Origin of the sequence: Candidatus Pandoraea novymonadis (assembly GCF_003004665.1) — a bacterium.
Lineage (GTDB): Bacteria > Pseudomonadota > Gammaproteobacteria > Burkholderiales > Burkholderiaceae > Pandoraea > Pandoraea novymonadis.
The window spans coordinates 692,057-749,727 of the sequence record NZ_MUHY01000001.1 but is presented as its reverse complement, the minus strand read 5'-3'; the positions used below and the strand labels follow the sequence as shown (position 1 = coordinate 749,727).

Genomic DNA, 57,671 nt, shown 5'->3' with positions numbered 1-57,671 from the left:
AGAGCATAGCGATTCCTTTGCTACATAATCCAACTCGTTTGGAGTTGCGTACTCATATATTTGTATCAAGGGGAAAGTTGTTATCGCTAAACTTCGTCAAATTGACGTCGCAACACTCTCTGTTTGTCATGGTGGCATCTATCTTTTTCGCTCCCCGTGGATTTTAGAACTCTTCTCTTTCGTCATTGGGCGAGCGAATAAAGAACACATATTTCTATTTATTGAAATCTGTCTGGCCTGAAACAAATCCTTTGAATCTCATGGACGGATACTTAGTATTAGGCAGTAGTTGCTAGAAAATAACCAACTGCTTCAATGATTTAAAATTTATAGGGATATTTTTCTCTAAATTGATGAAATGGTTATACTCCTTATTTTTTATGAATATAAAAGGGGCACCCAAAGGTGCCCCTTACTAAGCCAAGTGACGAAAAAACTATCGTCTATTTACTGTTTAGAATTTGTGACGAATGCCAGCAGTCACGCCGATTTGGTCTTTCACATCTGCAGGGCCTAGGTTGTAGACCTCAGCGAAACAATCACCAATAGATTTTTGATACATACCAACTAAATACATATCCGTGCGCTTGGAGAGGAAATAATCCAGGCCCAGATTGAACTGGTGGTAACGTGATTTTTCGGTTCTGGGATGTGATTTCATACTAAGTTTGTGCCATGTGTATGTGTACGAAGCACCCAGCTGCAAAGACGGAGAAAGCATGTACTTACCATTCAGTTCAATGTCTTCGTAATTAGAAAAAGCCATAACGGCTTCTGGCATATAATTATATGCGCTACGGCTGTAAATCAGACCAACTGCACTACGGCCGAAATCGTAGGAACCGCCCAGTGCGTAGGTTTCTGCTTTGTCAGTAGGATTACTGAGTATTAGTGGGTGACTTGTTTCGCCAGAAATAGCTCCACCAGCGGTTTTATTGAGACCGGAGTTACTAACCGAATTTGGTTTGTTCATGTACATGTAACCAGCACCCAATGACAGCGGTCCATTGGTGTAGCCTAAGCCTACTGACCATGCACGGTTATTCCTAAAACCAAAGGTTTCAGAAAGTGGATGTACACCCTCGAAATCGTCACCGGTTTGGTTGCTGAAGCCATACATAGCACTTGCGCTAAAGCCAGCGTAGTCAGCTGTAGTGTACTTGACTGAGTTATTTATACGTAAACTACCGCCTAAAATATCGTTCTCGTCGACATGACTGCTATACCCCGTGCCCCATTGATTAGCGGAGGCAAACGGACCAACGAAGTCAGTAACAGAAGCTTGCTGACGGCCCATGGTGATGGTACCAGCTGTATTGCTAGATAGACCAACATAGGCTTCATGACCGAACTGGCGGCCACCTTGGCCTGATGATCCGTTACTGACAGAGAAACCGTTTTCCAAGACGAAAATTGCTTTCAGACCACCACCCAGATCTTCTGTACCTTTCAGACCCCAACGGCTACCTTGCATGTTGCCGTCGCTTTGTAAAAACTTCCTGTGACCCGAGTCGTTGGTGACATATGTAAGGCCGGCGTCAACGATACCATATAACGTCACGCTACTTTGTGCATTAGCAGCACCTGCGAAGGCGCCGAGTACGCCCAGAGCGAGAAGCGACTTTTTCATTGAGTGATCTCCAGAATTTGGTGAGGTTTGTTTAACAAGGGCACTGGCGTAACGTGATCTTGTTAATCAACTTCGCGAGAAGTTCGACATAACTGTAGCAAATTCATGATCCTGGGCAAAGTTAAGGTGTGCTAATTTTTTATATTTCTGCCAAGAGTGTTTCGTTTACGCAACACTGCTGCTAATATTGATCTGGAGTATTTTTATACTTTTCTTGTGCTTCTGTAGATGTTTCCCAAGATTTGGAGACGTTTTTGACTTCCTTTATTTATGTGATCTTTGATAGTGTTGTGGTTGTAATGAAATTTTAAAAAACATGGACAAGATCATGGAAGGAATCCAAATGGTGTTGATCGATCGGTTGATTAACGAGTTTGACCGTGGTTTGCAGGCGATTTTAGGGATAACGCGTGCGACGCGACCGGTACCCACTTTCGATACTAACCCCGCTGATATGCTGCTTTCGCTACAAGAGAAGCGTCATGTGATTGGGCTGATGCGGGTGAATCACGTGGGCGAAGTATGCGCTCAGGCTCTTTATCAAGCACAAAAGCTTGCTACTAAGGATATCTTGTTGCGCGATGCGTTTGCACATGCGCAGTTAGAGGAAGAAGATCACCTCGCCTGGACGGCTGAACGTCTGTCGACTTTAGGTTCACACCCGAGCTTATTGAATCCGCTATGGTATACAGGGGCATTCATAATAGGTTTTTGTGTTGGAAAAATTGGCGATAAAACCAGCCTGAGTTTTATGGCGGAGACCGAGTGGCAGGTGGAGAATCACCTCAATAATCATCTTGAGAGTTTGCCATTGCATGATTATGAGTCACGCGCGATCGTTAATCAGATGCGTCTTGACGAGGCAGCCCACGCTCAGGCCGCGCTTGATTCTGGAGGGGTGGAGTTATCTTGGCCCATCCGGAAAGCCATGAGTGTTTGTGCAAAAATGATGACGACAATCGCTTACTACATATGACTATAAAAGAAATTCAAGTATCGATTTCGTAGTTATTAGACTCCTTTCTTTTTAGGCTTCGTATCCTGTTGGTTTGTATTTTGACTGCTTCTGTTTATGCTATTGCATCCTCACTCGGATGTGACATTCGGATAGCATCCTCCTTTTTTATAATAATGCATGCACGCATGCTTTTCTTTAAATCTTTAAGGTTAGTCAGGTCATACTGATGAGTATGATTTTTGAGATCTAATTTTCAATATTTGTCTTCGTTATCTTTTCTTTTTTTTAACGGACTCTTCCAATTTTTACTCTATGGAAGAGTATCGTTTCCTGTTTCTTAAAATCCATTTATGAAAAATGTCAAAAAGCTTGACCGACTCTACGCCTTTCTCTAAAGTGGGGAATAGTGTGAGAAAGTGTATTTTTGTGTGCCTTTTGGGGCGTGAATTTTTTAATTCAATAGTTACAGGGACGAGGGTGTTTCAAGGAGCTTCAGCACTTTCACTGGATGTAAAAGGGCGAATGTCGATTCCGGCGCGGCATCGTGATGTGTTGGTGAGTCAGACTGAAGGCAAGGTGACTATCACCAAACATCCTGAGGGATGCCTGCTTTTATTTCCACGTGACCAATGGGAAGTCTTCCGTAACAAGATTATTGCGTTGCCAATGGAGGCACAGTGGTGGCGTCGAATTTTTCTCGGTAACGCCGCTGATGTTGAGATGGATTCTGGAGGTCGTGTTTTGGTTCCGCCGGAGTTGCGTGCTTCGGCTGGACTGGACAAAGAACTTATGTTGTTAGGCATGGCTAGCCATTTTGAGCTTTGGGACGCCGCTATGTATGCGCTCAATGAGCAGGCCGCGATGGCAAAAGGTATGCCCGAGACATTGAAGCAGTTCATTTTTTGATGATTTGGATGGTCTGATAAAGCATGGCAAACGCGGCGGAAATGGAAATGCAACACCGCACGGTTCTGCTCGAAGAGGCCGTGGATGCTTTGCTATGGCGTGATGATGGCATTTATGTTGATTGTACATTAGGCCGTTGCGGGCATAGCCGTAGGATTTTGGAACGTTTGGGTGATAGAGGAAAACTTATTGCATTAGATAAAGATCCTCAAGCGATCGAAGAGGCGAAAAAAATCATAGACCCTCGATTTTCGATTGCTCATGAAAGCTTTGCGCGTTTGCGTGATGTGCTGGCTGGATATGGGGTTACCCGAGTAGCTGGAGTGTTGTTGGATCTTGGTGTTTCGTCACCACAGTTGGATGATCCTACTCGTGGATTTAGTTTTCGTTTCAATGGTCCTCTCGACATGCGTATGGATCCCACACGAGGGGAATCTGCTGCTGAATGGTTGGCTCGGGCGACTGTTCAAGAGATAACGGAGGTGATTAAGTGCTATGGGGAAGAAAGGTTTGCTTTTCAGATTGCAAAGGCGCTTCTTGCCCGTAGGATGGATAGCGATCGTCTTGGGCCACTTGTTACTACTGGAGAGCTTGCCTCGATCGTTGCAGGTGTCGTTAAAACTCGTGAAAGGGGTAAGAGCCCTGTAACACGTACCTTTCAGGCCTTACGGATTCACGTGAATCAAGAGCTTGTGGATTTGCAAATAGTCCTTGATGCGGCGGCAGATCTTTTAGAAAAAAAAGGTAAACTCGTGGTTATCAGTTTTCATTCGCTAGAGGATCGCATCGTCAAGCGAGTTATGCGAACACTGACGAGCGTGGAGGCAATAGATCGTCGGATACCGATGCGCGCTCATCAATTTGCCCCGCCACCTTACAAATTGGTAGGGAAGGTCAAACCTTGTGCCAAGGAAATCGCTGAGAACTCTCGTGCACGTTCGGCCATCATGCGTATTGTTGAGCGGGTGGCATTGTGAGTCGGCTTAATATCCTATTGTTGTTTCTCTTGATTGGTTGTGCGCTCTCCCAGATCAAGGCACAGTATTGTGCTCGCGGCACATTTGTCGAATTAAATCGTGAGTTGGAGCTTCAGTGTCAGCTATTGCAGGAGTGGGAGCGTTTGCAATATGAACAAAGCGTACAGAGCAAGAGTGTGCGTATAGAATCAGTTGCCCGCAATGATTTGACTATGCGATCTGTATTACCGGGATGCACGCAATATTTATCGATGCCCCAACGGGCAGCGATAAATATTGCGGTGCCAATTCCAAGCGCTTCAGTCTTACCTGTTTCATTGCGCGGGGGTTCACGGTGAATCTTCGTCATGATGTCCAAAGGAAATCAAAGGACGTGCAATTCTCGGCGAGTCCTTTGCTGTCAATGCGTTTGCCAATGTGGCGTTCCAAGTTGCTTGTATTTCTGGTTTTTTCGGCGTTTCTGGTACTCGCGGGACGTGCATTTTGGATTCAAGGACCAGGTAATGATTTTTATCACCGTCAGGGGGAATCGCGCTATGAACGTACCGTAGAAATGGAAGCGACGCGTGGAAAGATTTTGGATCGTAATGGACAAGTGTTAGCGACGAGTTTGCCAGTACGTGCCATTTGGGCTATTCCGGAAGATGGCGCCGGAGATTCGTCTGCTTCTAAGTTGGGTGAATTGGCGAAGTTGCTTGACATGAGTGAAAATGAGCTCAAGAGGAAGTTTAATCAGAAAAAGAACTTTGTCTATATTAAACGTCAGGTATTGCCTCATGTGGCCAAGCAGATTGCTAAACTTGGCATTCCTGGTTTATATCAGCGGAATGAGTATAAGCGTTTTTATCCAGAAGGTGAGATTGCAGCTCATATCTTAGGTTTCACGAATGTCGAGGATATTGGCCAAGAAGGGGTCGAACTTTCGATGCAAAAGTTGCTCGCGGCAACGCCTGGGCGCCGTCGTGTTATTAAGGATCGTCTTGGCCGTATTGTCGAGGGAAGTGATGTTCTTGTGTCACCTCGTGATGGGGACGATGTCGTGTTGTCCATCGATAGTAAGATTCAGTTTCTTGTATATAACGAGTTAAAGGCAGCACTGGAGCGAACTGGAGCCAAAGCAGGTAGCGCCATTGTTCTAGATGCGAATACAGGTGAAGTGTTGGCGTTGACTAATTTGCCGACATATAACCCAAACAATAGAAGCAATTTGACAGGTGCGCAGTTGCGCAATCGTGCTTTAACTGACACGTTTGAGCCTGGGTCTATCATGAAGCCATTCACCGTTGCTGCGGCACTCGAGCGGCGCTATGTAACACCTAATTCTTTAGTGCTCACCGAGGGCCGCTGGACGCTAAATGGTGCAACCATTACGGATACACACGATTATGGCATGCTCACAGTCTCAGGTTTAATTCAGAAGTCGAGCAATATTGGTATTGCCAAGTTGGCGTTGCAAATGAAACCACAAGAAATGTGGGACATGTTAAGTGGCGTTGGCTTAGGTCAAGCACCGCAAGTCGGTTTTCCTGGTGCTGTTGCCGGTCGTCTGCGCCCTGCTAAGAGCTGGCGCCCGATCGAACAGGCTACGATTGCTTATGGCTATGGATTGTCCGCCTCGCTTATTCAATTGGCCCGTGCTTACACGATTTTTGCGCATGATGGTAGGTTGTTACCCATTTCTATTTATAAGACGGATGGGACGGACGTTCGTGGTGAACCAGTTATTTCTCCGTTGACTGCCCGTCAAGTACGCAAGATGTTGGAAATGGTTACATTGCCGGGTGGTACGGCAAAGAAGGTACAAGTGATCGGTTACCGTGTTGGTGGTAAGACAGGGACTGCTTATAAACATTCTGGTAAAGGCTACGACAAGAGTAAATACCGTGCGTCATTTGTTGGCATGGCGCCGATGTCTGATCCACGGATTATTGTGGCCGTTATGCTTGATGAACCTAGTCGCGGTTCTCATTCTGGAGGTATTGCTGCAGGCCCGGTATTTGGGAATATCGTTGGGAGCACGTTGCGTTCATTGGGAGTGCCGCCAGATTCTCCTGTCACTCAGTTGGTTATCAGTGGGAAAGCGGAGGAGAGTAAGCCATGGGTACCGTGATGTCGATGCTCGATCTTTCATCCCAGCGCAGCGCATTACAAACCGCTTACGATTGGTTGTGTGAACATGTTCCAGCTGGTGCTGTATTGTGCGCCGACACTCGTCGAGTACGCCCTGGTGACGTATTTTTGGCATATTCCGTTGGCGGTGTGGATAACCGTCAATTTATTTTCGATGCAGTTGAGTGTGGTGCTGGTGCCATTGTTTGGCAGACTGGTCATTTCGAATGGCCAGCAGTGTTGACGGATGTTCCGCATTGTGGTGTCGCGAATCTCAATCAATTGGCTGGATCACTTGTGGCTTTGTGGTGCGGTGAGCCTAGTGATGCTATGTTGACGATCGGCGTGACAGGCACTAATGGTAAGACATCTTGTAGCCAGTGGCTTGCACAATTGTTAACAAAAATTGATAAATGTACGGCTGTTATTGGTACACTTGGCAGTGGGTTCCCAGGGCAGTTGAGTGAGACAGGTTTTACAACGCCAGATGCTGCGCAACTGCAACACAGTCTTGCAGATTTCCGTGCACATGGGGCGGAAGCTGTTGTAATGGAGGTCTCGTCTCATGCTCTCCATCAGGACCGGGTCGCGGGTGTTGCGTTTGATGTTGCGGTTTTTACCAATCTGACTCAGGATCATCTTGATTATCATGGCACTATGGCAGCTTATGAAGCTAATAAGACGCGTTTATTCGATTGGCCGGGGTTGAGTGCGGCAGTCATAAATCGTGATGATGCTATGGGTAAACGTCTACTTCGGAGATTGGCGGGTAAGACGCCGGTGATAGAGTATGGTATTGGTGGTCCTATTACGTCCTCTTACGGACATCGTGTTTTGCGTGCTACTGATGTACATACGATGTTTGTAGGAACGAGTTTCATGTTAAATTGGGATGATCGCATTATTCCGTTGAGTGTACCACTTATTGGTGACTTCAATATTAGCAATGTCCTTGCGGTGTTAGGTGCAGCATTGGCCAGTGGTGTGCATGTAGATTTTGAACGGGTTGTGCTGCCGTCTTTGATGTCTGTTTCTGGTCGGATGGAGCTGATTAGCCAGGCGGCAGATCAACCACTTATTATTGTTGATTTCGCTCATACGCCGGATGCTTTGGACAAGACACTACGAGCTTTGCGGTCTGTTGCACATGCGCGTCAGGGTTCACTCGTTTGTCTGTTTGGTTGCGGTGGGGATCGTGATCCTAGTAAACGTCCGTTGATGGGGGCGGTCGCAGAGCAGTTCGCCGACGTTATTGTGTTGACGAGTGATAATCCTCGTAGTGAATCACCTGCTAAAATTATTGCCCAGATTACAACAGGTTGTCGAGTACCGGCACTGGTCCGTTGTATCGAGGACCGCGCTAGTGCGATTTTGCAGGTTATTGGGGGTGTCAATCCAACAGATGTTGTATTGATTGCAGGTAAGGGGCATGAAAATACACAAGAAATAATGGGAAAGAAGTGGCCATTTTCTGATCAAGAACATGCTCGTTTGGCGCTGGCTGCTCGAAGCACGATGGCACGAGGAGATGGCGAATGATGCTATGGCGTTTAAAGGATGCACAAAATGCGCTGTTCCAGGCTTCGCTTGAGGGATGTGATGGTAGCGTAGTGTTTGATCGAATTGTGATTGACAGCCGTGCGGTGCAGCCTGGTGATTTATTCGTCGCGCTTAAAGGAGAACGTTTTGATGCACATGATTTCCTCGAGGATGTTGTACGTGCAGGCGCAAGTGCTTTGTTGGTATCTAGTTTCCCAGTTGGTTTTTATACGCCAGCGTTGATAGTGCCAGATACTAAGTTGGCACTTGGAGAACTGGCTATGGCATGGCGTCGTCGTTTTACCATGCCTATCGTCGCTGTGACTGGAAGCAATGGTAAAACCACTGTCAAGGAAATGGTTGCTGCGATCTTCGCGCAGGTCGTGGGTGAAGATGCTAGTCTATCTACCATAGGTAATTTTAATAACTATATCGGCTTGCCGTTGACAGTGCTGCGTTTGCGTGAGTTTCATCGTTTTTCCGTGCTTGAGATTGGGATGAATCACCCAGGTGAGACAGCCTATCTGGCGAATATTGCACAGCCGACCATCGCATTGATCAATAATGCTCATCGTGAGCATCAGGAGTTTATGTTAAATGTCGAAGCTGTTGCTCGTGAGCATGCTGCTGTATTGGCAGCGTTACCGCAGGATGGTGTCGCGGTGTTTCCGAACGATATGATATTCACTCCTCTATGGCGAGAGATCGCGGGGAATCGCCAGGTCATTGATTTTGCAATGGATGCAGCTGCTTCTGTATCAGGCTGCTATGACAGCGTTACACGTAATCTCCATGTCATGACCCCAGTGGGCGATTTCTCCCTGACATTGCCAGTTCTTGGTGTGCATAATGCCCGTAACGCATTGGCTGCGATCGCCTGTGTACTTGGGGCAAAGATTGATGATATAGGGGCGATTGTGCGTGGTCTCGAGCAGTTTAAGCCAGTTAATGGTCGCATGCAGGTGTCGACAATTGAATATGGTTCGCTTGTTGGGACGACCGTTATAGATGATACATATAACGCTAATCCAGATTCCATAATGGCTGCCATTAATGTGTTGGCGCAAATGCGAGCACCTCGCATCCTGGTGCTTGGCGATATGGGGGAGGTAGGTGATATTGGTCCTAAAGTTCATGGCGAAGTGGGCGCATATGCCTCGGAACACGGCATTGAATATTTGTTTGGTATTGGGCAAGCGACAAGAATTACTTGCCAAACTTTTGGTTCGGGCAGCGAACATTTTGAAGACGTTGAATCTCTCGTTTCGACATTGAAAGCTTATGTGAAGGGACCCGCTACGGTACTAGTCAAAGGTTCACGTTTCATGAAAATGGAGCGTGTTTTAGAATTATTGAACTAAACCCGGGGTGATGGCACCTGCGTACATTGAGGATTAATTTCATGTTTTTGGCGCTGGCGCAATGGTTGCAAACAGAAGCAAGTTTCTTACGTGTTTTTAATTACCTGACGTTTCGAGCGTTGATGGCTAGTCTCACTGCGTTGATGATCGGTCTAGCCTTCGGCCCGATGGTGATTTCTAAGTTGAAGGTGATGAAAGTAGGTCAGGCAGTGCGTGCTGATGGACCGCAGAAGCATCTCATCAAATCAGGGACGCCGACAATGGGAGGGTTACTAGTCCTCATTGCGATTACTATTGCTACATTGCTGTGGACGGATCTCTCGAATCGATTCGTTTGGATCGTACTGGTTGTAACACTTGGTTTTGGCATAATTGGCTGGATCGATGATTACCGAAAAGTATTTCACAAAGATCCGATTGGAATGTCGTCGAGGGAAAAGTACTTTTGGCAATCACTTATTGGGCTTTTTGCCGCTATTTATTTGGCATTTAGTGTTTCTGAGACAAGTAATTTGAAAGTATTTGAGTTGTATATGAGCTGGGGACGTCGTGGAATACCGGCTGATTTACCTCCCAAGGCGGACTTCATCGTGCCATTTTTTAAAACGATCAGTTATCCACTGGGAATTTTTGGATTTATTGTACTGACGTACTTTGTTATTGTTGGATCGAGCAACGCTGTGAATCTGACCGATGGTCTCGATGGATTGGTTATTATGCCGGTTGTTTTGGTTGCCAGCGCATTGGGGGTTTTCGCTTATGTGATGGGTAATGCTGTGTTTGCGAAGTATCTGCTATTTCCTTATATTCCGGGTGCCGGCGAATTGCTAGTGTTTTGTGCTGCGATGGCGGGTGCAGGACTTGCCTTTTTATGGTTCAACACGCATCCAGCACAGGTTTTTATGGGGGACGTTGGTTCATTGGCGTTAGGTGGTGCGCTCGGCACAGTTGCGGTTATTGTGCGGCAGGAAATGGTGTTGTTCCTTATGGGTGGTGTTTTTGTCATCGAGACGATCTCAGTGATGTTGCAAGTGACCTGGTTTAAATATACGAAGCTGAAATATGGTGAAGGGCGCCGTCTTTTCAAGATGGCGCCCTTGCACCATCATTTTGAGTTATCTGGATGGAAGGAGACACAGGTAGTAGTACGTTTTTGGATTATCACGTTGATATTGGTACTGATTGGTCTGTCGACGTTGAAGTTGCGTTAAAAGTACAGACGATACAATCACGAGCCAACAGGGTGATAGATTAGTAATGCGTATAGGCACTTTGCACACAATATTATTTTTATCGCCGGATTTGAATTGATTGAGATGATGTAAGGAAAACGAATTGTTTGGTGAGCTGTTTGATAAATCTAAGTACCTGCGTGTTTTGATCCTCGGTCTCGGAGAATCTGGCTTAGCGATGGTGCGTTGGTGCGCGCGCTATGGGTGCGGTGTGCGGGTGGCTGACATACATTCGTCGCCACCGAATCTTGCTACATTATTGCAGTTGGATCTGCCTGAGGTGATATTTATTGGAGGGGCATTTACGAAATCATTGCTTGATGATATTGACCTCATTGGCATCAGTCCGGGGTTATCCCCCAACGCATTGGATGTTGCACCGCTTTTGGTCGAAGCTACTCAGCGTGGTATTCCTGTATGGGGAGAGATAGAATTCTTCTCACAAGCATTGAATTATCTTGCTGCGACGAGTGGGTATGCGCCAAAGTTGTTAGCTATCACCGGTACTAATGGTAAGACAACAACTACACGTCTAACTGAGTTACTGTGCTGTAATGCAGGTAAACGTACTGCTGTAGCTGGCAATATTAGTCCATCGGCCTTGGATTGTTTATCTTCATGCATTTCCGAAATGGCGTTACCGGATATTTGGATATTAGAGCTTTCGAGCTTCCAGCTCGAAACGACGTATTCACTTAAACCAGATGCTGCTGCCATTTTGAATATTACTCAAGATCACCTCGACTGGCATGGTGGGATGGATGCTTATGTCGCTGCTAAAGCGCGTATTTTTTCATCGAAGACTATGCGAGTGCTTAACCGTGATGATGTTCGTGTGATGAAGTTTGCTATACCCGAAGCCAAGGTTGTGACCTTCGGTACATCGTTTCCTGATGTGCTCGGTGACTTTGGTTTACAACGGAAAAATGGAGTAACTTGGCTCGTCGAAGCATTCACGCTTGACGACGAAGTAATAGTTGCGCCACGTCACCGTAATAATGAGGGGTGCGATGTTTTTACCATGGAACTCGGGATGAAGTGGCTGATGCCAGCAGATGCATTGCGTATTTGTGGAGAACATAACGCTGCGAATGCATTGGCGGCACTGGCATTGACGCGTTATGTCGATTTACCATTGGTTAAATTGGTTTGTGGTTTGGGTGAATACACAGGTGAGTTGCATCGTGTACAACTGATTGGTACGATCAAAGATGTTGAGTATTATGACGATAGCAAGGGTACCAATGTTGGAGCAACAGCAGCAGCGATCAGCGGTTTGAAAAAGCAAATTGTGCTCATTGCTGGGGGTGATGGCAAAGGACAGGATTTCTCACCGTTGGTCGAGCCAGTCGCGAATCGCGCGAGAGCTGTTTTTCTCATTGGCCGCGATGCATTGAAAATTCGTGCGGTTTTGGCTCATGCTAATGTTCCGCTGATTGATGCCGATACGTTAGAAGCAGCAACGTTTCAAGCAGCTAAGCTTGCACAACCAGGTGATGCGGTGTTGTTGTCACCGGCTTGCGCCAGTTTCGATATGTTTCAGAACTATGAGCATCGGGCTGACGTTTTTCGCCACGCAGTGTTGCAATTGGCGACTGAAGCAGGGGAAATGCTGTGAGCTGGCTCAAGACATTCTTCAGCAAAAAGTCTCAGTCAAATTTTGTCGGTAATAGGAAATCGTCATCGACCTCCAAACGTGTGACTGGCGATATTAAGCGGACGCGATCATACATACTTGAATATGACTATGCGTTGATATGGACTGTAATCACATTGCTGACTCTTGGTTTGATTATGGTCTACTCAGCTTCCGTTGCATTGCCAGATTCCCCCAAGTACAGTGGTTATTCGTCATATCACTTTCTAGGTAGGCATATCGTGTCGTTGACGATCGGGGTAACTGCTGCAGTTGTTACATTTCGAATTCCTGTCAAAGTAATAGAAAAGTTTGCGCCAAAGCTATTTTTGCTGGCATTGATTTTGCTCATTATTGTATTAATTCCATACTTAGGAAAGGGTGTAAATGGCTCGAAGCGTTGGATTACTCTGTGGGTTCTGAATTTTCAGCCATCAGAACTAATGAAGCTTGCTGTAACGCTCTACGCCGCGAATTACACAGTCCGGAAACAAAAATTTATGCAGAGTTTCCGTAAAGGTTTTTTGCCAATGGGCATTGCTGTCGTGTTCGTTGGGATGCTTTTGCTGCTTGAGCCGGATATGGGTGCGTTCATTGTAGTGGCTGCTATTGCAATGGGTATTCTGTTTCTCGGTGGGGTAAACGGCAAGTTGTTTGCTGGTTTGGCATTGACGGCGGTTGGCACGTTTACAGCATTAATTTGGCTTTCGCCATGGCGGCGGGAGAGGATTTTTGCTTATTTGGATCCCTGGCGTGAAGACTATGCGCTTGATAAATCATATCAATTAACACATTCATTGATTGCGTTTGGGCTTGGCGAATGGACAGGTACTGGTCTTGGAAGTAGCATAGAAAAACTACATTACTTGCCGGAAGCTCATACCGACTTTATTCTTGCAGTGATTGGGGAGGAGTTTGGTTTTGTAGGTGTGGCATGTGTTATTTTTTTGTTCTATTGGATTGTGCGAAGTGCTTTTGAGATTGGGCGTCAGTCCATTGCCTTAGAGCAAACGTTCGGCGGCTTGTTGGCAAAGGGGATTGGCGTTTGGATCGGTGTGCAGACGTTCATCAATATGGGGGTGAACCTGGGATTGCTCCCGACTAAAGGTTTGACGTTGCCCCTCGTGAGTTACGGAGGTTCGGGTATCCTTCTGAATTGCATCGCATTGGCGATGCTGCTGAGAGTCGATTATGAGAATCGGTTATTGATGCGTGGAGGGAAGATATGAATGTGCCATTGACAGATTTACCTTCTTCTACCCAAAAGCAAGTACGTACTTTGTTAGTGATGGGTGGTGGAACGGGTGGACACGTTTTTCCAGGCCTTGCCGTTGCTAATTTCCTGCGTTTGCAAGGTTGGAAAGTCCTATGGCTGGGCAATCCTGATGGCATTGAGGCGACGCTTGTTCCAAAGTATGATATTCCCATGGTGTACATTCGCATAGAGGGTATACGTGGAAAAGGTTGGCTGAGGAAGTTTTTTTTACCCTTTAAATTATTACCTGCATTTTGGAAAAGTTTGTGCGAGATTCGATGTATTCGGCCAAACATTGTGCTTGGCATGGGCGGTTATATTACATTCCCAGGCGGAGTTATTGCGTCGTTACTTGGTTGTCCGCTTGTGTTACACGAACAGAATTCTGTTATGGGACTGTCAAATCGTCTACTCGCATGCGTGGCTGATAAGGTGTTACTCGCATTCCCTAAGACTTTACGAGATGGTCAATGGGTAGGCAATCCCATTCGCGTCGATTTTGATGCACTTCCTGATCCTTCCGTGCGCTATGAAGCTCGGAAGGGTCCCTTGCGTATCTTGGTGGTAGGTGGAAGTTTGGGTGCAGCTGTATTGAATGATATTGTGCCGAAGGCGTTGGCTAAGTTGCCCTGCGAGGAGCGCCCGTATGTTGTTCATCAGGCTGGAATGAAGCATATCAGGACGTTGCAAAAGAACTATGCCTCCGCTGGAGTGATGGTCGAAGCGCTACCATTCATTGATGATATGGTTAGTGCTTATGCTGACGCCGATCTCGTGATTTGTAGAGCAGGTGCAATGACGGTGGCCGAAGTGGCCGCTGTTGGTATAGCGGCTCTATTCGTGCCGTTCCCTCATGCAGTAGATGATCATCAAACTAGCAATGCACGATTCCTTACGGATGAAGGCGCAGCGATTCTGATGACCCAAAGTGAATTATCGGCAGACAGACTGGCTGCGTGGTTGCGCACGCAAACGCGTTCAACCTTGCTTGCCATTGCACAGAAGGCTAAGATTTTCGCAAAATCAGATGCTACCGAACAAGTAGCTCTGTTATGTGCCGCCTTGGCCAAGGACTAACATGAAGCATAGCGTTAAACACATTCATTTTGTTGGTATCGGCGGTGCTGGAATGAGCGGAATAGCTCAAATTTTGCTGAATCTCGGTTATCAAGTCAGTGGTTCAGACCTTGCCGCAACCAGAGTGACGCAGCGCCTTATAGATCTCGGTGCACGTGTGATCCAAGGGCACGCAGCTGAAAATATTCAATCGGCTGACGCCATTGTTGTATCGACTGCAATTGGACCTGATAACCCAGAAATATTAGCAGGGCGAATCAAACAGATTCCGATTGTGTCTCGTACAGTAATGCTTGCTGAGCTAATGCGCTTGAAAAAAGGTATCGCTATTGCTGGTACACACGGCAAGACTACCACGACGAGTCTTATGGCCAGTGTATTGGTAAAAGGTGGATTTGATCCGACATTCGTTGTTGGCGGACACTTGAATAGTACTGGTGAGAATGCTCGGCTAGGAGTAGGAGATTTTATCGTTGTCGAAGCTGATGAGTCTGATGCCTCCTTTTTGAAACTAAGCCCAGTCATCGAAGTCATCACAAACATCGATTTCGATCATATGGATAGTTACGGACACGATTTTGTGCGGCTTAAGCAAGCGTTCCTCAAGTTCACAGAGCGTTTACCGTTCTACGGCATTGCAGTGCTATGTGTTGATGATCCATATGTGCGTGAGATTTTACCATTTGTATCTAGGCAGGTAATCCGTTATGGTTTCTCGGAGGAGGCGCAAGTACGCGCCATTGATATACATGCTGACGGTGGGCAAATGCATTTTACCGCACTGCGTGAATATACTAAGGGTCTAGCTCCGCTTGACATCACGCTTAATCTGCCAGGATATCATAATGTGCAAAACTCCTTGGCTGTAATTGCCATTGCGACGGAGCTTGGAGTATCAGATTTTTCGATTCGACAAGCTTTTTTGGAATTCAATGGAGTTAGCCGTCGTTTCCAGCGTTATGGGGAGATTAACCTACAAAAGAATAGTGGTGCCGGTTCATTTACTTTAATCGACGATTATGGGCATCATCCAGTTGAAATAGCAGCGACACTGAGAGCTGCGCGTGCAGCATTTCCAGGGCGTCGGATCATATTAGCGTTTCAGCCCCATCGCTATACTCGATTGCGTGATTGTTTTGCTGATTTCGTGAAAGTTCTATCGACACCAGATATCCTCTTACTTGCTGAAGTATATGCCGCTGGTGAAGTGCCGATCGTGGCTGTGGATAGCCTCGCTTTGGAGCATGCTCTGCGTATGGCTCATCAGATAGAACTAGTATTTGTCGGGGATGTAAGTCAGATACCTGATGCCCTTTTGAAGGTGGCGCGCGCGGGTGATGTGGTGATTACCATGGGGGCTGGCTCGATTGACCAGGTTCCTCACAAGTTGCTGGAGCAGAAAGGAGTTTGAGGTGATTGCATTAAATCCAAAAGAATTTGGTAAGGTTGGTGTCTTGATGGGTGGACGCTCAGCAGAGCGCGAAATTTCTTTGATGTCTGGCAATGGTGTTCTTGGAGCACTGCTCTCAAGGAATATCGATGCCCATGCCTTTGATACTGGCATGAATGATTTAAGCGCACTTGCTGCTCAGAAATTTGATCGTGTTTTTATCACGTTGCATGGTCGTTATGGTGAAGATGGTACGATGCAAGGGGTGTTGGAACATTTAGGTATTCCATATACTGGTTCCAGCGTGTTGGCTTCTGCGTTAGCGATGGATAAGGAAATGACAAAGCGTGTTTGGATGAATGAAGGCTTGTCGACGCCACGCTTTCACATGCTGAAGAGTGATAGCAATTGGGATGCCATCGCACATGATTTGTGTCTACCGGTCATTGTCAAACCTTCACGTGAAGGCTCGACCATTGGTCTAACCAAAGTAACAAATGTCTCACAGCTATGCAAGGCCTATGAGAATGCGGCGGCGTTTGATACGAATGTCTTGGCCGAAGAGTTTATCGATGGTGATGAGTTAACTGTTCCCGTACTTGGCGTTGGCACGGAAGGTGCCAGTGCTGCTCGTTCATTGCCGATAATTCGGATTCTAGCCCCGGATGGGGATTACAGCTATCAGAATAAATATTTCAAGGATGATACACGATACGAGTGTCCACCACCGTTGTCCATGTGCTTGCAAGAGGAAGTGCAGCGACTTGTGTTGCAGGCATATCGGGTTCTGGGCTGCCGAGGATGGGGACGCATCGATTTGATGCTTCGAAAGCGAGATAATAAACCTTACTTATTGGAGATGAATACATCGCCTGGTATGACTGGACATTCACTTGTTCCGATGTCGGCTCGTGCTGTCGGACTGTCATACGAGGATCTTGTGCTGGAAATTCTCAGCACTGCTACGCTTGACTTGTATATGAATACACTGGGGAAGTTGCAATAAAAAAGCAAGGAAATAGGATAGTCATGTGGCATAACATTCGTCTACTCAATGCGTTTGTTAGCACGATTGTTGTCCTGTGCGTGTTGGGTACGCTTGTGGCTGGTGGTCGGTGGTTGATCCATCGCCCGTTTTTTACATTGCGGATGATTCAGGTGGATGGAGATGTTGAACACATTAGTGATTTTCTCTTGCGTGTGAATGCGGTATCACACTTGCATGGCAATTTTTTTACTATCAATATTGAAAGTGCACGTGCTGCGTTCGAACGGGTACCTTGGGTGCGCAGTGCAAGTGTGAGGCGTGTTTGGCCGAATCGTTTAGCTGTCACGCTAGAAGAGTATAAACCACTGGCAACCTGGGGCGATGGCCGGTTGGTGAGTTTGGATGGTGAGCTGTTTACTGCTAATTTAGATGAAGCCGAGAATGATGGGCATTTGCCAGAGTTTACTGGCCCACCAGGAAGTGAAAAGGACGTCACTGAACGTTATTATGACTTTGTCAAATGGTTCGCTGGTTTGAACATGAAACCGGATTCAGTGGTGTTATCCGACCGTTATGCTTGGAGCGTAAGGTTGTCAGGGGGTATTCAATTAGCATTGGGTCGTGAACGGGATTCTAGCACCTTAGCTTTACGTTGCCAGCGGTTTGTACAGGCTTATCCAGAAGTGGTTCAGCGCTGGGGTAATCAGATTGAATACGCTGATTTGCGTTATCCCAATGGCTTTGCCGTACGTGCGGCGGGTATGCGTTTCTTAACAGAAGGCGAATTAAAGAAATTAGATCTACAGGGTCAATTACTGATACGACCATCTGTATTAAAAAGAGATATACAGAAATCAGGTTCAAAAGAGTAAAGCCAGTGAGATTTCAGAATTTACACACAATATGAGCAAAGATTACAAAGATTTATTGATAGCCTTGGATATTGGCACAACGAAAGTTGTGGCGGTTGTGGCTGAACTACTTCCTGAAGGTCGTTACGAAGTCATTGGCCTTGGTCAAAGTGAATCGCACGGTCTGAAGAAAGGAGTAGTGGTCAACATTGAGGCAACAGTTCAGTCTATCCAGCGTGCTCTTGAGGAAGCAGAGTTAATGGCAGATTGGAAGATTACAAACGTATTTACCGGAATTGCCGGTAGCCATATTCGTAGTTTTAATTCGAGCGGCATGGTTGCTATCAAGGATAAAGAGGTTACACAAGCGGATGTTGCGCGTGTTATTGAGACAGCTAAGGCTATTAATATTCCGACGGATCAACAGGTGCTGCATATTCTGACGCAGGAATTCATTATTGATGGTCAAGAAGATGTCCGTGAGCCTATTGGTATGAGTGGTATCCGTCTCGAAGTGAAGGTGCATATTGTGACGGGCGCTGTGTCGGCAGCACAAAATATTGTGAAATGTGTCCGCCGTTGCGGCCTTGAAGTTAATGATCTGATTTTACAGCCGTTGGCATCGAGCCTTTCAGTGCTTACAGAAGATGAAAAAGAACTTGGTGTTGTGCTGGTTGATATTGGGGGAGGTACAACCGATATCGCTATTTTTAGTGAAGGTGCTATCCGACACACGGCTGTCATTCCAATTGCTGGAGATCAGATTTCAAGCGATATCGCAATGGCACTACGGACACCGACATCAGCCGCGGAAGATATGAAAATCGAGTTTGGTATTGCGAAACAGTCACTGGTCGATGCAGATGAAATGATCGAGGTACCTGGGCTTGATGAGCGAGGCTCTCGTACGTTTTCGCGTCAAGCGTTGGCAGCGGTGATCGAACCTCGTGTGGAGGAGCTTTTTTTTCTGGTGCAGCAGGTTGTACGTGAATCGGGTTATGAAGAGTTATTGTCGGCAGGAATTACGCTGACGGGAGGAGCAGCCATGATGCCAGGTATGGCTGAGTTAGGTGAGGATATTTTCCTGAAGCCTGTGCGTATCGGTGTGCCTAAATATAACGGTGGTTTGGCCGACGTGGTATGCAATCCACGTTACGCAACTGCGATGGGACTACTGCTTGAAGGTTCCTCACAACGTATGCGTGGCCGGAAGGTGGCGGTCCATTCTGGACAAGCGAGCCAAGTTTGGGGACGTATGCGGGATTGGTTCTTTAGTAATTTTTAACCGTTTTTTATGTAAAGATGTCGGGCAGATAAAGAGCAAGTGTAAGCGCTTTAATATCCAAGCTACTATTTTTCGTTCTTACTCCCAGCCATTTTTGCCCATAGGAGGTACTGTATGAACTTTGAAATGTTGGAAACGGAAACCAACGGCACCATTATCAAGGTAGTAGGCGTTGGTGGAGCTGGGGGTAATGCTGTTCAGCATATGATTAATCGTGGCGTACAAGGTGTGGAATTCATCACCATGAATACCGATGCGCAAGCCTTGGCGCGTTCGCAGGCGAGTACTACGATTCAGCTTGGCAAGACCGGTTTGGGTGCAGGTGCACGTCCAGAAATAGGTCGCTCTGCCGCTGATGAGGCGCGTGAGCGCGTTGCTGACTCTCTGCGAGGTGCGAATATGGTGTTTATTACCGCCGGTATGGGGGGTGGTACAGGCACAGGCGCCGCACCAGTTGTAGCGCAGATTGCGAAGGAAATGGATATCTTGACAGTAGGTGTGGTTTCTAAACCATTTGAGTTTGAAGGCCGTAAACGTATGCGTGTGGCGGAAAATGGCGCACAAGAGTTGGAAAATAATGTTGATTCACTCATCGTTGTGCTCAACGATAAGCTTTTTGAAGTGATGGGTGATGATGCAGAAATGGAGAAATGCTTTCAGTGCGCGGATGACGTGCTACACAATGCTGTTGCGGGTATTGCCGAAATAATCAATGTAGAGGGTCTCGTCAACGTTGACTTCGAAGATGTGAAGACGGTGATGAGTGAGCAAGGAAAAGCCATGATGGGTACGGCAACGGTCGCCGGTGTTGATCGTGCACGGCTTGCTGCTGAGCAAGCCGTAGCTAGTCCATTGCTTGAAGGCGTTGATTTGTCAGGCGCTCGTGGTGTTTTGGTCAACATCACAGCTTCACGGTCACTACGTTTATCAGAAACGCGGGAAGTGATGAATACCATTAAGGGCTACGCTGCCGAAGATGCAACTGTGATTTTTGGTACTGTATATGATGATAAAATGGGCGATGCTCTACGCGTCACTGTGGTTGCTACCGGCTTGGGTCGCGTTGTTGCGAAAAAGCAAGCGACACCGATGACATTGCTGAAAAGTGCTGCAGATAACCTATCAATCATTAATGGTCATGTACCGGTGACAGGTCAGATGGTAGGTGGTACCGACTCTGGAGTACTGGATCCAGCTGTGTGGCGCAGCTCTCGTGAGACTGCAGCATTGCATGTGGCTGCTCTGCAGGAAAAGGGCGTGGATACCTATGACATCCCGGCGTTTCTCCGGAAGCAAGCAGATTGATAAAATTAATAACATATACATAAAGATAAGCGATGTAATGGGGTGGCTGCTTGCCTATTTATAGGTAAGTATTGTGCAGATATATCGATTTTAAAACCAAAAAACATTGAGATATGAGCATACCTCTCAATCATAAATAAATGCAGTTCTGTGCTGTTTGAACTGGTTTGTGGTGGAAGCACCCCAAGTTTTAGTGTTATGGACAACGCCATGCCTTCATTATTTTCACCGTGAAGCATTTTTCTGCTAGTGAGAGGCAACTGTCTGAGGAGCTAGATTTATGGTATTTCATGAGCACGAGATCGCTTTATATTGACAACAGAGGAAATGGGAATTTGTTACAATTAAAAGTGTAGATATAGATATTTTATTATTTTTAATAAAAGCATGTTGAAGCAGCGCACCCTCAAATCTGTCGCTAAGACGGTTGGTATTGGTTTACACTCTGGTCGTAAGGTTGAGTTAACGTTGCGTCCTGCACCACCTGATACTGGCATTGTATTTTGCCGGATTGATTTATTCCCCGTGGTCGAAATTCCTGCGTCGGCGATGAGTATTGGTGATACGTGTATGGCATCTGTGCTGCAGAAGGATCGGACAAGGGTCTCGACTGTGGAGCATCTGATGTCTGCGTGTGCTGGCCTTGGCATCGATAATTTGTATGTCGATGTGACGACTGAAGAAATTCCGATTATGGATGGCAGTGCAGCAACTTTCGTTTTCCTAATCCAATCGGCTGGCATTGAAGAGCAGAATGTGGTGAAGCGGTTCATTCGTGTTACACGTTCCATTGAAGTGTGCGATGGAGATAAATTTGCTCGTCTGGAGCCTTACCATGGTTTCAGATTGAAATTTACAATCGATTTTCGTCATCCGGCGTTGGATCGTACTGGTCAGGTATTGGAGGTTGATTTTGCCAATATTTCATATGCTCGAGAAATTGCTCGAGCTCGTACTTTCGGCTTTGCTCATGAGGTGGAAATTTTACGTGAATTGGGGTTGGCTCGTGGGGGTAGCATGGACAATGCAATTGTCCTCGATGAATATCGTATTTTGAACAATGACGGGTTGCGCTATAACGATGAATTTGTTAAGCATAAGATGCTAGATGCAATTGGTGATTTATATGTAGTTGGCCATCCGTTACTCACGTCTTACACTGGTTACAAATCTGGGCACAATCTGAATAATCGGCTTTTGCGTGAATTATTGTTACAAGAAGCTTATGAGATAGTTACCTTTTCACGCTCAGAAGATGCGCCAAGGGGATTCCAGTTGGAGTTACAAACATCTCTCGTATAGGATCGATCTTAGACGTAAAACAACATAGATTTTTTTAAGAAGATGCACGGCCTTTTTCGGGGGTGTCTTCTATTGTAAAACTCAATCTTATGATTTTTGGTTGCCACCGTGAGAATGATGAGCAACAAGATGAGTGACTGCGTCTCGTAGTGGTGATGGTGATAATTCATCGCGCAAGTTGCGTAGACTAACAAATCCCTTTCGCGATAGACGTGTCTTTTTCAATGGCCTGAGAGGCACTGGCGATGTGATGTTGACACGAATGCTGATGCTACGAATTAGCCAACCACGTTTTGTTAAACTTTCGATTAGCGATGGTGTTTGTTGGCGTAAACGAGCAGCTACAGCGTTATTTGAGACTAAAAGAAGTAGTTTGCCGTTGAGCGGAGATGCTAGCTTCACCGCATGAGTTAACGATATTGGAAGCAGAGAGTGGACATCTTGCTCTAACTTACCAAGTTTTTGGGTTAGCAAAATAAGCGATCCGGTACCAGTGGCACAAGATAGTAATTCATTAAGTGGGCGCGGCGCCATACGAGTGGTAGTACGAGAGGATATAGGGAAGACAGAAGAGTATCCCGCCATTGTAGCTTTGTTCGAGTTCCCTGGTTATCTATCTACTATTTAAAAAAATAGCAGCTGATGAGTGTGTATATGGGAAAGCCATCTTATTTTAGGAGCTGTTTTGACGGTCGTGATGGTTGGAAAAGGGAGGCGAAAACCAACTAACGAAAACCAAAGAGGTTGTTTATTGAGGCGCATATTTATGCGTCTAGCTGCTTTTTATAATGCTTTACTGTATTATTTAATACTAAATCTTCCTAAGAAAAAAGTATGGTGAGTGCTGTAGCTGGGAGTTGATTGAATTGTTGCAAAGAGCTCTCCTAAGTGGAGAGACTGGCTTTATCCTTGAGCTTGACTTGCTACGGACGTTTGCCTGTTGGGAAAGGCCATGCGATTGGCTGACTTAACACCGTCGTCTTCGCTGAGCAATCGGAAACTGATTGTACTTTGTCAATAACGTCTGACGTAACTGATTTCTCTGGAATTATAAATTTCTTGGTTACGATTTTCTTAGGATCAATTATAGCCATCATTTTTCTCCTGAACGTAAGTATTATTCAAAAACCTGGCAAGAAAAACCAATTTCGGCGAAATGGACTTTGACTGATTGTGAAAATGAATTTTTGCATGTGGTCATGCGCCTCTTTGTTAGTATCAAGATGGCGGATCCTTTAGTTCTGTCGTTGCTAGGCAATTTAATATCTTGGGTTCTGATTTTGACATACCTTCTTTCATTAGGATAGAAGAAATTACAACTCAATACCACCAGTTCTTTGTGGCGGGGAAAGGTACAAGAAACATGGAAACGTGTACCTCGACAGATGCTATACGGAAAATTTTCTTAAGACAGATGCACCTTTATTTCTACATGAAATATCATTTCAACTAAAATATTTTGATTCTTCGCTGAGCAAGCGGAAACTAATTGCTTACAAATGAGAAAAATCGACGGTTGATAAGTCCATGAGATCTATCACAAGCTGCAGATGTGCACTACATTTCTTAATCCCAGTTTAAAGTGCCACCTGTTTGATATTCGATTACACGTGTTTCGAAAAAGTTACGTTCCTTTTTTAAATCGATCATTTCACTCATCCACGGGAATGGGTTTTCTTCATTAGGAAAAAGAACATCAAGACCGATTTGTGTACATCGCCGATTCGCGATGAAGCGCAGGTAGCCCTTGAACATGCCTGCATTTAGACCGAGTACACCACGTGGCATTGTATCTTCAGCATATCGATATTCAAGCTCCACAGCTGTTTTGAATAACTCACGAATCTCATTACGAAATTTCTGAGTCCAGAGTTGGGGATTTTCGAGTTTTACCTGGTTGATGAGATCGATGCCGAAGTTACAGTGCATTGATTCATCACGCAATATGTATTGATATTGCTCAGCTGCTCCTGTCATTTTGTTTTGGCGACCCAGTGCGAGGATTTGCGTAAAGCCAACGTAGAAGAACAGCCCTTCCATAATGCAAGCGAATACAATCAGCGAACGCAGCAATTTTTGATCAGTCTCCAGTGTACCGGTCTTAAATGCTGGATCTGTTAGAATGTCGATAAATGGGATGAGGAATTCGTCTTTTTCACGGATTGATTCTACTTCATGATAAGCATTGAAAATCTCACCTTCATCTAATCCTAAGCTCTCGACGATGTATTGGTATGCATGCGTATGGATAGCTTCTTCAAACGCCTGACGTAACAAAAACTGGCGACACTCAGGTGCCGTGATGTGGCGGTACGTGCCTAGCACAATGTTATTTGCTGCCAGTGAGTCAGCCGTTACGAAGAAACCCAGATTGCGCTTGACGATACGGCGTTCGGCTTCTGTTAGGCCGTTTGGGTCTTTCCACAGAGCAATGTCACGTGACATATTAATTTCTTGCGGCATCCAGTGATTCGCACATCCCGCCAGATACTTTTCCCAAGCCCATTTATACTTGAACGGTACCAACTGATTAACGTCTGTTGAACCGTTGATAACACGCTTGTCAGCAGCGTTTACACGCCGAGATGAATAGTTTTTGATCACATTTAGTTCGTCTTCTTTTTTGATAAGGATATTCTTGCTTAAAGGCAATGCTGTCATCGATGATGGGTCACTCTTTGGTTGTGTCTTCATGTCTTCGTTCCAATTCAACATGGTTCCGTCTAATGATATTCGGTGTTAAGCGGCGGATGCTGGTTATTCAAGGAATTCTACAGCGCAATCGAGAGAGCCAACGGCATGTTAAGCTCCCTGGAGATGATTTTGACTGATCGATGATGTTGAAAAAATTATTCAGGTTCTTCTTTATGACCAACAACACACAGTATGGATAGTGGAGTAATGATGAGTCTCATTTATAATGCTTTAAACACGTTGCGTGAAGTGGCTTGCTCTTACTGACAAGCCTCACATTCTTCAATGCCAGGATCTTCCCGAGACATTTTGCACACGGGACCTTCCACTGCTCGCATTGGTTGTGTGAGTGGCGGAATCCTCATGGTCTCTTCAAGTTCACTAGAAGATGGTACTGAATTTAATACCCCTGTTTTGACTGTTGATTTCTCGATGTGTGTTGCTGCCATTGTGCGTAGGTAGTACGTCGTTTTTAACCCACGTATCCACGCTAGTTTATAAAGCTCATCTAGCTTCTTCCCTGAAACTCCCGTCATATAAATATTGAGTGATTGTGCCTGATCAATCCACTTTTGACGACGTGAGGCGGCTTCGATTAACCACTTTGGCTCAATTTCAAATGCCGTGGCATAGATCTCACGCAAATCGGCAGGTACTCGATTTATATGCGATAGTGCACCATCAAAATACTTCAAGTCGGCGACCATCACTTCGTCCCAAAGACCTCGTGTTTTTAGATCTTCGACAAGATATTGGTTGACGACTGTGAATTCACCCGATAGATTTGATTTCACATAAAGATTTTGGAATGTGGGTTCGATACATGCCGAAACGCCGATGATGTTTGAAATCGTAGCTGTTGGAGCGATCGCGACACAGTTCGAATTGCGCATTCCATGCTCGGCGATATGCTTACGTAGGCTGTCCCACGATAGCGTTGAAGAGTTATCGACCTCGATATAGTTGCTACGGTCTTCTGCGAGTAATTGGAGTGAATCCTGAGGGAGAATACCTTGATCCCACAGCGAGCCTGGATATGAGGGATATTTTCCTCGTTCGACGGCCAACTCTGTCGATGCCCAGTAAGCGTAGTAGCAAATTGCTTCCATTGAACGATCAGCGAACTCAATCGCATCATTCGAGGCGTACGGAGTGCGCAACAAATGGAGGCAGTCCTGGAAGCCCATAAGTCCCAAACCGACGGGACGATGACGAATATTTGACTCACGCGCTTTCTCGACAGCGTAGTAGTTGATATCAATCACATTGTCGAGCATACGCATTGCCACACGAATGGTATGTTGCAATTTGTTATGATCGAGTTCGTAAATATTGTTGGCCGTGCGTTTCATGTGCGCAACTAAGTTTACTGAACCGAGGTTACACACCGCAATTTCTGTTTCACTCGTATTAAGAGTGATTTCTGTACATAGATTAGACGAATGAACTACGCCGACATGCTGTTGCGGTGAGCGGATGTTGCAAGGATCCTTGAAGGTAATCCAGGGATGACCGGTTTCAAATAACATACCTAGCATCTTGCGCCATAATGCTTGTGCTGGTACCTTCTTTGCGCTACTCAATTCACCACGTGCCGCTTTGGCTTCGTAGGCCACATAGGTAGCCTCAAAGGCACGACCGAACTTGTCATGCAGGTCTGGGCAGTCTGAGGGTGAGAATAACGTCCAATCTGCCCCTTCCATTACACGCTTCATAAACAAATCTGGGATCCAGTTCGCTGTGTTCATGTCATGCGTGCGCCGCCTATCATCGCCGGTGTTCTTCCGCAATTCAAGGAATTCCTCGATGTCTAGGTGCCATGTTTCCAAATATGCACAGACGGCACCTTTACGTTTTCCACCCTGATTCACTGCGACTGCTGTATCGTTAACAACCTTCAGGAAGGGCACCACACCTTGGCTCTTTCCATTTGTACCTTTGATACAAGAGCCTAACGCACGTACTTGAGTCCAATCGTTGCCTAAACCACCAGCAAATTTTGATAATAAGGCATTTTCCTTGAGTGCTTCGTAAATCCCTTCAAGATCATCCGAAACGGTTGTTAAATAGCATGATGACAGTTGTGACCTACGTGTACCGGCGTTGAATAACGTGGGGGTCGAACTCATGAAATCGAAGGTCGATAAAATGTGATAGAACTCAATGGCACGTGCTTCGCGATCTATTTCACCTAGCGCCAATCCCATCGCGACACGCATAAAGAAAGCCTGTGGCATTTCGATCCGCGATTCATTGACATGTAAGAAATAACGGTCATATAGTGTTTGTAAACCGAGGTAGTTGAATTGTAAATCCCTGGATGCATCAATGGCCAAGCTCAGCTTGGTTAGATCGAAGTTTAGCATTGTTTCATCGAGCAACTCGGCATCGATACCACGCCGAATGAAGCGCGGAAAATAATCGACGTAACGGGTTGCCATTTGGCTTTGCGATACTTCTTCACCAAAGATTTCTCGACGAATCGTATGCATCAAAATACGTGCTGTGACGAAGCTGTATGCCGGTTCCTTTTCGATTAATGTTCTCGCTGCTAGAATTGCGGAATTATAAATCTGTGATACTGGTACTCCGTCGTATAGATTTTTGATAGTTTCTGCCAGAATTGGTTCTGGACTAACATCGTCGCCCAAATTTTCGCAAGCTGATTGTATGAGGTTACGTAAAGCCACTGCGTCAAGGGGACGAGATGTCCCGTTGTCGGTGACGTATATTTCTATTTTTTCTGGTTTTATGACCAGTGGTACCCTCCCCATATTACGTTCCCGTTCTTGGGCGCGTTTTTCGCGATACAACACGTAGGCACGGGCGGTGTTATGCTCACCGGCACGCATCAATGCTAGTTCGACCTTATCTTGGATATCTTCAATATGGAAGGTTCCACCGCCGGGACGGCTACGCATTAGCGCGTGCACAATATTCTCTGTCAGTTTCTCGACCAATTCACGAATCCGTGTTGAAGTCGCGCTTGACCCTCCATTAACTGCCAAAAAGGCTTTCGTCACCGCAATAGCGATTTTTGATTGATCAAAACCTACCACGGCACCATCACGTCGAATCACTTTGAAGTCGGCATAATCAGTTGTGGAAATTTCTCCTCTTGTTTCGAGCGTAGAGGCTTTGCCTGTTGCCAAAGCATTCTGGGATGAAGATTCTTGATGCGTATGATTTTCGTTGGTTTGCATATTGCAATTTTTCCTCTTTCAATGGATTAATACCAAGCGTCTTTACCATCTGAGGTTAACAGCAAAGCGTGCCAAGGAGTGAGAACATGGTCCCAGGGTTAATATAGCAACATCCAAGGAGCCGCCGATGACACACAGACGTCTGAGATCAAAACATGTGCCAAGTGGGGTTCTAATTTAATAACTGAAACCACGCTTAATTGATCGTAAGATTTTTTCAAAGCCACTATTTATAGTGGCTTTGAAATGATTCAAAACTAAGTATAGTGGAGATAGGACTCACAGAACACTATAAATTTTTTTGTTTCTGAAGGTTTTACTCAGAAAATGACAATGCACTAAATAATTCATCAAAATATGAAGCCATATTAATGATAGACAGAAAAATACGATTATTAGGGGCACTGATATGGCATAATTTTACCAGGTAGATCGGTTAAGTCTCTCAGAGTCATCCAATCGAAATATGGTCCCGGGTCGGTTTTTCGACCGGGTGCAATATCAGCATGCCCGACGATTGCTTGAATTGAGTAACGTGCGAAGATGGCAAGTGTGAGTTTTGCCAATCCTTTGTACTGTAATTTTTCAAATGGCAAGTGATCGCTGCCTTCTACCTCTATACCTATTGAAAAATCATTACAGTGCTTCCGACCTTGAAATGAAGATACTCCCGCATGCCAGGCGCGAGCATTGCAGGAGACAAACTGCTGTACTCTGCCAGTACGCCGCACAAGAAAATGAGCTGATACGTGTAAATCACGAATTTCGTTGAAAATTGGATGAGCACTGTTATCGAGTTTGTTGCAGAAAAAATCTGCAATCTCGTTTCCGCCAAACTGGCCATGAGGTAATGAAATGTTATGCACCACTAACAAGTCAATGGCCATGGCCTTAGGTCGCTCATCAAAATTTGGCGAGGGAATACGTTCTGCATTATATGCCCAGCCATCATTATCAATCTTAAATAGAGCCGTCATCGCATCATTACACCGTTTGCTGATATTATGATCCTAGTCCCTAGGATGGTCAAAAAAGCACCATGAGCATGGTGCTAATAATAAAGGTCTGAATATTTTCTCAGCATGTAGGTGATTTTAGCGCAGCAAGCGAAGCTTGAGATTGCTATTCCCACTATTTAGACCTACGTCAGACATATAGAAAATTTTAAGAAAACGCACGCTGGAGGTTTTTTCAGAGCTGGATACCGATAGTTTCACCACTCGAGATATTAAGTAATTTATCTATGGCAGCATAGGAAGTTTCTATTATTTTTTATCAGTGTGGCTATTGCATGGTCTCTTTCGGGTATATTCCCGAAAGTTTATCATCCGTGTCTATTCTCATAAATAGGCTCATTACGTATCTACTTCTCATTTCTCTTGAAAACGATGCAGTATAACCTCCAGTACGAAGCAACTTCCAACATACGCTAGCAATAAAGTTAGGAATGAAACTAACACCCAACGCCACGCAACTTTTCCGCGCCAACCATACAAGTGCCTTCCCGTCAATAACGAACCGAACATTACCCACGAAATGACAGCAAAAACTGTCTTGTGATCGATGCGGGCAGGTAGACCAAAAAGCATTTCTGAAAACAATACTCCTGAAACTAAGGTAAGCGTGAGTAAGATAAATCCCGCACTAATTAACCGGAACAATAACTTTTCCATCGTCAAGAGTGGAGGTAGTGTATCCAACCATCGGGAAACCTTGCCTGTTGGCTGTACGCCTGAATCTGCTGGATGCAAATGATGCTCGGCATATATCATTAGCATGGCATGCAGCGCGGTTAAAGCGAATAAGCCATATGATATGTTCGCAATGATGAAATGCAATTTAAACATTGGGTTTGCAGCGAAAGTTACTACACGGTTGTTAGAAAAAATAAGCGGCATTAAACAAGCTAGCGCAGCCACTGGCATGAGCAGAATCCGCAGCGAATCGAGCGGAAAGAATAAGCGTTCGATCGAGTAGATGCAGACTGACAACCAGAGCATTGCAGATAATGCGTATACAAACCCGAAATGCATGCTGTCGGCACGGAAAATAGTCTTATACAACAAGATTCCATGTACGATTAGCGTAATGAAAAGTACGTATTGTAATGGCTGATACTTGGACGCAGGAACACTACGAGAAGTCTCACCTTGTGGGATAAAGCTCTTGGTGGCTGTATCACACTGGTAGCCATGCCATGCTGTTGTAGCAAGACCCGTATAAAGGAGCGCCGTCAGCGCATACAGTAAAATAGTCATGTTAGGATTTTACACTAGGCCCTGGCAATAGAGGTGTCCCAATTCTTGTACTAAAAGGAAACATTTCATGCTCAATAATCTCACTGCACGTCTAGCAAAAGTTGTTAAGACAATTCGAGGTGAAGCTCGTCTGACAGAAGTTAACACGAAGGAAATGCTGCGAGAAGTTCGCATCGCCTTGTTGGAGGCCGACGTGGCTTTACCAGTTGTAAGAGATTTTATTACTAAGGTGAAGGAAAAAGCGCTTGGTGAAGAGGTCATTTCAAGTCTTTTGCCTGGAGAAGCTCTCGTTAGCGTTGTCCATCGTGAGCTGACCGTCCTCATGGGAGGTGATTATGATAGCCGTGCCACTGAACTTAACTTGGCTACAACACCACCTGCTGTTATGCTAATGGTTGGTTTGCAAGGTGCAGGTAAAACGACCACGGTTGGGAAACTTGCCAAGTTGTTACGTGGTAAAAAGAAAAAAGTACTGACGGTCTCAACTGACGTTTACCGCCCGGCTGCTATCACACAGTTAAAAACTGTGACGGGACAAGCGGGAGCTGAATTCTTCCCTTCCAGTTCGGAGCAAAACCCGATTGATATCGCGCGGGCCGCACTGGATTGGGCAAAGAAACATCATCACGACGTTTTGCTTGTCGACACGGCAGGCCGCCTCGGTATCGACGAAGCTATGATGCAGGAGATCAGTATGCTGCACACTGCTTTGAATCCAATCGAAACGTTGTTCGTAGTCGATGCCATGCTCGGACAAGATGCGCTTAATACAGCACGTGCGTTCAATGATACGGTGTCGCTCACCGGAATCGTCTTAACCAAAATCGATGGCGATTCTCGTGGCGGTGCCGCATTGTCCGTGCGTTACCTTACTGGTTGCCCCATTAAATTTGTCGGCGTTGGCGAAAAAATTGATGGACTGGAAATCTTCTACCCAGAGCGAATGGCTAACCGTATTCTCGGGATGGGAGATATTCTTTCTTTGATTGAAGAAGCACAGCGCGGAGTTGATCTGCAAACCGAAAAAAAGCTTGCACAAAATAAGAAAGATGGCGATTTTGATCTTAATTACTTCAAAATGCAAATTGGCCAGATGAATAAGATGGGAGGACTGTCCAAACTGATGGATAAATTGCCCGCACAGTTCCAAGTTGCAACCAACGAAACACATATGGATCAAGCAGAAAAATCTGTGCGTCGCATGGAAGGCATTATCAATGCGATGACGCCCGCTGAACGTGCCAAACCAGAACTAATCAAAGCCAGCAGAAAACGCCGCATTGCTGCAGGTGCTGGTGTGCAGGTACAAGAGGTCAATCGCATGTTGGCACAATACGAACAAATGCGAACAATGATGAAGAAGCTGAAAGGAGGGGGGATGATGAAAATGATGCGTAGTATGAGAGGCCTGATGTCAGGCATGCACTAATGTATGAATGATTATATCATTCATACATGCATTGGTTTTGATTTGAAAATCTGCATAAAGCCGCAATGTAGAGAAGCAAGAAGAGATTCTTTGCGGTTCATGAAGATCGGTCATTAGTTATGAATCGACTCGTGAAGGCTAGTGCTGTATTTTTTGCTCGAATTCTGTTGTATGCATCTTGTTATATGCGAATAGACACAATAATATTGAGATATGCTATAAGCATACAAATAGCATGTATTGCTAGTACTTGATGTCATTCTCGATGATGGTTGCGATGCACACCCCATCTTTGTTCTGGATCAAAGAACAAGCTGTAGAATAGAGCGCTATATGGAATATTGTTAGATAAACCAAAGTCTTTACATTCAGTTTTTTGATTTTTCTTTTTCTATGAGACCGTTGCTTCTTTGATTCTGACATAGGTGTGTATGCACTGGTTATTGGTGGAAATTATACTTAATCTGAGTATTGAATTGACTGGGACACATACCTAGGTACATATACAAGAAAAAATTGAGGTGGTTCACGCCTTGATAGAATGCAGCAGCTCCCGATAATATTAATGACGGTTAAAAGTTTATATTTTAGATCGATTGTGCCTGAGAAACTTTAGTCCATTCTAGAGACAGATTGTAAAGTAGCATTACAGTTTTTTTGCAGCTTTCACTTTGCGTGCCACAACTTGAGCTGCTGACCCTTTTTCTAGAAACAGGGTATCTGTATGACGCCGCTCCTGATACTCGATTTTCCCTTCTTTTAGGCTACGATCGCCAATTATTAAACGATGTGGTATACCAATTAATTCCCAGTCGAAAAACATCACTCCTGGCCGTTCACCACGATCGTCCAAAATCACATCAATACCAGAATTCAATAGATCTTCATACAATTGATTCGTCACTGTTCGAACAGATTGGCTACGGTCATAATGCATCGGACATAGGACAACTTCAAATGGTGCAATTGTTTCTGGCCAGATGATGCCTCTATCGTCGAAATTCTGTTCGATTGCCGCTCCTAAGATTCGAGTGATGCCAATACCGTAGCAACCCATTTCGATGTGTTGCGACTTGCCTGTTTCGCTAAGGGAGGTCGCATTCATCGCATCCGAATATTTAGTGCCTAATTGGAATACATGCCCCACTTCAATTCCACGACACATTGCAATCTTGCCTTTGCCATCGGGTGATGGATCTCCCTCGACGATGTTGCGAATATCGTAAACCTCGGGCTCTGGCAAATCGCGACCCCAATTTACACCTGTTAAGTGGAAATTAAGCTCATTGGCTCCAATTACAAAATCGCTCATATTGGCCACAGTCTGATCTGCTATAACCCTCATCGGACGCTTTGTACCAATTGGCCCAAGATAGCCCGATGATGTCCCAAACCACTCTACAATTTCGACTTCACTGGCGAAACGAAATTCTTCTAAACCAGAGATTCGATTAGCCTTGATTTCGTTTAGATGGTGATCACCACGGAGCATCAGCAGCCAAATTTTTATCTTTCCATCAACATCTGTTGCTAGGACAACCGATTTCACTGTACGTTCCAGTGGAATTCCAAGATATTCAGCCACCGCTTCACACTTTGCTTTGCCAGGTGTTGCTCTCTTCAATAGTGTTTCCATTGGAGCTGCACGGTCATTACTCAGCGGAATACAGTCTACTTTTTCGATATTTGCTGCATAGTCAGATGTCGGACAATAGGCTATGGCATCTTCCCCAGTCTCGGCGATGACATGAAATTCATGTGATTCTGAACCGCCGATTGAGCCGTTATCGGCAATCACTGCCCGGAATTCTAAGCCGATGCGCGTGAAGATTCGTACATAAGCATCGAACATTTTTTTGTAGGATACTGCGAGACTAGCGCGGTCTTTATCGAACGAATAAGCGTCTTTCATAATAAATTCACGACCACGCATTACCCCGAAACGTGGACGAATCTCATCGCGGAACTTGGTCTGAATTTGATAGAAGTTCACCGGCAACTGACGGTAACTCTTGATTTGCCGCCGGACGATATCTGTAACCACTTCCTCATGTGTTGGTCCGATAACGAAATTTCGAGCGTTACGGTCCTTCAAGCGCAACAATTCTGGTCCGTACTTTTTCCAACGACCTGATTCTTGCCATAATTCAGCTGGTTGGACGGCAGGCATCAATAACTCAATGGCTCCTGCCCGATTCATTTCCTCGCGCACAATTGTCTCTATTTTTCGGATAGAGCGCAGACCAATTGGCAGATAGCTATAAATACCACCAGCAACGCGGTGGATCATTCCCGCCCGCATCATTAGTTTGTGACTGATTATTTCAGCGTCAGATGGCGCTTCTTTCAATGTGCTTATATAAAAATGAGAAGCTTTCATGATTTTTCAGAAGAGAGATAGGACCACCGGTCCGCGGTAGCGAGTATCTGTTTTATAATTAGAACAATTTTAAAGGATTCAAGGGTGGTTGTATGCTGGATCGTGAAGGCTTTCGCCCGAACATCGGCATCATTCTCTTAAACGCACATAATGAAGTGTTCTGGGGTAAGCGACTCGGAGAGCATTCTTGGCAGTTTCCTCAAGGTGGGATAAAGTACGGTGAGACGCCGGAACAAGCCATGTATCGCGAGCTTTATGAAGAAATTGGATTAAAACCAGAACACATCAAGATCATGGGTCGCACACGTGATTGGGTGCGTTATGAGGTGCCGAACAAGTTTGTTAAGCGTGAAGTACGCGGGCATTATCGAGGGCAGAAGCAAATTTGGTTTCTTTTGCGTATGGTGGGTCGGGATTGCGACATTTGCTTGCGGGCAACTACGCATCCGGAATTCGATGCCTGGCGTTGGAATGCCTATTGGGTACCGCTCGACGCTGTCATCGAATTTAAACGTGAAGTCTATCAACTTGCGCTGAATGAGTTGTCGCGCTATCTGCGAGGTAGTCCCGTGTATATAACACAAGGTCATCGCAAGTTGCCAAAAATAGAGATGAAGCTGCCTTCATGTGCACAGAACCTCTCCGATTCTATGGTTAAGTCAACTAAAAAATCTACGAGAAACTGATGGGATGGCTTATGCAAAGTTAATTGACATGTGAGGATCTGAAGGTTTACATTGTTTCCATAGGAGTTCTGTGGAGAACCGTTTACTTTGGTAAAAAGATAGTACCTTTGATTACCTATTCTGGTAACTAGATGATCTGCTCAGTTATATGTATTAACAGATTTGCATGTTGTCTACATCTAATGGTCGAAAGGCTTGAGTCTAGTTCTAACATGATTCTTCAGTGTTATCGAGATTCGTCGGGTTAGTGCTCTCACATGTGAGAGGGATTCAAAAAGTGTCGCGAAAACGCGGGTCTAATGCAGCATCTCCAAGAGATTTTTCTATCTCGCCGCGCTTGGCATAGAGATCATTTTGAATCGCGTGGCAAAGATTCTTGCAACCTTCACCTGTTAAGGCAGAAATCTGGAAGACAGGTCCATGCCACATATAGCGAGTTAAGAAATCGGCGACACGCGTTTCGCGTACCTCTAGGGGGATCATGTCGACCTTATTCAGTACGAGCCACCGTTCTTTCTCGAAGAGGGATTTGTCGTATTTTTTTAGTTCGTTTACAACGGCTTGTGCATCAAGAACTGGATCAATAGTCTCATCAAATGGTGCTAGATCCACGATATGCAGTAGTAATCCTGTGCGCTGTAAATGGCGTAAAAAACGATGCCCTAATCCGGCTCCTTCCGCTGCACCTTCGATTAGTCCTGGAATATCAGCGATGACGAAACTCTTGTTTGCTGCAGTGCGTACTACACCTAAGTTCGGATGCAGCGTTGTAAATGGATAATCCGCTAACTTCGGCCGGGCATTTGATACCGAAGTGATAAACGTTGACTTGCCCGCATTGGGCATACCGAGCAATCCGACATCCGCTAGTACTTTAAGTTCAAGATGCAACATACGTTGCTCGCCGGGTTTCCCGTCAGTTTTCTGACGCGGTGCACGATTTGTGCTGGATTTGAAGTGTAGATTGCCAAGGCCACCATCTCCTCCTTTTGCGAGCTGCACGATCTCACCATGCTCGGTCAAATCAGCTACGATCTCGCCGCTCTCCATATCTGTGATGATGGTGCCAACAGGCATGCGCAAGGTGATGTCGTCACCACTCTTGCCATAACAGTCTGAACCGCGGCCACTTTTACCATTACTTGCTATATGTTTCTTGGCGTAGCGAAAATCAATGAGTGTGTTGGTATTACGGTTGGCAATTGCATACACACTACCGCCTCGGCCACCATCACCACCGTCCGGACCACCGAAGGGTACGAATTTTTCGCGTCGCATGGACGCTGAGCCGTTACCCCCATTTCCAGCAATGACTTCGATGTACACTTCATCAATAAATTTCATGTATTCATCCTGTGAGTTCGGCTGTCATAGGAGTGTTTTACACTGGCGGACAGTGGCTTGATAAGATTCATGGGGGAATCGGGATAGTAAACAAAAAAGCCCTGCAAGTGTGCGAGGGCTTTTGCGAGGGTGAAAGATAAACCTTATGCCTTTGGAACTACAATAACAAAATGTTTATTGGCTCTACCTTTGATGGCGAATTGCACATTACCATTTTTCAGTGCAAATAGCGTGTGATCCTTGCCGATACCAACATTTTCGCCAGCATGCATACGCGTACCACGTTGTCGCACGATAATGCCCCCCGCTAGAATTGCCTGACCCCCATACACCTTTACTCCGAGCCGTTTCGACTCTGAATCACGACCGTTACGGGAAGATCCGCCTGCTTTTTTGTGTGCCATGGTTTAATTCCTCAACTTTTTGCGTGATTAGCTTAGCAGACAATGCTATCGATGGAGAGTTCCGTGTAGTTTTGGCGATGGCCTTGACGCTTTTGGTAATGTTTACGACGGCGCATCTTAAAAATTTTCAACTTGTGATGACGACCCTGAGCGACAACAGTGGCTTTGACCGAAGCTCCAATGACCAAAGGCGCACCGAACCTAATCGACTGCCCCTCACCAACGGCGAGCACTTGGTTAATGCTGATTTCAGTGCCAATGTCTGCCGGTATCTGTTCTATTTTCAGTTTTTCACCAGCGGCAACTTTATATTGCTTGCCGCCGGTTTTTATGACCGCATACATGGTTTTGAGCCTCACTCATTAAATAAGAGAATATAATTTGCGTGTATCTGACCAACCTGCCGTCCTCTTTTTACTCGCGACAACCTCGGCCACTGGGGGAAACGGATTCGGATGATAGAATAGGCTTGCAAAGATGATTTCTTCAAGAAAGGAAATGACTATCGATGCAAATGCGCACACGAAGATCCCTTATACAGAATTTTTCGTTTTTCGTCAAAAAATATCTTTTTAAAATTACAACTTTGGGAATTTTGCCGCATAGGGCTCACTCACGCTATATAATTTGCTCGATTTTCTCCTAATCGAGTTTCTTTTGACTGCATCGACTGTTTCTAAGAATTTGTTGGCCGTGATCGCTGATGATATGGCTCAGGTTGACGAGCTGATTCGTGAACGCCTATTCTCCGAAGTGGTGTTAATTAACCAAATTTCGGAATACATCATTGGTGGTGGAGGTAAACGTTTGCGTCCAGCATTATTGCTGCTCGTAGCGGGAGCACTTGGTGTTGAGTCACGAGACAAGTATGAACTAGCCGCTGTCGTGGAGTTTATACATACATCCACACTGCTACACGACGACGTCGTTGACGAATCTAATCTGCGCCGAGGTAAACAAACCGCCAATGCATTGTTTGGTAATGCAGCTTCCGTATTGGTCGGAGACTTCTTGTATTCGCGGTCGTTTCAAATGATGTTGAAGGCGAACAGTATGCGTGTGATGCAGATTCTTGCGAAGGCGACAAATTTAATCGCTGAAGGTGAGGTATTGCAATTGCTAAACATGCATGATCCTAACGTCAATGAAGCTCAGTATTTGCAAGTTATTCAGTATAAAACAGCAACCCTTTTCGAGGCAGCAACCCAACTGGGTGCGATACTGGGCCAAGCGGATGCCACAATGGAAAAAGCATTAGCCGAATATGGAGGCCATCTTGGTATGACTTTCCAATTGATGGATGATTGGCTTGATTATGCTGGTGATAGCATGCTGATGGGCAAGAATGCTGGTGATGATTTGCGCGAAGGCAAGCCTACATTGCCACTTATTTATGTGCTACATCACGGCACTCTCGAAGAGAAAAATATAGTGAGAGAAGTCATCCAAAATGGGGGAGGAGATCAGTTCGAACGAATTTTCTCTGCCATCACGCGTACAGGAGCACTGGACTATACATTGCAACGTGCTGAATTTGAGGCAAATGCTGCTGCAGAAAAACTTTCCGGGCTGCCGAGTTCCTCTTACAAAAAAAGCCTGTTAGAATTGTGCGATTATTTGATGACCCGCCGCACTTGATCTCGTGAAAATTCTTTATGATAAAGTACGGGGTGTAGCTTAGCCTGGTAGAGCGCTACGTTCGGGACGTAGAGGCCGGAGGTTCGAATCCTCTCACCCCGACCAAATTTATTTTTTGGTATCTCCTAAGTGAGGAAACTTGCGACGCAATAGGATGTTTGGATAGTTATCGTTTTTTACGACGGACTGTCTTTTTTGATGGGAGGGGTCTTATGTTTTGCTATCGAGCTTTTCAGCCAGCCCCAGTTTCTATTCCGTAATCCTAAGTAATTTGCTGCATCATGTAGATGATGTCAATTTGGTGAGATGAACCAGTTTAAGAGTCCCTATTTAGGGACTCTTTATTGTTTTTTTCTCTACCACATTATATTCCCCTCAAAGGGAATCTTCGTCTCATCTTCATACAACTGATTAAGCAGTCGAGTCTCTGATTTTTGCTCAAGGATGGTCACTTTCTCTCCAGAGAAGATGTCTCATCACTCAATTCATGTCAGGGTGGTCATGTAATGATAACTTTTTTCTTCCAGACTACTACCTATTTCGGGTAGCACGAAAGGTTAGCTTATCATCTTGGCCACGCTGAACACCTTTTAAGGTGATTTGGCTGTGTGATTTTGTATTTTTCTCCTTTATTCTTACGTTAGTTCATTGACTGCTATGTCTATTATGTTTTGTATTGTAAACATTGTTTTTTTTGGAGAGGAACAAAAGTTTTTTAGTGAGTTTGATTAGACCCAACTTTTTCGTTGACAATCAGTTAGAATTAGCCACAAGCCCATATCAATCCTTAACCGTCTGTATTTATTATGCACGGATTTCTCGTCGCGTCGAGCTTTTGAGGGTTATTTTCTCCGCATGGAAACGGATATAGGCCTCCTATGAGGATATAGCTTTTTGAAGCTTGTGTTTGCTAATTTTTTTTAAGCTACATGAATGACAAGATCGGACTACAATAATACGTTCAGTGCTGCATCATAATTTGGTTCATTCTTTATTTCTTTCACGAGTTCAGCGTGCAGGATTTTATTGTTTTCATCGATTACGAGCACGGCACGTGCTGTAACGCCGGTAAGCGGCCCCGTTTTGATGTCAACGCCATAGACTTGCTTGAACTCTGCTCCACGCATGGTTGATAGTGAGATAACATTGGTCAGGCCTTCGGTGGCACAGAAACGACTCATGGCGAACGGTAGATCAGAGGATACTACTAGTACAACGGTATTGGTGAGCTTGCTCGCAGCTTCATTGAACTTACGTGTGGATGTTGCACATGTTGGCGTATCTAAACTTGGCACAATGCTGAGTATTTTCCGCTTACCTTGAAAATCCGCGAGTTTTACGTCTTCCAGATCCTTATTGACGAGCGAAAACGCAGGTGCGATCGAACCTTTTTGAGGGAAGTTGTCGCCAACTGTGGTGGGGTTGCCTCCGAGTGTGACTTGAGACATCAATTTCTCCTTGATAGATGAATGTAGTAAAACGCTAAAAAATCAATACATAAATTTTTCTATAGAGGGTTGTCTAAGATCCCTGTGGGATAATCCTAACAGAATCTTCGCCATTTTGTACGAAGTTAGAATAGGAAGAGAGTTTTATTTTGTGAGGTATATTTGGAAAAAATCGTCTTCAACGTGTGTAGATTCCCTGCATGAGGGCAGGAGCCTAATCGTCAGATAATAAATTAAGATGACGAGCATTTTTGGAGTAAGTAAACCGGTAATTTGAGCAGTGAGCAAAAATTTTTTGTCGTTATAGTGATTCCTCGATGGTTCTTTATTGCTATCACCATTCTCGTTACTGATCTTTAGCTAAAGGACTTTGCACAAGGTAATGGCTTGTGTAGACATAAAAAGATTTTATTGTAATTAGAGTAGCGAGCAGGAAGAATGTGATTAAGAGATGTATGTGTGTACTTTATCTAGGTGGATTCGCCGTGTAAACAGGCCCAACCATCTTGCATGCGCCAGAGTTTCATTGTCATATAAGGCGCGTAGGCCAAGATGACTTCGTCCACTTGATGCTCTAACACACCTGATAACGCTAATCGTCCGCTTCTTGCTGTGTAGCCACACAATATTGAAGCCAGTAGTTTGAGGGGATTTGAGAGGATGTTTGCAATGACGATATTGAATTGAGCTTTCTGAAGATCCGATGGTAGGTGGTATTCGACGGTTACTTGGTTACGTTCACTGTTGTCACGCGCGGTGAGTAGTGCTTGCGGATCAATATCGATACCGATTACTGGCTGTGCGCCGCATTTTTGTGCCAGAATTGCCAGAATTCCAGAGCCACAGCCGTAATCGAGCAAAGATTGACCAGGAAAGATATGCTCCTCCAGCCACTCCATACAAAGACGTGTGGTTGGATGGCTGCCGGTGCCAAAAGCGAGGCCTGGATCGAGTTCAATCACGATTGAACTTGGTTTTGGCGCGCTATGCCAGGATTGTACAACCCAGATATTTTTTCCAATGGAGATCGGTTCAAACTTGGATTGTGTCATATGAACCCAATCTTGATCAGCTACATCACGCAAAAGATATGAAGGAACTTGCGTTAAGCCTAGAGTATTGATCGCAGCGATAAGTAGCACAAGAGGGTCATAATCCTGATTGAATAACGCTATTAGACGTGAATGTTCCCATTCGTTCTTTGTAGTGATTAATCCAGGTTCCCAAAATATGGGTCGTTCGGCTAGCGTGTCGGCGTTGGAGTCTTCTATCGACACGGATAGTGCGCCTAGGTTCAATAGAGCGTCTGACAATGCTTCTGCGTTTGCTTTTGCGACTTCTTCTACCACAAGTTCACGGTACATGGGCATATTTAGTTACCCTCAACAGCAGATTTTTGTGCTAGTTTGTACTCAAGATAATGGATACTTGTCCCACCTTCGATGAATTTGGCGTCAAGCATTAACTGGCGATGCAACGGAACATTTGTCTTAATGCCTTCGATTACTATTTCTGATAGCGCAATACGCATTCGATTGATGGCTTGCGCACGGGTACAGCCGTAGGCAATGAGTTTGCCGATCATCGAGTCATAATTGGGAGGCACAAAATAACCGTTATAAGCATGTGAATCAACGCGAATGCCAGGTCCGCCAGGCATGTGCCAGGCCGTAATACGACCCGGGGATGGCGCGAATGTGAATGGATCTTCAGCGTTGATACGGCACTCGATTGCATGTCCATGGAATTCGATATCACGTTGGCGAATTGTTAGTTTTTCGCCTGCAGCAATACGAATCTGTTCTTGTATGATATCGATGCCCGTAATTATTTCAGTTACTGGGTGTTCGACCTGTATGCGCGTATTCATTTCGATGAAGTAGAACTCTCCATTTTCATACAGAAATTCGAAGGTGCCAGCCCCGTGATAACCCATTTTTTTGGCCGCTTCGGCACAGCGGTCGCCAATACGATCGATCAAACGGCGTGGGATCATTGGAGCGCTTGCTTCTTCGATGATCTTCTGATGGCGTCGTTGCATTGAACAGTCGCGTTCCCCAAGCCAGATAGTGTTTTTGTGCTTATCGGTCAGTATTTGGATTTCGATATGGCGAGGATTCTCAAGGAACTTCTCCATATAAACTTCCGGATTATGAAATGCACGACCTGCTTCTTCGCGCGTCATGTTAACCGCGTTGACGAGTGCTGCTTCTGTATGTACTACCCTCATGCCTCGGCCACCTCCGCCACCAGCCGCTTTGATTATGACTGGATAACCAACATGGCGTGCTATACGTACAATTTCCTTTGGATCTTCCGGCAACACTCCTTCTGAACCTGGTACGCACGGGACACCCGTTTTGATCATGGTCTGTTTGGCTGATACTTTATCACCCATCAGACGGATTGTCTCAGGGCGAGGACCAATAAAGATAAAACCCGATTGCTCGACGCGCTCTGCAAAATCCGCGTTTTCGGATAAAAATCCATAGCCTGGGTGTATAGCTTGCGCGTCAGTGACTTCGGCCGCGCTGATGAGTGCTGGCATGCTTAAATAGCTCTGAGCTGACGGCGCCGGTCCTATACAGACTGCTTCATCAGCAAGCTTGACATATTTTGCATCTTTATCGGCCGTCGAATAGACTACGACAGTTTTTATACCTAATTCACGGCATGCACGTTGAATACGCAGAGCAATTTCGCCGCGATTTGCAATGAGAATTTTTTCAAACATGATTTTCAACCTCTATCCGAGAGTGGGAGAGAATCGTCGGATGCTTGACTGGCCGGGGTATTTAGCCTATGACGAAAAGAGGTTGGCCGAATTCGACTGCTTGGCCATTCTCACTCAAAATTTCTTTGATAATACCCGCTTTATCTGCTTCGATTTCATTTAGTAATTTCATAGCTTCGATAATGCATAACGTTTGACCTTCTTTGACCGTATCTCCTATTTGAACGAATGAATCCGCACTGGGTGATGGGGCTCGGTAGAACGTACCGACCATTGGAGAATTAACAATGTGACCTTGTATCGCCGTCGGTGCATGCGATTCTGCAAGAGTTGATGTAACAGACGCAGATGTTTCAACTTGTGGTGTCATGAGGTGTGACAGAGTCATTGACATTGGAGCTGCGGTCACTTGACGCGTAGCCTTAATGATGCGAACTTTGCTTTCGCCTTCTGTGATTTCTAACTCTGAAATATCTGAATCGGCCAGGAGGTCGATCAACGTTTTTAGTTTGCGCAAATCCATCTAGGAAGCTCCTTGATTTTTTTGTCCCACGGGCATAAGCGCACCGTATAAAGGATAAATAAAAATCTACTCGCCGGAGAGCCGGCGCAGGGCAAAATCGAGTGCATAGGTGTAACCGCGCCATCCAAGGCCGCAGATCACACCTTGAGCGATATCTGAAAAATAAGAGTGGTGTCGAAATACATCCCGTTGGTGAACATTTGACAGATGGATCTCGATAAACGGAATACTGACAGCAGCAATTGCATCGCGAATCGCAATGCTCGTATGGGTGTATGCCGCTGGGTTGATGATTATAAAATCTGTCTGCTGACTCGCCTCGTGGATTCGATCTACAAGTATGCCTTCATGATTGCTTTGGAAAGTCAGCAATTCGGCGCCAGCAGCGTTTGCTTGCTTATATAGTTCTTTGTTGACATCTTTTAATGTTTTTTGACCATAAACACTCGGCTCTCGAGCGCCAAGTAGATTGAGATTGGGACCGTGCAGCACAAGTATGCGATGAGCCATTGTTTGTTAGATATTTCGCGAAAATGTGCGCAATTAAACGATAGTTGACGAATTTTGTCTAGTGGGACGATTAGTGCTCCTCTTTCTGTGGTGTCTATACTAACCATGTTAGCCTTGCATGGAATATGCCTCATTTTGCTTGGTCAATAGCGTTTGCAAGGCTATTGAGTATGGCACGAAGTTCATCTTCCGAAATCTGACCTATTTTTTTTGTATGAAGATTGTTTGAAATATCAATAACTGCTGTAAACGGTAGCTTACTCGTCGTGTTACCGAAGGTGCGTGCTAAATCAATACCTATATAACCAGCGACAAGCAATGGATAATCGACACGTACTTTTTTTAAAAAATTCAATATATTTGTTGCTGAATCGATGCCAATACCAATAAATTGTACGTTTTTATCTTGAAATTCATGAGATAACTTATTAAGGGTGGACATTTCTGCAACGCAAGGACTGCACCAGGGTGCCCAAAAGTTAATCACCAATATTTTCCCATGCCATTGTGAAATAGGCTGGTTAGTTCCATTTAGATCTGGAAATTGGATTTTTAGAAGTTGCTTAACAGCAGCATCGCCGTCAATTTTAAGGACTCGCTGTGAGTGACTAAAATAAAATCCTGCACTCCCTGCTATGAGCGTTAGGATTACCAGGATAAGGATTTTTTTTTTCATGAATGTAGAATGAACTGGAAAGGAAAGTTATAAAAAATTCTTTTCAATAAAATTGGAGGAGGCATTGATGGTAAGAAATAGCTTTTTACTCCTTTCGTTAGTCTATAAGTCTCTTGGTGCCAATAAGCAATAATATCTATGATGTTACTGTTGAATCGATCAGCGTTAATATTTTGTGGGTTACGGGTCGTGAAGATAAAGGTGGAGATGTGTGTCTGCAGCGCCGTCTATAAATGTTGTTCTTCGCATACAACTGATTTATTTTTTGCTAAATATTCCCATCATTTTGACCTCTATTTATGTGAATAGGAAATTGTATTGGCGATGGAGATTTTATTGTCAATTTGTGTTCCGCTTATTGCGCTTGTGATCGAATCTCATTTGGTAATGATATTTTTGCTAAGCGTTTTCTGGGTGCTGATTTGAAGATCTGGTTTTTGTGATTTCATTGAGCAGTTGAGCGGTAGAGAGAAAATTTGGCGGCGCTCACTCTTGTTTAGATAGGTCGAGTAGAATGAATTGACATCTTTAACTATCGCAGTTGATTGACGTAACTCCTAATATGCATATTCATATACTTGGTATTTGTGGCACATTCATGGGTGGTTTGGCAGTACTTGCGCGAGAAGCTGGCTATACGGTCACTGGTTGTGATGTCAATGTTTACCCGCCCATGAGTACGCAGCTAGAAATGCAGGGAATCAGTCTGATTGATGGTTTTGATGCAAAACAGGTGTTATTAGCTCCAGACATGTTTGTGATCGGCAATGTTATTTCGCGTGGTAATCCTTTGATGGAAGAGATTTTGAACCGGAATTTACCTTATATGTCTGGTCCTCAATGGCTGGGTGAATATGTGCTCTGCAAAAAATGGGTGTTAGCGGTCGCTGGTACACATGGCAAAACCACGACTACGTCCATGCTATCTTGGATTTTGGAAGATACGGGATATAACCCAGGTTTCCTGATTGGCGGTGTGCCCATTAACTTTAATATTTCCGCGCGTCTTACAGACAGTGATTTCTTTGTCATCGAAGCGGATGAGTATGATACGGCGTTTTTTGATAAACGATCGAAATTTGTCCATTATCGACCTCGTACGCTGATTTTGAATAACCTTGAGTATGATCATGCTGATATTTTCTCGGATTTGATGGCGATCGAGATGCAATTTCATAATCTGATTCGTACAGTGCCTAGTCAAGGTCGTTTAGTCTTAAATGGTCGGGAAACTGGCCTTCAGCGTGTACTTGAAAGAGGTTGTTGGAGTACGGTTGAGTATTTTGGTGTTTCTGATAGTTGGCACGTAGATGAGGGGATGGTATCTGCCACACCTGGAGAGGAAGCTTTTTGGGTACGAAAAGGATTGAAGATCGTCGGTCAAGTGAAATGGGGTTTGCATGGCGAGCATAATCAACTCAATGCTTTAGCTGCTATTGCTGCAGCCCATCACGTTGGAGTGAAACCGCAGCTGGCGGTGGCATCGCTGGAGAAGTTTCAGAATGTCAAGCGTCGTATGGAAAGATGTGGCACGGTCAATGGTGTAACGGTATTTGATGATTTCGCACATCATCCAACGGCGATTCGGAATATTTTGGCTGGTTTGCGTAAATGTGTGGGTCAGGCCGCGCGTATATTGGCTGTGTTGGAGCCGCGTTCCAACACGATGAAGCTTGGAATGATGAAAGTACAGCTTGCTGCTAGCTTGGCTGATGCTGATCTCGTATTTGTTTACGAGGCACTTGCAGGGAAAGATATCCTCAGCTGGGATGTAGTCAAAGCTTTTTCTCCATTGGGGGATCGTGCACAAGTACACAATGATATTGATGGATTGGTCCGTGCTATCGTAGCTGTTGTGCAGCCGTTTGATCAGGTGGTGGTTATTAGTAATGGCAGTTTCGGTGGGATTCACCAAAAATTGCTTGATGCCCTTGTTGTTGGACAGAATTAAGTAACGACATTCAGTATGATTTTATATTTACATGGTTTCTTATCTTCACCACAGTCATTCAAAGCTCAGATGATGGCTGTGCGTATGCATAAATTAATGCGAGGTCATCAATGGATTTGTCCGCAGTTGCCACTTTCTCCTACTGCGAGCATCATCGATGTGAAACGTCTATTGGTTGGTATTGCATGGGATGATCTTACTCTCGTAGGCAGTTCGCTTGGTGGATTTTATGCGACCTATCTTGCAGAATATTTTGGTTGCAGGGCTGTTTTGCTTAATCCAGTCACGCAACCGTACCGAGATTTAGGTAAATGGTTGGGTGAGCAGCAGCTTTGGCATGGTGGTCGAACAATCGTCTTTGAACCGCATCATTTAGATGAGCTCTGTGCGCTTGAAGTCCCGGTCATCACAAATCCTGAGCGATACTACTTGATTGCGACGACGGGTGACGAAACTCTTAATTATCGCGATATGGTAGAAAAATACTCAAGAGCAAAGCTTACGTTGATCGAAGGTAGCGACCATGGAATTTCAGATTTTTCGAAGTATCTTGACGATGTGCTCAAGTTTGCTGGTGTTTACAATATAACCCCTGAATTTTAGGTGATTTGAATTTTCCAATGAAAGCTCCGGCGTACGTGACCGGTTTACAATGTGGGTCCCGTGTGGACAATGGTAGTTTCATGAACGTTTTTTTTCAAGAATCTGGCTGCTTTAAAGCAGGTACAATTTTATCCCAGCAAGGTCAATCGTATCAGGTCGAGTTGCCTGGGGGTCGGCGCTGTAAAATCAAGAGCCGTGATATCCTGTTAAGTTTTGAATTGCCCAGCCCTCTTGATCTTGTGAAGCAGGCTGATGCCTTCGCGCGTGATATTGACTTGCAATTTTTGTGGGAGTGCGCGCCGGCAGAGGGATTTTCTTTTATCACCTTGGCTGCCGAGTATTTTGGCTGTGGGGTCAGTGTCTCGCAGCAGGCCGCCTTGGCACTTGTACTGCAAGCATCACCCATTTATTTTCGTCGTAAAGGTGCTGGGCAGTATCAGCGGGCGCCAGAGGAACAATTGCAGGCGGCGTTAGAGGGAATAGAACGTAAGAAACAACAAGCCATGTTGCAAACGGACTATGTTGAACAGCTGGTTGCCGGTCATTTGCCTGATGCCTTCAAAGGCCTAGAGTTGCAGCTGCTGTTCAGACCAGACAAAAACACTATTGAATCGAAGGCATTAGATGTTGCTGCATTCACTACTGGAAAGACGGCGGCAGAGATTATGATTGCTTGCGGTGGTATTTCATCGCCGCGTGCGTTTCATGAGACGGGGTTCCTGTACGAGCATTTCCCAAGAGGGAAGGGTTTCCCAGATATTGGACCAGTGTCGTTGCCTGACGAAAATTTGCCACTTGCCGACGTTGAAGCATTCTCAATTGACGATATAAGCACAACGGAAATCGATGATGCTTTGTCTGTTAAAGTATTGCCGGATGGCCTATTGCGTGTTGGTATTCATATTGCGGCTCCGGCGCTTGGCATCAGACGTGGTGACGTGATCGACTCAATCGCACGTGAGCGTATGTCGACAGTTTATGCCCCGGGTGAAAAAATTACCATGCTTCCTGATGCTGTGGTCGATTTGTATACCTTGAAGCAGGGTGCTCCTCGCCCTGCTCTGTCACTCTATGTAATCATTGATGCGGAGACTTACGAATCCGTAGCGACAGAGACACGTGCCGAGCAAGTGCAGATTTCCGCTAACCTGCGTCACAATGAACTCGATGCTATCGTGACTGCTGAGACATTGGCAGATGGCACAGGCAACTATTTACATAAGAATGAACTTGGTGTGTTATGGCATTTTGCGCAGGCTTTATATTCTAAACGTCAGGTAGCGAGAGCCAAATCTGGTTTGCGTCCAGAAGTCAATAACAAGTTAGACTTTAACTTTTATATCGCGGGTGATAATGTTTCGATTGAGCCGCGTACGCGAGGTGCTCCACTTGATTTGATTGTTGCAGAAATGGCAATTCTTGCGAACAGCACATGGGGAAAGTTGCTCGCTGAATGTGGCGTCCCTGGCATTTATCGTGTGCAGCGTGCCTACGGTGTAAACCGAACTCGTATGCAAATTGTGCCGGCTCCGCATGAAGGACTTGGCGTGGAGCAGTATGCCTGGAGCACTTCGCCATTACGGCGTTATGTTGACTTAGTCAATCAATGGCAGTTGCTAGCTTGCGCACGTCATGGCGTGACCGCAAAGCTGGCTGCACCATTTAAGCAGAAGGATGCGGATTTGTATGCCACCGTATCGAGCTTTGAAGCTGCATATGCGATGTATGGAGAGTATCAGAGTCGCATGGAGCGTTACTGGTGCTTACGTTGGCTTATGCAGGAAAATAAGACACAGGTCCAAGCCAGTGTTCTAAAAGGTGATGTAGTACGTTTGAATGAGATTCCGTTGACGGTTGTCGCGCCTGGGCTCGGCACTCATGCGCGCGGAACACAGATTCTACTCGACGTGATAACACTCGATGTCGTAACGTTGACGGTGTCTTTACGTGTGGCAAAGGTGCTTGGAGTTACTCAGGAGATTTTGGCTGATGTTAGCCATAGTGATGACATTGTCTCGGACAACGGTATCGGCGATGAGGCGATATCGCCGATTGCGGGGATAAAAGCGGCTGAGGTACCAGTAGCTGATATCGTAGTGGCCCGTTGAGGTTCACTGTTGGGAAAGGTTCCTGTTTGTCGTGTATAGCGTTTCGCTGAAATGGGACTTTGTTACATTATTGGTGTTTCGTTTACGTAGTGCCAATGACCTGCTGTTTGGCGCCGTTGTTGTTAAAGAAAATCAGCACGGGGCTGGCATGAGTCATCGGTGGATGTGGTTGAGTCTAGTTACGGTTTTTGCACGCGAGGTGAGTGTAACAATAGTGTTTCCTGTCTAAGTCACTAAGCGAATGGGACACCGTTTCGGTGATGATCATTTTCCTCAGATCCTAATGTTGCGTCATCTCGTTATGTGCCTGCTCTTCTCTATTTAGGATTTATGAAGTTTTCTGAGAATCGAAGAATTTTTTATACAAACTACGCCGCAAGCGAAAGGTTATGTTTTGGTTGATCGTTATGTAGTGATTGGCAATCCGATTGAGCATAGTCAATCGCCCTATATTCACAGTGAGTTCGCCCGTTTAACTGGGCAATGCTTGACCTATGAGCGTTTATTGGCACCTCTCGATGGATTTGAGTCCACTGTGAGAGCCTTTATCGCGTTGGGGGGATGTGGGGCGAATGTAACGTTGCCTTTTAAGTTGGAGGGTTATAGAGTGGCTACTCGTTTGACAGAGCGGGCGCAGTCTGCGGGGGCAGTCAATACTCTACAATTTTTTGATGAAGAGATCGTGGGTGATAATACTGATGGCATGGGCCTTGTCACTGATATCGAGCGAAACCTTGGCTTATCGCTGCGTGGCCGCCGTGTGTTGTTGCTTGGTGCTGGTGGTGCCGCGCGTGGTGCCATACTGCCGATTTTGTCCGTTAGACCTGCATTTCTATTTGTCGCTAATCGAACACCTGAGCGGGCAATCAACCTTATAGAGCATTTTAAGCCGCTTGGGGAATCGTATGGTGTTGCGCTGAGTGGTGGTGGCTGGGATGCGGTTCCGAACGGATTTGATTTTGTGATTAATGCTACTTCTGCTAGCTTGCATGGTGAGGTGCCCTTGCTCAATGAGGCAGTATTTGAAAAATCTGCACTTGCTTACGATATGATGTATGGTTCTCAACCGACCGTCTTCATGAGGCAGCTGGAAAGGAATGGTATACGTGTAGTTGATGGCCTTGGTATGTTAGTCGAGCAAGCGGCAGAGACTTTTGCTTTTTGGCGTGGGGTACGTCCTGATACAGCAACGATTTTGGCCGCTTTACGTATTCGTCTCTCTGTGAAATAAAAAGCATTTTGTAACGATCGTTCATTAGTAATTTTCTTACTATTTCGGTGCATGCTTGCACTTGGCTAATCATTCATGCACGTGTTGCGTATGTAGGGTGAATGCTCCGGTCTATATTGTTCTTTAGCGAGTTTTTACTTACATGAGAGTCTACGAATAATGTTCCTGAGAATCATTTTGAGCACACATTTCGCGTCTTCACGTAATATCGTTTATACGTACACAAGAATACTTTCGGTAAAGCGATTTCGGTGATTTGACTTGCCGTGAAGGTTTTGTTGTGCGAGAGAAATATCTCAGGACAGAATTGCATACCATCTGAAATCATATTACATCCACGGCGGGTCCTTGGAGGAAAAGGGCGATATTTCAAATTTATGTAAAGAAGCGGACATTTTTGAATTTAGATGATTGTGAAACAATATTTCTATCAACATAGCTCGCTTTTTAAAAGAATAAGAGGCAAGCTGTTTTAGCTTCGCATGTCTCCGGCAGTCTGTTCTCCGAGAGAGGTATAGAATGTGCTACTGATTTTACTATTAGGCTTCTCGAGCTCGAAGTATTGGTATCGCACCAAGGTGCTGTTAAACTTGCGCAACGCCGCGCTTCGCCTATTCCTTGTCATACTAATGCGCGGACTCAAGGGAGATGCGCTTGATTAATGCTTTTGTCATTGATAACGGTCGGTTACAACAGGTGTCGGTTGATCATCCAAATGACCTTGAAAAGGTTTTGCCCGTTTGGGTGGATTTGCATGGACAGACTCTCGAAGAGCGCCGTTGGGTGGAGCAACGCTATGGTGTGCGATTGCCAACGCGTGAGGAGCTTACAGATATCGAAGCATCAGCTCGTTATTACGAGGATGACGGTGGTGTATTGAATATTCGTACAGATTTTTTGCTTGATGAAGATGAAGTTTCACGCAACGTGCCTGTAGCTTTTGTCGTCGTGAAAGATCTCCTCATCTCTGTGCATGATGAAGATTTACCTGTATTTCGGTTAGTGCGTATGCGTGCTCGCATTCGTCCAGGTTCATTGAGTGACGCGATGGATGTGTTGCTTGATTTATATTCAACTGATGCCGAGTATTCAGCAGATGCACTTGAAAGTGTTTATGCAGCTCTTGAGTCTGTCAGTAAATGGGTGTTGGGGAAGAACTTGAGTGATGCGGATGCTGCGAGAGCGTTGGAGAGTATAGCTGTCGAGGAGGACTTGAATGGACGTATTCGCCGCAATGTGATGGATACTCGTCGTGCGCTATCGTTTCTAATGCGAACACGCATGCTAAAGGATGAACAATACCAAGAAGGTAAACAAATTTTGCGTGATATAGAGTCGCTCGACAATCATACCGCTTATTTGTTTGATAAGATTAATTTTCTGATGGATGCAACGATTGGTTTCATTAATATTAATCAGAACAAAATCATCAAAATTTTCTCGGTCGCAGCTGTTGCTTTTTTGCCGCCAACATTGATCGCAAGTATTTATGGGATGAATTTTAAGGTAATGCCTGAATTGGACTGGACTGTGGGTTATCCTTTTGCAATTATTTTAATGATTCTGTCTGCGATCGCCCCATTTTTATATTTCCGTCATCGAGGTTGGTTGGAGTGACTCCTGAATGTTCTACAATATAGGCTCCCCGCTATGAGTGGGGGATTACTGGAAAGCGGTAATTAGTATCCTATACATTCCACCATGACTTTCATCGACTATTTGAACGCTGCTTGGACCAGTCGAAAATCGCTATTATGCGTTGGTCTTGATCCAGAGTTTAGTAAGTTGCCTCCGCATTTACAAGGCCGTGATGATGCGTTTTTTGAATTTTGCCGAGAGATCGTTGACGCGACAGCGCCTTTTGTATGTGCTTTTAAGCCGCAGATCGCCTATTTTTCAGCACATCGGGCAGAGGATCAACTCGAAGCTTTGATTAAGTATATTGACGTACATTATCCCGGATTGCCAGTCATTCTTGATGCAAAGCGCGGAGATATTGGCAGTACGGCAGAACAATATGCAAAGGAAGCGTTCGAGCGTTATCGTGCATACGCAGTGACTGTCAATCCGTACATGGGTTTGGACTCGATTACGCCTTATCTAGAATATCAAGATAAGGGTGTGATTGTGCTATGCCGCACCTCGAATCCAGGTGGCAGTGATTTGCAATTTCTCGATTTTAACGGGGAACGACTGTATCAGACAGTGGCGCGATTGGCTGCTGGGGTATGGAATACCAGTGGTCAGATAGGTCTCGTCGTTGGTGCAACTTTCCCATCCGAAATTGCGACGGTGCGTAGTATTGTTGGTGATATGCCATTACTGGTGCCCGGAATTGGAGCTCAGGGTGGGGATATTGCATCGACGGTCACCGCTGGCTGTACCACCAATGGCACTGGTATGATAATCAATTCCTCGCGTGCGATTATCTATGCTGGAAACGATGATCAGTTTGCTACCGCAGCGGCTGAGGTGGCCAAGAAAACGCGCGATGCAATTAACGAACGTCGAGTATGGTGATGAAAGACACTTTCTGATATACGTAGAGATGATAGTAGTTCGGATGCGGATGTAGAAGAGTACTTATAAGTTCTAGAATATGCTACTTGCCTGTAGGACCTATTTTATTCGAGAGTGTGCGATTCAAGTACTGGTTTTGACCAGAGATGAGATACGACGGTTGCAAGTGTATTATATTAATCTACTGATTTTTATGGGACGTATCCATTTGGTGGACACGTTACCTGAGGAGAATTTTCAACTTTGAAGTTATATGAAAGTTTTGTACGATGAGACTTCAAAGCTCCAGTGTATTGCTCAGTGGGTTAGTGTGCGGTGCCCCATTCTCTGTGAATGAATTAGATAGAATGGCACATGGCAATGATAAACAGTGTACAAAATGCGGCGATGATGTCATCAAGCATAATTCCAAAACCACCTTTTACGGTGCGATCGAAATACCGGATAGGGGGTGGTTTAACTACATCAAAAAATCGAAAAATAAGAAAGGCGAAAAACTGGCGTGTGAAACTGGTGGGAGTAATTAATAAAAGTATAGCCCAAAATGCAATGATTTCGTCCCAAACGATGGATTTAGGGTCAGCAATACTCAATTTTTGAGCTGTAAATCCACATAGCCAAATGCCAGAGAGGAATCCAACTCCGATTAAAATAAACCAACCACTTGTCGTCAAATATTGATTGAGAACGAGGTATGATATCCAGCTAAATGCCGTACCAGCAGTACCGGGGGCGAGCGGAGAAAGGCCAGACCCAAAACCAAGGGAAAAGAGATGGGCGGGATGTGACAGAAGAAAACCTGTATTAGGTGTACGTTGACTTTCCGTGCGATCGGCGGTTGGTTGTTTAGTACTCATTAGAAAAATGATCGAAGCATTTGAAATCAATTTCGATAATGTTAAAAGCACGATCATGCAGTACGATCGATGGATGATCTGTGTCACATAATGTCATTTTACCAATGCGCGTTGCCGAGAGATTCAGATTTTCTGAGATTTTTTTAATTTGAAGACGTTGTGATGGTGGCGCGCAGAAACAAATTTCATAATCGTCGCCCCCCGTTAACGTACATTGCCGTTGTATAGGTAGTGGCTGTGTGGATAGCCATGTTGAACGCGGTATGGCGTCGACATTGATACGGAGGGCTAATCCTGATTGTTCTAAGATATGTTGGAGACTGTCCAATAAACCGTCAGAAATGTCGATGGCAGCATGTGCGATACCACGTAACGCCAAGCCTAGCGATATACGGGGCTCTGGCCACTCGAGTGCTCGCCGAGTTTGTGCAAGTGCCGCAGGATCAAGCGGCCATTCGCCACGTAAGCATCCTAAAGCTAGTCTAGCATCGCCGAGTTTTCCTGAGATCCAAATGTCGTCCCCAGCTTTTGCTGCATCTCGACGTAGGGCGTATTTCTCTGGTACAGCGCCGAAGATGGTGATGCATAAGTTTCGTGGACCGCGCGTTGTATCTCCACCGATGAGCGGACAGCTGTAATTATTAGCTAAGGCAGAAAGTCCTTCAGAAAAGGGCTGTAACCATGAAGGATTGCTGTCTGGTAACGAGAGTGCTAGAGTAAAGCCTAGTGGCCGAGCACCCATTGCTGCAATATCGGAGAGGTTGACGGCTAACGTTTTGTGGCCGAGTGCATGGGGATCGACATCCGGGAAAAAATGTTGTCCTTCGACAAGCATGTCGGTTGAGATTGCGAGTTGCTCGTCATCGGTGAGTTGAAGTAAGGCGCAGTCGTCGCCAATGCCGAGTGCTACATGCTTTCTTAGTTGAGTGGCATTGGTAAAGAATTGATTGATCAGAGAGAATTCAGAGATGACGGGTGTCGGCAAAGTGATTGTCTCAGGGAGTTGAAAATTAGGCTACTTGGTCACTATAAGGGTATGTAGTAAAAGTGCTATTCAGAACTTTTCAGTGTTGGTGGTTGTTCGTGACCAATATTTTTTTGATACAAATCAGGCTTCTGAATTTTTGGGATCGCAATGCGTGAGTTTTCGTGTTTTCGCTTTTACCAAGCGTGCATCATTCATAGAAGAGAAGCGTTAGTTTGCATACAAGCCCATATAGAATCACTTCGAACGTCAGGTTTTTCACTGCACATTTCATTAAAAGGGGGGCATTAGTAGTTATACTGATGCGCTATCGAACAGATGAATCCCCAATATCAAGTGATCCGGTTAAGTCCTAAATCTGCTCTTTTTTTGACGTTCTGATCATCGATCACTTGCTTTAAGTGAGTGATTATTTCGAGATTTGAATGAAGAGACAAATTGCCTACCAGAATTTTTCCTGATGAGTAAGAGAGATATATCATTTAATAAAAGAGAATCCCTTGTTAAGGGTGCAATATATATGACAGAGTGCTTGGAATGAAGCTCTATTGCAAGTACTAGTACAAGTTAGGTTCTTGCTATCTCGCAAAAGCAGTCAGTTTTTCAGAGCAATTTTTCATTCTAAATAAATGAAAAATTGCTTAAGTATTCAACAACCACTCTACTCTCAGCTTATTTAAATTTACAACTATAATCGTCGTTGACAGTTTTAAACCTGGTGGCGAATCAGGGACTCGAACCCCGGACCTGCGGATTATGATTCCGTCGCTCTAACCAACTGAGCTAATTCGCCATCTTGATGACTATAATTGAGAGCTATGTAAGTGTCAATATACTTTGTATATTTTGCTTTCTTCAGATGTTAATGATTTGCATGGTGACATGCTTTTTGTGGATTGAGTATGCTTACTGGGTTGGTGCTGAGGGCAACTGTATTGTATTGGTGAAAGGCGATTCAACGGATGGGGCAGGTTGTGTTTTGTTGTATTTTTTTGTCATATAGCGATGTGAGGTTTGGATATAGGGTAATGTTATTGGATAAATTGTAAATGTTGAGCGATTTTGAGTGGTTATTTCGCATTGACATAAGACTTCAATGGAGTTCAAGGACGTCGTATTCTGAGTGTAGTTTGGCTGATCAAGCCTCAATGTTGGGATAGCCTGGACTGGTGAGTGTCTGTTGATTCTTTGTATTGAAGGTCTCAGATGAAAAGGCAATGTGATTCCTTGTATTCAATGAGTTGATTCATAAACATTGAATTTTGCGTCTTCAGAATGTATGAGTACAGGGAAGGGTTAGAAAGTGATATTTTTTGGATTTTATGTCGTATCGACACTTTATTAAAATAATAGGGGCTTGCAAAAAAATACTGATTTTTTATACAGTATAAGGGAGCCCCTCGTACAGGCCATCTCGCCTATCACATCAAAGGACGATTCATGGAAGAAAGCAAGAAAGGTTCTGCCAACCTGTCAGCTGAGAAAGGTAAGGCACTGGCTGTCGCACTTGCTCAGATCGAAAAGCAGTTCGGCAAAGGCTCTATTATGCGTATGGGTGATAAAGAAGTTGAGGGAAACATACAGGTTGTCTCTACTGGTTCTTTGGGGCTCGATATTGCCTTGGGTGTTGGTGGTTTGCCGCGTGGACGTGTCATCGAGATTTATGGGCCGGAGTCGTCAGGAAAAACTACACTGACTTTACAGGTGATCGCGGAGATGCAAAAGTTGGGTGGGACTTGTGCGTTTATAGATGCTGAGCATGCCCTTGATGTTGGCTATGCAGATAAGCTGGGTATCTCGGTGCCTGATCTATTGGTTTCACAACCTGATACAGGTGAACAGGCACTGGAAATTGCTGATGCACTTGTGCGTTCTGGCTCAATCGACTTGATTGTCATTGATTCAGTTGCTGCCTTGGTGCCAAAGGCAGAAATCGAAGGTGAAATGGGCGACTCGCTCCCGGGATTACAAGCGCGTCTTATGTCTCAAGCACTTCGTAAGTTGACAGGGACGATTAAGAGAACCAATTGCATGGTAATTTTTATTAACCAGATTCGTATGAAGATTGGTGTAATGTTTGGCAATCCCGAAACAACTACTGGGGGTAATGCTCTGAAATTCTATGCCTCCGTGCGTTTAGACATCCGTCGGATTGGCTCCATTAAAAAGGGTGATGAAGTTATTGGTAATGAGACGCGTGTCAAGATTGTCAAGAATAAAGTTGCGCCGCCGTTCCGTGAGGCAATTTTCGATATTCTCTATGGATTGGGAATTTCTCGCGAAGGGGAGATCATCGATTTGGGTGTGAGTAAGAAGTTTATTGAGAAAGCCGGTGCTTGGTATAGTTATAAAGAGGAAAAGATAGGTCAAGGCAAGGACAATGCTCGTGAATTTTTGCGTGAAAATTCGGCTTTGGCACGTGAAATTGAAAATAAAGTTCGTGCTTCCATGGGTATGGTTACTATGAATGAAACGATCAAAATCGATCGGGTTGAAGAAGGATAAATATTGGTATTCCCTATTGTGATCATGCCCGATTCACAGAATGGGGCATTGCATCCTGTGCATACAGTCATTACAGTTCAGTTTCCGGAGGTCTCCGTGTGTGCGCTTCGACCTGATGTTATTTCTAGGGTAACTCGTCAAAATACAGTTTGTACTTGTGGCTGATAAGCGATTTGGTAAATCTCGAAAAACTGAGTTAAGTCTCAAGGAGCGTGCACTCAATTATCTGTCCCGTCGTGAATACAGCCGTTCTGAGCTTCGATCTAAGCTTATGTTTTTTTCTAAAGATCTTGATGAAATAGATAATTTGCTTGATCTACTTGAACGAGATAAATTCTTGTCAATGGATCGTTTTGTCCAGAGTGTTTTACACAGACGGGCGGGATGGGGGGGTGCTTATGTTCTGGCTGAACTTGAGCAACATCAGGTCGCCCCATCGACCATATCCGTCTTGACTGAAGAGCTCCGTCAAGTTGAGTTCATTCGCGCACATGCTGTTTGGTTAAAAAAATTTGGGGCTTCAGCTAAAACATCAAAAGCGCGGTCGCGTCAAATACGATTTCTTGCTGGGCGAGGTTTCTCTCACTCGGTGATTGCCAAAATTATGCGAGATGTAGTTTTTCTTGAAGATGATTTCTCGTGATATAAGAGTCGTAGCTCGCATATCCAATTGATAAATTTCATTTTTTCCGTATGCCATGAGGCATGGTCCTAGACTGCTTACTGATGCAGTTTTTGGTTTGTGAGAGCGGTTTTTAATTGATATTGCCTTGAAGGGAATCAGCAAATCGTCTTCTATATGTTAGAATGAACTGATGCCGGCTTCATGCGTTGGAATCGAACGCTGTTGTCTGCGTTTCTTATGACTGATCGCGCTGTTGTTCTATCGACGTTACTGATTTTGAGTGTGAAGGTTTCGTCGATGATTGAAACTCTACGTTTTTCGTTATTGTGCAAGAAATGCATTTGTTGACTGGTGTTCAAAATGCCTCATTTGAACACAAATATGTTTGATGTAACTGTCGACATCTAATTGATGTTTTGTGGGTGAAACGTTGCATCGGTTTTTTACCTAGTTTCTATAGTTGTAAAGACGAGCGATCGAATGAAGCCAAGGTTGGCCTCATGAAAGCGTCTTACGATGTCGCTTATTTTTCATACTAGAATTCACTTCCAATTTAGC

46 protein-coding genes, 2 tRNA genes and 2 pseudogenes are annotated in these 57,671 nt (G+C 45.0%); 30 read left to right on the top strand and 20 right to left on the bottom strand.

Features of this window, described 5'->3' with window-relative positions; translation table 11 throughout:
* Nucleotides 1–454: 454 nt before the first annotated feature.
* A complete protein-coding gene (locus tag BZL35_RS03145; protein ID WP_106182723.1) occupies nucleotides 455–1,630 on the bottom strand; it encodes a porin in 1,176 nt (391 codons plus the stop codon).
* 346 nt (nucleotides 1,631–1,976) lie between these two features.
* On the opposite strand from BZL35_RS03145, the gene coq7 reads away from it, so the two are divergent.
* The 17 genes and pseudogenes from coq7 to lpxC all read left to right on the top strand — a co-directional run bounded on the left by coq7 (nucleotide 1,977) and on the right by lpxC (nucleotide 21,801).
* Entirely contained in the window at nucleotides 1,977–2,606 is a 630-nt protein-coding gene (gene coq7, locus BZL35_RS03140; protein ID WP_106182878.1) for a 2-polyprenyl-3-methyl-6-methoxy-1,4-benzoquinone monooxygenase, read from the top strand.
* Nucleotides 2,607–3,065: 459 nt separating this feature from the next.
* Nucleotides 3,066–3,494 (top strand): division/cell wall cluster transcriptional repressor MraZ, encoded by a 429-nt coding sequence (gene mraZ, locus BZL35_RS03135; protein WP_106182722.1) that lies wholly within the window; start codon nucleotides 3,066–3,068, stop codon nucleotides 3,492–3,494.
* A 23-nt stretch (nucleotides 3,495–3,517) separates the two neighbouring features.
* Entirely contained in the window at nucleotides 3,518–4,471 is a 954-nt protein-coding gene (gene rsmH / locus BZL35_RS03130; protein ID WP_106182721.1) for a 16S rRNA (cytosine(1402)-N(4))-methyltransferase RsmH, read from the top strand.
* Nucleotides 4,468–4,809 (top strand): cell division protein FtsL, encoded by a 342-nt coding sequence (gene ftsL, locus BZL35_RS03125; RefSeq protein WP_106182720.1) that lies wholly within the window; start codon nucleotides 4,468–4,470, stop codon nucleotides 4,807–4,809. Before rsmH ends, ftsL begins: the two co-directional genes overlap by 4 nt.
* A 65-nt stretch (nucleotides 4,810–4,874) precedes the next feature.
* Nucleotides 4,875–6,581 carry a peptidoglycan D,D-transpeptidase FtsI family protein gene (locus BZL35_RS03120; RefSeq protein WP_245916342.1) on the top strand — a complete coding sequence of 569 codons (1,707 nt, stop codon included), beginning with the start codon at nucleotides 4,875–4,877 and terminating at the stop codon, nucleotides 6,579–6,581.
* The gene (locus BZL35_RS03115) at nucleotides 6,581–8,119 is read left to right on the top strand and encodes a UDP-N-acetylmuramoyl-L-alanyl-D-glutamate--2,6-diaminopimelate ligase (RefSeq protein ID WP_106182877.1); all 1,539 of its coding nucleotides are present in this window, start codon (nucleotides 6,581–6,583) and stop codon (nucleotides 8,117–8,119) included. The genes BZL35_RS03120 and BZL35_RS03115 overlap by 1 nt, the downstream gene beginning before the upstream one ends.
* Nucleotides 8,116–9,480 (top strand): UDP-N-acetylmuramoyl-tripeptide--D-alanyl-D-alanine ligase, encoded by a 1,365-nt coding sequence (locus BZL35_RS03110; RefSeq protein WP_106182718.1) that lies wholly within the window; start codon nucleotides 8,116–8,118, stop codon nucleotides 9,478–9,480. Before BZL35_RS03115 ends, BZL35_RS03110 begins: the two co-directional genes overlap by 4 nt.
* Before the next feature lie 41 nt (nucleotides 9,481–9,521).
* Nucleotides 9,522–10,691 carry a phospho-N-acetylmuramoyl-pentapeptide-transferase gene (gene mraY / locus BZL35_RS03105; RefSeq protein WP_106182717.1) on the top strand — a complete coding sequence of 390 codons (1,170 nt, stop codon included), beginning with the start codon at nucleotides 9,522–9,524 and terminating at the stop codon, nucleotides 10,689–10,691.
* Nucleotides 10,692–10,815: 124 nt separating this feature from the next.
* Nucleotides 10,816–12,330, top strand: coding sequence for a UDP-N-acetylmuramoyl-L-alanine--D-glutamate ligase (gene murD, locus BZL35_RS03100; RefSeq protein ID WP_106182716.1), 1,515 nt, complete (start codon nucleotides 10,816–10,818; stop codon nucleotides 12,328–12,330).
* Between the two features lie 98 nt (nucleotides 12,331–12,428).
* Nucleotides 12,429–13,577 (top strand): annotated as a pseudogene (gene ftsW, locus BZL35_RS03095) (putative lipid II flippase FtsW); the annotation flags it as partial.
* Nucleotides 13,574–14,680: an undecaprenyldiphospho-muramoylpentapeptide beta-N-acetylglucosaminyltransferase gene (gene murG, locus BZL35_RS03090; protein WP_106182714.1), complete on the top strand. Its 1,107-nt coding sequence runs from the start codon at nucleotides 13,574–13,576 to the stop codon at nucleotides 14,678–14,680. The pseudogene ftsW and the gene murG, both read left to right, overlap by 4 nt.
* Nucleotide 14,681: 1 nt before the next feature.
* On the top strand, nucleotides 14,682–16,091 hold the full coding sequence (gene murC / locus BZL35_RS03085; protein ID WP_106182713.1) for a UDP-N-acetylmuramate--L-alanine ligase: 1,410 nt from the start codon (nucleotides 14,682–14,684) through the stop codon (nucleotides 16,089–16,091).
* A 1-nt stretch (nucleotide 16,092) separates the two neighbouring features.
* On the top strand, nucleotides 16,093–17,076 hold the full coding sequence (locus BZL35_RS03080) for a D-alanine--D-alanine ligase (protein WP_106182712.1): 984 nt from the start codon (nucleotides 16,093–16,095) through the stop codon (nucleotides 17,074–17,076).
* 23 nt (nucleotides 17,077–17,099) lie between these two features.
* Nucleotides 17,100–17,930: a cell division protein FtsQ/DivIB gene (locus tag BZL35_RS03075; RefSeq protein ID WP_106182711.1), complete on the top strand. Its 831-nt coding sequence runs from the start codon at nucleotides 17,100–17,102 to the stop codon at nucleotides 17,928–17,930.
* Nucleotides 17,931–17,961: 31 nt separating this feature from the next.
* Nucleotides 17,962–19,194, top strand: a complete 1,233-nt coding sequence (gene ftsA / locus BZL35_RS03070) for a cell division protein FtsA (protein WP_106182710.1) — start codon at nucleotides 17,962–17,964, stop codon at nucleotides 19,192–19,194.
* A 114-nt stretch (nucleotides 19,195–19,308) separates the two neighbouring features.
* Nucleotides 19,309–20,499, top strand: a complete 1,191-nt coding sequence (ftsZ, locus tag BZL35_RS03065; RefSeq protein ID WP_106182709.1) for a cell division protein FtsZ — start codon at nucleotides 19,309–19,311, stop codon at nucleotides 20,497–20,499.
* Between the two features lie 387 nt (nucleotides 20,500–20,886).
* Complete coding sequence (gene lpxC, locus BZL35_RS03060; RefSeq protein ID WP_106182708.1) at nucleotides 20,887–21,801, top strand: UDP-3-O-acyl-N-acetylglucosamine deacetylase; 915 nt, start codon at nucleotides 20,887–20,889, stop codon at nucleotides 21,799–21,801.
* Between the two features lie 87 nt (nucleotides 21,802–21,888).
* On the opposite strand, the gene BZL35_RS03055 is transcribed toward lpxC, so the two are convergent.
* From BZL35_RS03055 to BZL35_RS03035, 6 genes are all read right to left on the bottom strand, one after another.
* Complete coding sequence (locus BZL35_RS03055; RefSeq protein WP_219860853.1) at nucleotides 21,889–22,335, bottom strand: DciA family protein; 447 nt, start codon at nucleotides 22,333–22,335, stop codon at nucleotides 21,889–21,891.
* A 389-nt stretch (nucleotides 22,336–22,724) separates the two neighbouring features.
* The gene (locus BZL35_RS05035; protein WP_181276539.1) at nucleotides 22,725–22,895 is read right to left on the bottom strand and encodes a hypothetical protein; all 171 of its coding nucleotides are present in this window, start codon (nucleotides 22,893–22,895) and stop codon (nucleotides 22,725–22,727) included.
* Between the two features lie 472 nt (nucleotides 22,896–23,367).
* Nucleotides 23,368–24,516: a ribonucleotide-diphosphate reductase subunit beta gene (locus tag BZL35_RS03050; protein WP_106182706.1), complete on the bottom strand. Its 1,149-nt coding sequence runs from the start codon at nucleotides 24,514–24,516 to the stop codon at nucleotides 23,368–23,370.
* Nucleotides 24,517–24,755: 239 nt separating this feature from the next.
* Nucleotides 24,756–27,698: a ribonucleoside-diphosphate reductase subunit alpha gene (locus BZL35_RS03045; protein ID WP_106182705.1), complete on the bottom strand. Its 2,943-nt coding sequence runs from the start codon at nucleotides 27,696–27,698 to the stop codon at nucleotides 24,756–24,758.
* A gap of 395 nt (nucleotides 27,699–28,093) precedes the next feature.
* Nucleotides 28,094–28,675, bottom strand: a complete 582-nt coding sequence (ampD, locus tag BZL35_RS03040; RefSeq protein ID WP_106182704.1) for a 1,6-anhydro-N-acetylmuramyl-L-alanine amidase AmpD — start codon at nucleotides 28,673–28,675, stop codon at nucleotides 28,094–28,096.
* A 393-nt stretch (nucleotides 28,676–29,068) separates the two neighbouring features.
* Nucleotides 29,069–29,956, bottom strand: coding sequence for a cytochrome C assembly family protein (locus tag BZL35_RS03035; protein WP_106182703.1), 888 nt, complete (start codon nucleotides 29,954–29,956; stop codon nucleotides 29,069–29,071).
* A 67-nt stretch (nucleotides 29,957–30,023) separates the two neighbouring features.
* Here BZL35_RS03035 and ffh point away from each other — a divergent pair, with 67 nt between their 5' ends.
* Entirely contained in the window at nucleotides 30,024–31,385 is a 1,362-nt protein-coding gene (gene ffh, locus BZL35_RS03030) for a signal recognition particle protein (RefSeq protein ID WP_106182702.1), read from the top strand.
* Between the two features lie 646 nt (nucleotides 31,386–32,031).
* Here the strand turns inward: ffh and BZL35_RS03025 are convergent.
* On the bottom strand, nucleotides 32,032–33,765 hold the full coding sequence (locus BZL35_RS03025; protein ID WP_106182701.1) for a proline--tRNA ligase: 1,734 nt from the start codon (nucleotides 33,763–33,765) through the stop codon (nucleotides 32,032–32,034).
* Nucleotides 33,766–33,857: 92 nt separating this feature from the next.
* Between BZL35_RS03025 and BZL35_RS03020 the strand changes: the two are divergent.
* Nucleotides 33,858–34,325, top strand: a pseudogene (locus BZL35_RS03020) (RNA pyrophosphohydrolase); the annotation flags it as partial.
* A gap of 396 nt (nucleotides 34,326–34,721) precedes the next feature.
* Here BZL35_RS03020 and obgE read toward each other — a convergent pair.
* From obgE to rplU, 3 genes are all read right to left on the bottom strand, one after another.
* Nucleotides 34,722–35,795: a GTPase ObgE gene (gene obgE / locus BZL35_RS03015; RefSeq protein WP_106182699.1), complete on the bottom strand. Its 1,074-nt coding sequence runs from the start codon at nucleotides 35,793–35,795 to the stop codon at nucleotides 34,722–34,724.
* 143 nt (nucleotides 35,796–35,938) lie between these two features.
* Nucleotides 35,939–36,199, bottom strand: a complete 261-nt coding sequence (gene rpmA, locus BZL35_RS03010) for a 50S ribosomal protein L27 (RefSeq protein WP_106182698.1) — start codon at nucleotides 36,197–36,199, stop codon at nucleotides 35,939–35,941.
* A 32-nt stretch (nucleotides 36,200–36,231) separates the two neighbouring features.
* Complete coding sequence (rplU, locus tag BZL35_RS03005; RefSeq protein WP_106182697.1) at nucleotides 36,232–36,543, bottom strand: 50S ribosomal protein L21; 312 nt, start codon at nucleotides 36,541–36,543, stop codon at nucleotides 36,232–36,234.
* Between the two features lie 301 nt (nucleotides 36,544–36,844).
* On the opposite strand from rplU, the gene BZL35_RS03000 reads away from it, so the two are divergent.
* Entirely contained in the window at nucleotides 36,845–37,837 is a 993-nt protein-coding gene (locus BZL35_RS03000; protein WP_420837020.1) for a polyprenyl synthetase family protein, read from the top strand.
* A 28-nt stretch (nucleotides 37,838–37,865) separates the two neighbouring features.
* A tRNA-Pro gene (locus BZL35_RS02995) sits at nucleotides 37,866–37,942 on the top strand.
* A gap of 842 nt (nucleotides 37,943–38,784) precedes the next feature.
* On the opposite strand, the gene tpx is transcribed toward BZL35_RS02995, so the two are convergent.
* From tpx to BZL35_RS02965, 6 genes are all read right to left on the bottom strand, one after another.
* A complete protein-coding gene (gene tpx / locus BZL35_RS02990) occupies nucleotides 38,785–39,285 on the bottom strand; it encodes a thiol peroxidase (protein WP_106182696.1) in 501 nt (166 codons plus the stop codon).
* Between the two features lie 470 nt (nucleotides 39,286–39,755).
* A complete protein-coding gene (gene prmA, locus BZL35_RS02985) occupies nucleotides 39,756–40,649 on the bottom strand; it encodes a 50S ribosomal protein L11 methyltransferase (RefSeq protein WP_106182875.1) in 894 nt (297 codons plus the stop codon).
* Between the two features lie 8 nt (nucleotides 40,650–40,657).
* Nucleotides 40,658–42,019 (bottom strand): acetyl-CoA carboxylase biotin carboxylase subunit, encoded by a 1,362-nt coding sequence (gene accC / locus BZL35_RS02980; RefSeq protein WP_106182695.1) that lies wholly within the window; start codon nucleotides 42,017–42,019, stop codon nucleotides 40,658–40,660.
* Nucleotides 42,020–42,080: 61 nt separating this feature from the next.
* A complete protein-coding gene (gene accB / locus BZL35_RS02975; RefSeq protein ID WP_106182694.1) occupies nucleotides 42,081–42,542 on the bottom strand; it encodes an acetyl-CoA carboxylase biotin carboxyl carrier protein in 462 nt (153 codons plus the stop codon).
* Between the two features lie 66 nt (nucleotides 42,543–42,608).
* Complete coding sequence (gene aroQ / locus BZL35_RS02970) at nucleotides 42,609–43,052, bottom strand: type II 3-dehydroquinate dehydratase (protein ID WP_106182693.1); 444 nt, start codon at nucleotides 43,050–43,052, stop codon at nucleotides 42,609–42,611.
* Between the two features lie 130 nt (nucleotides 43,053–43,182).
* Entirely contained in the window at nucleotides 43,183–43,728 is a 546-nt protein-coding gene (locus BZL35_RS02965) for a TlpA family protein disulfide reductase (protein ID WP_106182692.1), read from the bottom strand.
* Nucleotides 43,729–44,290: 562 nt separating this feature from the next.
* On the opposite strand from BZL35_RS02965, the gene mpl reads away from it, so the two are divergent.
* The 6 genes from mpl to pyrF all read left to right on the top strand — a co-directional run bounded on the left by mpl (nucleotide 44,291) and on the right by pyrF (nucleotide 52,141).
* Nucleotides 44,291–45,679 (top strand): UDP-N-acetylmuramate:L-alanyl-gamma-D-glutamyl-meso-diaminopimelate ligase, encoded by a 1,389-nt coding sequence (gene mpl, locus BZL35_RS02960; protein WP_106182691.1) that lies wholly within the window; start codon nucleotides 44,291–44,293, stop codon nucleotides 45,677–45,679.
* Between the two features lie 15 nt (nucleotides 45,680–45,694).
* On the top strand, nucleotides 45,695–46,282 hold the full coding sequence (locus BZL35_RS02955) for a YqiA/YcfP family alpha/beta fold hydrolase (protein WP_106182690.1): 588 nt from the start codon (nucleotides 45,695–45,697) through the stop codon (nucleotides 46,280–46,282).
* Nucleotides 46,283–46,362: 80 nt separating this feature from the next.
* Nucleotides 46,363–48,390 carry a ribonuclease catalytic domain-containing protein gene (locus BZL35_RS02950; protein ID WP_106182874.1) on the top strand — a complete coding sequence of 676 codons (2,028 nt, stop codon included), beginning with the start codon at nucleotides 46,363–46,365 and terminating at the stop codon, nucleotides 48,388–48,390.
* A 394-nt stretch (nucleotides 48,391–48,784) separates the two neighbouring features.
* A complete protein-coding gene (gene aroE / locus BZL35_RS02945) occupies nucleotides 48,785–49,621 on the top strand; it encodes a shikimate dehydrogenase (protein WP_245916326.1) in 837 nt (278 codons plus the stop codon).
* A gap of 654 nt (nucleotides 49,622–50,275) precedes the next feature.
* Nucleotides 50,276–51,238, top strand: coding sequence for a magnesium/cobalt transporter CorA (gene corA, locus BZL35_RS02940; protein ID WP_106182873.1), 963 nt, complete (start codon nucleotides 50,276–50,278; stop codon nucleotides 51,236–51,238).
* A gap of 72 nt (nucleotides 51,239–51,310) precedes the next feature.
* Complete coding sequence (pyrF, locus tag BZL35_RS02935) at nucleotides 51,311–52,141, top strand: orotidine-5'-phosphate decarboxylase (protein ID WP_181276548.1); 831 nt, start codon at nucleotides 51,311–51,313, stop codon at nucleotides 52,139–52,141.
* Between the two features lie 338 nt (nucleotides 52,142–52,479).
* Here the strand turns inward: pyrF and BZL35_RS02930 are convergent, their stop codons facing one another.
* The 3 genes from BZL35_RS02930 to BZL35_RS02920 all read right to left on the bottom strand — a co-directional run bounded on the left by BZL35_RS02930 (nucleotide 52,480) and on the right by BZL35_RS02920 (nucleotide 54,776).
* Nucleotides 52,480–52,998, bottom strand: a complete 519-nt coding sequence (locus BZL35_RS02930) for a phosphatidylglycerophosphatase A family protein (RefSeq protein ID WP_106182687.1) — start codon at nucleotides 52,996–52,998, stop codon at nucleotides 52,480–52,482.
* Complete coding sequence (gene thiL / locus BZL35_RS02925; protein WP_106182686.1) at nucleotides 52,988–53,983, bottom strand: thiamine-phosphate kinase; 996 nt, start codon at nucleotides 53,981–53,983, stop codon at nucleotides 52,988–52,990. Before thiL ends, BZL35_RS02930 begins: the two co-directional genes overlap by 11 nt.
* A gap of 716 nt (nucleotides 53,984–54,699) precedes the next feature.
* Nucleotides 54,700–54,776 (bottom strand) — tRNA-Met (locus tag BZL35_RS02920).
* Between the two features lie 647 nt (nucleotides 54,777–55,423).
* Between BZL35_RS02920 and recA the strand changes: the two genes are divergently transcribed.
* Genes recA through recX form a run of 3 tightly spaced genes read left to right on the top strand, consistent with a single transcriptional unit; the run spans nucleotide 55,424 to nucleotide 57,131 of the window.
* Complete coding sequence (recA, locus tag BZL35_RS02915; RefSeq protein WP_106182685.1) at nucleotides 55,424–56,488, top strand: recombinase RecA; 1,065 nt, start codon at nucleotides 55,424–55,426, stop codon at nucleotides 56,486–56,488.
* Between the two features lie 24 nt (nucleotides 56,489–56,512).
* The gene (locus BZL35_RS05020; RefSeq protein ID WP_181276536.1) at nucleotides 56,513–56,653 is read left to right on the top strand and encodes a hypothetical protein; all 141 of its coding nucleotides are present in this window, start codon (nucleotides 56,513–56,515) and stop codon (nucleotides 56,651–56,653) included.
* A complete protein-coding gene (gene recX / locus BZL35_RS02910) occupies nucleotides 56,646–57,131 on the top strand; it encodes a recombination regulator RecX (RefSeq protein WP_181276535.1) in 486 nt (161 codons plus the stop codon). The genes BZL35_RS05020 and recX overlap by 8 nt, the downstream gene beginning before the upstream one ends.
* The last annotated feature ends 540 nt before the right edge of the window (nucleotides 57,132–57,671 follow it).

Bases quoted from the DNA above. Each gene is read 5' to 3' on its own strand.
- recA (WP_106182685.1), top strand. From the start codon at position 55,424: ATGGAAGAAAGCAAGAAAGGTTCTGCCAACCTGTCAGCTGAGAAAGGT.
- BZL35_RS02930 (WP_106182687.1), bottom strand. From the start codon at position 52,998: ATGAGTACTAAACAACCAACCGCCGATCGCACGGAAAGTCAACGTACA.
- BZL35_RS03145 (WP_106182723.1), bottom strand. From the start codon at position 1,630: ATGAAAAAGTCGCTTCTCGCTCTGGGCGTACTCGGCGCCTTCGCAGGT.
- ampD (WP_106182704.1), bottom strand. From the start codon at position 28,675: ATGACGGCTCTATTTAAGATTGATAATGATGGCTGGGCATATAATGCA.
- BZL35_RS03045 (WP_106182705.1), bottom strand. From the start codon at position 27,698: ATGCAAACCAACGAAAATCATACGCATCAAGAATCTTCATCCCAGAAT.
- aroQ (WP_106182693.1), bottom strand. From the start codon at position 43,052: ATGGCTCATCGCATACTTGTGCTGCACGGTCCCAATCTCAATCTACTT.
- prmA (WP_106182875.1), bottom strand. From the start codon at position 40,649: ATGTACCGTGAACTTGTGGTAGAAGAAGTCGCAAAAGCAAACGCAGAA.
- BZL35_RS05035 (WP_181276539.1), bottom strand. From the start codon at position 22,895: ATGGCTATAATTGATCCTAAGAAAATCGTAACCAAGAAATTTATAATT.
- murC (WP_106182713.1), top strand. From the start codon at position 14,682: ATGAAGCATAGCGTTAAACACATTCATTTTGTTGGTATCGGCGGTGCT.
- tpx (WP_106182696.1), bottom strand. From the start codon at position 39,285: ATGTCTCAAGTCACACTCGGAGGCAACCCCACCACAGTTGGCGACAAC.
- rpmA (WP_106182698.1), bottom strand. From the start codon at position 36,199: ATGGCACACAAAAAAGCAGGCGGATCTTCCCGTAACGGTCGTGATTCA.
- BZL35_RS03115 (WP_106182877.1), top strand. From the start codon at position 6,581: ATGTCGATGCTCGATCTTTCATCCCAGCGCAGCGCATTACAAACCGCT.
- BZL35_RS03035 (WP_106182703.1), bottom strand. From the start codon at position 29,956: ATGACTATTTTACTGTATGCGCTGACGGCGCTCCTTTATACGGGTCTT.
- ftsA (WP_106182710.1), top strand. From the start codon at position 17,962: ATGAGCAAAGATTACAAAGATTTATTGATAGCCTTGGATATTGGCACA.
- accB (WP_106182694.1), bottom strand. From the start codon at position 42,542: ATGGATTTGCGCAAACTAAAAACGTTGATCGACCTCCTGGCCGATTCA.
- lpxC (WP_106182708.1), top strand. From the start codon at position 20,887: ATGTTGAAGCAGCGCACCCTCAAATCTGTCGCTAAGACGGTTGGTATT.
- ffh (WP_106182702.1), top strand. From the start codon at position 30,024: ATGCTCAATAATCTCACTGCACGTCTAGCAAAAGTTGTTAAGACAATT.
- BZL35_RS03075 (WP_106182711.1), top strand. From the start codon at position 17,100: ATGTGGCATAACATTCGTCTACTCAATGCGTTTGTTAGCACGATTGTT.
- BZL35_RS03110 (WP_106182718.1), top strand. From the start codon at position 8,116: ATGATGCTATGGCGTTTAAAGGATGCACAAAATGCGCTGTTCCAGGCT.
- BZL35_RS02965 (WP_106182692.1), bottom strand. From the start codon at position 43,728: ATGAAAAAAAAAATCCTTATCCTGGTAATCCTAACGCTCATAGCAGGG.
- mpl (WP_106182691.1), top strand. From the start codon at position 44,291: ATGCATATTCATATACTTGGTATTTGTGGCACATTCATGGGTGGTTTG.
- rplU (WP_106182697.1), bottom strand. From the start codon at position 36,543: ATGTATGCGGTCATAAAAACCGGCGGCAAGCAATATAAAGTTGCCGCT.
- accC (WP_106182695.1), bottom strand. From the start codon at position 42,019: ATGTTTGAAAAAATTCTCATTGCAAATCGCGGCGAAATTGCTCTGCGT.
- BZL35_RS02955 (WP_106182690.1), top strand. From the start codon at position 45,695: ATGATTTTATATTTACATGGTTTCTTATCTTCACCACAGTCATTCAAA.
- BZL35_RS03025 (WP_106182701.1), bottom strand. From the start codon at position 33,765: ATGAAAGCTTCTCATTTTTATATAAGCACATTGAAAGAAGCGCCATCT.
- BZL35_RS03055 (WP_219860853.1), bottom strand. From the start codon at position 22,335: ATGGCGCCGCGCCCACTTAATGAATTACTATCTTGTGCCACTGGTACC.
- BZL35_RS05020 (WP_181276536.1), top strand. From the start codon at position 56,513: ATGCCCGATTCACAGAATGGGGCATTGCATCCTGTGCATACAGTCATT.
- rsmH (WP_106182721.1), top strand. From the start codon at position 3,518: ATGGCAAACGCGGCGGAAATGGAAATGCAACACCGCACGGTTCTGCTC.
- obgE (WP_106182699.1), bottom strand. From the start codon at position 35,795: ATGAAATTTATTGATGAAGTGTACATCGAAGTCATTGCTGGAAATGGG.
- murG (WP_106182714.1), top strand. From the start codon at position 13,574: ATGAATGTGCCATTGACAGATTTACCTTCTTCTACCCAAAAGCAAGTA.
- mraY (WP_106182717.1), top strand. From the start codon at position 9,522: ATGTTTTTGGCGCTGGCGCAATGGTTGCAAACAGAAGCAAGTTTCTTA.
- ftsZ (WP_106182709.1), top strand. From the start codon at position 19,309: ATGAACTTTGAAATGTTGGAAACGGAAACCAACGGCACCATTATCAAG.
- BZL35_RS03120 (WP_245916342.1), top strand. From the start codon at position 4,875: ATGCGTTTGCCAATGTGGCGTTCCAAGTTGCTTGTATTTCTGGTTTTT.
- BZL35_RS03050 (WP_106182706.1), bottom strand. From the start codon at position 24,516: ATGTTGAATTGGAACGAAGACATGAAGACACAACCAAAGAGTGACCCA.
- BZL35_RS02950 (WP_106182874.1), top strand. From the start codon at position 46,363: ATGAACGTTTTTTTTCAAGAATCTGGCTGCTTTAAAGCAGGTACAATT.